The 45,333-nt window shown below is 67.0% G+C and carries 48 protein-coding genes and 3 pseudogenes; 35 read left to right on the plus strand and 16 right to left on the minus strand.

The window, feature by feature from the left end; genetic code table 11:
• From ACLP9N_RS31235 to ACLP9N_RS31275, 9 genes and pseudogenes are all read left to right on the plus strand, one after another.
• A partial coding sequence (locus ACLP9N_RS31235) for an XdhC family protein (RefSeq protein ID WP_442411007.1) occupies nt 1-773 on the plus strand: 773 nt, incomplete at its 5' end.
• Nucleotides 774-804: 31 nt separating this feature from the next.
• Nucleotides 805-1,686 (plus strand): FAD binding domain-containing protein, encoded by an 882-nt coding sequence (locus ACLP9N_RS31240; protein ID WP_442411008.1) that lies wholly within the window; start codon nt 805-807, stop codon nt 1,684-1,686.
• Nucleotides 1,687-1,688: 2 nt separating this feature from the next.
• On the plus strand, nt 1,689-2,171 hold the full coding sequence (locus tag ACLP9N_RS31245; protein ID WP_442411009.1) for a (2Fe-2S)-binding protein: 483 nt from the start codon (nt 1,689-1,691) through the stop codon (nt 2,169-2,171).
• Nucleotides 2,168-4,579 carry an aerobic carbon-monoxide dehydrogenase large subunit gene (locus ACLP9N_RS31250; protein ID WP_442411010.1) on the plus strand — a complete coding sequence of 804 codons (2,412 nt, stop codon included), beginning with the start codon at nt 2,168-2,170 and terminating at the stop codon, nt 4,577-4,579. The genes ACLP9N_RS31245 and ACLP9N_RS31250 overlap by 4 nt, the downstream gene beginning before the upstream one ends.
• 8 nt (nt 4,580-4,587) lie before the next feature.
• Nucleotides 4,588-5,295 (plus strand): annotated as a pseudogene (locus ACLP9N_RS31255) (XdhC family protein); the annotation flags it as partial.
• A gap of 176 nt (nt 5,296-5,471) precedes the next feature.
• Nucleotides 5,472-6,359: an AAA family ATPase gene (locus tag ACLP9N_RS31260; protein ID WP_442411011.1), complete on the plus strand. Its 888-nt coding sequence runs from the start codon at nt 5,472-5,474 to the stop codon at nt 6,357-6,359.
• A gap of 13 nt (nt 6,360-6,372) precedes the next feature.
• Nucleotides 6,373-7,032: an SRPBCC family protein gene (locus tag ACLP9N_RS31265; protein ID WP_442411012.1), complete on the plus strand. Its 660-nt coding sequence runs from the start codon at nt 6,373-6,375 to the stop codon at nt 7,030-7,032.
• Between the two features lie 6 nt (nt 7,033-7,038).
• Nucleotides 7,039-8,250: a vWA domain-containing protein gene (locus ACLP9N_RS31270; protein ID WP_442411013.1), complete on the plus strand. Its 1,212-nt coding sequence runs from the start codon at nt 7,039-7,041 to the stop codon at nt 8,248-8,250.
• A 16-nt stretch (nt 8,251-8,266) separates the two neighbouring features.
• On the plus strand, nt 8,267-9,421 hold the full coding sequence (locus ACLP9N_RS31275; RefSeq protein WP_442411014.1) for a glycoside hydrolase family 76 protein: 1,155 nt from the start codon (nt 8,267-8,269) through the stop codon (nt 9,419-9,421).
• Here the strand turns inward: ACLP9N_RS31275 and ACLP9N_RS31280 are convergent.
• Nucleotides 9,410-10,099, minus strand: a complete 690-nt coding sequence (locus tag ACLP9N_RS31280) for a VTT domain-containing protein (protein ID WP_442411015.1) — start codon at nt 10,097-10,099, stop codon at nt 9,410-9,412. The two genes, ACLP9N_RS31275 and ACLP9N_RS31280, sit on opposite strands and share 12 nt — an antisense overlap.
• Before the next feature lie 78 nt (nt 10,100-10,177).
• Here ACLP9N_RS31280 and fbaA point away from each other — a divergent pair, with 78 nt between their 5' ends.
• Nucleotides 10,178-11,212: a class II fructose-bisphosphate aldolase gene (gene fbaA / locus ACLP9N_RS31285; protein WP_442411016.1), complete on the plus strand. Its 1,035-nt coding sequence runs from the start codon at nt 10,178-10,180 to the stop codon at nt 11,210-11,212.
• 15 nt (nt 11,213-11,227) lie between these two features.
• Here the strand turns inward: fbaA and ACLP9N_RS31290 are convergent, their stop codons facing one another.
• Nucleotides 11,228-12,058: an Rv0361 family membrane protein gene (locus tag ACLP9N_RS31290; RefSeq protein ID WP_442411017.1), complete on the minus strand. Its 831-nt coding sequence runs from the start codon at nt 12,056-12,058 to the stop codon at nt 11,228-11,230.
• A 131-nt stretch (nt 12,059-12,189) separates the two neighbouring features.
• On the opposite strand from ACLP9N_RS31290, the gene ACLP9N_RS31295 reads away from it, so the two are divergent.
• Entirely contained in the window at nt 12,190-12,603 is a 414-nt protein-coding gene (locus ACLP9N_RS31295) for a DUF3151 domain-containing protein (RefSeq protein ID WP_442411018.1), read from the plus strand.
• Here the strand turns inward: ACLP9N_RS31295 and ACLP9N_RS31300 are convergent.
• Together ACLP9N_RS31300 and ACLP9N_RS31305 are read right to left on the minus strand one after the other, a co-directional pair.
• A complete protein-coding gene (locus ACLP9N_RS31300) occupies nt 12,600-13,499 on the minus strand; it encodes a cation diffusion facilitator family transporter (RefSeq protein WP_442411019.1) in 900 nt (299 codons plus the stop codon). The genes ACLP9N_RS31295 and ACLP9N_RS31300 overlap by 4 nt on opposite strands.
• Before the next feature lie 40 nt (nt 13,500-13,539).
• Nucleotides 13,540-14,298, minus strand: a complete 759-nt coding sequence (locus ACLP9N_RS31305) for a site-2 protease family protein (RefSeq protein WP_442411020.1) — start codon at nt 14,296-14,298, stop codon at nt 13,540-13,542.
• Nucleotides 14,299-14,435: 137 nt separating this feature from the next.
• Here ACLP9N_RS31305 and ACLP9N_RS31310 point away from each other — a divergent pair, with 137 nt between their 5' ends.
• Nucleotides 14,436-15,260 carry a phytanoyl-CoA dioxygenase family protein gene (locus ACLP9N_RS31310; RefSeq protein ID WP_442411021.1) on the plus strand — a complete coding sequence of 275 codons (825 nt, stop codon included), beginning with the start codon at nt 14,436-14,438 and terminating at the stop codon, nt 15,258-15,260.
• 24 nt (nt 15,261-15,284) lie between these two features.
• Here ACLP9N_RS31310 and ACLP9N_RS31315 read toward each other — a convergent pair.
• Nucleotides 15,285-16,280, minus strand: a pseudogene (locus ACLP9N_RS31315) (PGRS repeat-containing protein); the annotation flags it as partial.
• 144 nt (nt 16,281-16,424) lie between these two features.
• Between ACLP9N_RS31315 and ACLP9N_RS31320 the strand changes: the two are divergent.
• Nucleotides 16,425-16,691, plus strand: a complete 267-nt coding sequence (locus tag ACLP9N_RS31320; protein WP_442411022.1) for a hypothetical protein — start codon at nt 16,425-16,427, stop codon at nt 16,689-16,691.
• A 48-nt stretch (nt 16,692-16,739) separates the two neighbouring features.
• Entirely contained in the window at nt 16,740-16,955 is a 216-nt protein-coding gene (locus ACLP9N_RS31325; protein ID WP_442411023.1) for a hypothetical protein, read from the plus strand.
• A gap of 33 nt (nt 16,956-16,988) precedes the next feature.
• On the opposite strand, the gene ACLP9N_RS31330 is transcribed toward ACLP9N_RS31325, so the two are convergent.
• On the minus strand, nt 16,989-17,285 hold the full coding sequence (locus ACLP9N_RS31330) for a hypothetical protein (RefSeq protein ID WP_442411024.1): 297 nt from the start codon (nt 17,283-17,285) through the stop codon (nt 16,989-16,991).
• Between the two features lie 302 nt (nt 17,286-17,587).
• Here ACLP9N_RS31330 and ACLP9N_RS31335 point away from each other — a divergent pair, with 302 nt between their 5' ends.
• Nucleotides 17,588-18,484, plus strand: coding sequence for a universal stress protein (locus ACLP9N_RS31335; protein ID WP_442411025.1), 897 nt, complete (start codon nt 17,588-17,590; stop codon nt 18,482-18,484).
• A 182-nt stretch (nt 18,485-18,666) separates the two neighbouring features.
• On the opposite strand, the gene ACLP9N_RS31340 is transcribed toward ACLP9N_RS31335, so the two are convergent.
• Entirely contained in the window at nt 18,667-18,882 is a 216-nt protein-coding gene (locus ACLP9N_RS31340; RefSeq protein WP_442411026.1) for a hypothetical protein, read from the minus strand.
• Nucleotides 18,883-19,101: 219 nt separating this feature from the next.
• Here ACLP9N_RS31340 and ACLP9N_RS31345 point away from each other — a divergent pair, with 219 nt between their 5' ends.
• The gene (locus ACLP9N_RS31345) at nt 19,102-19,446 is read left to right on the plus strand and encodes a hypothetical protein (RefSeq protein WP_442411027.1); all 345 of its coding nucleotides are present in this window, start codon (nt 19,102-19,104) and stop codon (nt 19,444-19,446) included.
• Nucleotides 19,447-19,638: 192 nt separating this feature from the next.
• Here the strand turns inward: ACLP9N_RS31345 and ACLP9N_RS31350 are convergent, their stop codons facing one another.
• Nucleotides 19,639-19,965, minus strand: a complete 327-nt coding sequence (locus tag ACLP9N_RS31350) for a hypothetical protein (protein ID WP_442411028.1) — start codon at nt 19,963-19,965, stop codon at nt 19,639-19,641.
• A gap of 224 nt (nt 19,966-20,189) precedes the next feature.
• Between ACLP9N_RS31350 and ACLP9N_RS31355 the strand changes: the two genes are divergently transcribed.
• On the plus strand, nt 20,190-20,558 hold the full coding sequence (locus tag ACLP9N_RS31355) for a tyrosine-type recombinase/integrase (protein ID WP_442411029.1): 369 nt from the start codon (nt 20,190-20,192) through the stop codon (nt 20,556-20,558).
• Nucleotides 20,559-20,588: 30 nt separating this feature from the next.
• Here the strand turns inward: ACLP9N_RS31355 and ACLP9N_RS31360 are convergent, their stop codons facing one another.
• Nucleotides 20,589-21,239, minus strand: a complete 651-nt coding sequence (locus ACLP9N_RS31360) for a peptidase M50 (RefSeq protein ID WP_442411030.1) — start codon at nt 21,237-21,239, stop codon at nt 20,589-20,591.
• Between the two features lie 68 nt (nt 21,240-21,307).
• Between ACLP9N_RS31360 and ACLP9N_RS31365 the strand changes: the two genes are divergently transcribed.
• From ACLP9N_RS31365 to purT, 3 genes are read left to right on the plus strand one after another with little or no spacing between them, the layout of a single operon-like run.
• Nucleotides 21,308-22,606 (plus strand): adenylosuccinate synthase, encoded by a 1,299-nt coding sequence (locus ACLP9N_RS31365; protein WP_442411031.1) that lies wholly within the window; start codon nt 21,308-21,310, stop codon nt 22,604-22,606.
• Nucleotides 22,603-23,256, plus strand: coding sequence for a PaaI family thioesterase (locus tag ACLP9N_RS31370; protein WP_442411032.1), 654 nt, complete (start codon nt 22,603-22,605; stop codon nt 23,254-23,256). Before ACLP9N_RS31365 ends, ACLP9N_RS31370 begins: the two co-directional genes overlap by 4 nt.
• Nucleotides 23,253-24,383, plus strand: a complete 1,131-nt coding sequence (gene purT / locus ACLP9N_RS31375; protein ID WP_442411033.1) for a formate-dependent phosphoribosylglycinamide formyltransferase — start codon at nt 23,253-23,255, stop codon at nt 24,381-24,383. Before ACLP9N_RS31370 ends, purT begins: the two co-directional genes overlap by 4 nt.
• 242 nt (nt 24,384-24,625) lie before the next feature.
• Here the strand turns inward: purT and ACLP9N_RS31380 are convergent, their stop codons facing one another.
• Together ACLP9N_RS31380 and ACLP9N_RS31385 are read right to left on the minus strand one after the other, a co-directional pair.
• A complete protein-coding gene (locus ACLP9N_RS31380; RefSeq protein ID WP_442411054.1) occupies nt 24,626-24,886 on the minus strand; it encodes a hypothetical protein in 261 nt (86 codons plus the stop codon).
• An 11-nt stretch (nt 24,887-24,897) separates the two neighbouring features.
• On the minus strand, nt 24,898-25,131 hold the full coding sequence (locus ACLP9N_RS31385; protein WP_442411034.1) for a hypothetical protein: 234 nt from the start codon (nt 25,129-25,131) through the stop codon (nt 24,898-24,900).
• Nucleotides 25,132-25,682: 551 nt separating this feature from the next.
• Between ACLP9N_RS31385 and ACLP9N_RS31390 the strand changes: the two genes are divergently transcribed.
• Together ACLP9N_RS31390 and ACLP9N_RS31395 are read left to right on the plus strand one after the other, a co-directional pair.
• Nucleotides 25,683-26,111: a rhodanese-like domain-containing protein gene (locus ACLP9N_RS31390; RefSeq protein WP_442411035.1), complete on the plus strand. Its 429-nt coding sequence runs from the start codon at nt 25,683-25,685 to the stop codon at nt 26,109-26,111.
• Between the two features lie 5 nt (nt 26,112-26,116).
• Nucleotides 26,117-27,337: an O-succinylhomoserine sulfhydrylase gene (locus ACLP9N_RS31395; RefSeq protein WP_442411036.1), complete on the plus strand. Its 1,221-nt coding sequence runs from the start codon at nt 26,117-26,119 to the stop codon at nt 27,335-27,337.
• Here the strand turns inward: ACLP9N_RS31395 and ACLP9N_RS31400 are convergent.
• A complete protein-coding gene (locus ACLP9N_RS31400; protein ID WP_442411037.1) occupies nt 27,334-28,710 on the minus strand; it encodes an NAD(P)/FAD-dependent oxidoreductase in 1,377 nt (458 codons plus the stop codon). The genes ACLP9N_RS31395 and ACLP9N_RS31400 overlap by 4 nt on opposite strands.
• 400 nt (nt 28,711-29,110) lie before the next feature.
• On the opposite strand from ACLP9N_RS31400, the gene ACLP9N_RS31405 reads away from it, so the two are divergent.
• Complete coding sequence (locus ACLP9N_RS31405) at nt 29,111-29,518, plus strand: DUF6632 domain-containing protein (protein WP_442411038.1); 408 nt, start codon at nt 29,111-29,113, stop codon at nt 29,516-29,518.
• A 62-nt stretch (nt 29,519-29,580) separates the two neighbouring features.
• Here the strand turns inward: ACLP9N_RS31405 and ACLP9N_RS31410 are convergent, their stop codons facing one another.
• Nucleotides 29,581-30,426 carry an SDR family NAD(P)-dependent oxidoreductase gene (locus tag ACLP9N_RS31410; RefSeq protein WP_442411039.1) on the minus strand — a complete coding sequence of 282 codons (846 nt, stop codon included), beginning with the start codon at nt 30,424-30,426 and terminating at the stop codon, nt 29,581-29,583.
• A 378-nt stretch (nt 30,427-30,804) separates the two neighbouring features.
• Here ACLP9N_RS31410 and ACLP9N_RS31415 point away from each other — a divergent pair, with 378 nt between their 5' ends.
• The 4 genes and pseudogenes from ACLP9N_RS31415 (at nt 30,805) to ACLP9N_RS31430 (ending at nt 33,042) form a co-directional block, all read left to right on the plus strand.
• Nucleotides 30,805-31,233, plus strand: a complete 429-nt coding sequence (locus ACLP9N_RS31415; protein WP_442411040.1) for a hypothetical protein — start codon at nt 30,805-30,807, stop codon at nt 31,231-31,233.
• Between the two features lie 145 nt (nt 31,234-31,378).
• Nucleotides 31,379-31,445 (plus strand): annotated as a pseudogene (locus ACLP9N_RS31420) (hypothetical protein); the annotation flags it as partial.
• A 243-nt stretch (nt 31,446-31,688) separates the two neighbouring features.
• Nucleotides 31,689-32,714 carry a TIGR03617 family F420-dependent LLM class oxidoreductase gene (locus ACLP9N_RS31425; RefSeq protein WP_442411041.1) on the plus strand — a complete coding sequence of 342 codons (1,026 nt, stop codon included), beginning with the start codon at nt 31,689-31,691 and terminating at the stop codon, nt 32,712-32,714.
• Between the two features lie 106 nt (nt 32,715-32,820).
• A complete protein-coding gene (locus ACLP9N_RS31430; RefSeq protein ID WP_442411042.1) occupies nt 32,821-33,042 on the plus strand; it encodes a hypothetical protein in 222 nt (73 codons plus the stop codon).
• A 1-nt stretch (nt 33,043) separates the two neighbouring features.
• Here ACLP9N_RS31430 and ACLP9N_RS31435 read toward each other — a convergent pair whose 3' ends face one another.
• From ACLP9N_RS31435 to ACLP9N_RS31445, 3 genes are read right to left on the minus strand one after another with little or no spacing between them, the layout of a single operon-like run.
• Nucleotides 33,044-33,667: a hypothetical protein gene (locus tag ACLP9N_RS31435; protein ID WP_442411043.1), complete on the minus strand. Its 624-nt coding sequence runs from the start codon at nt 33,665-33,667 to the stop codon at nt 33,044-33,046.
• A gap of 17 nt (nt 33,668-33,684) precedes the next feature.
• A complete protein-coding gene (locus ACLP9N_RS31440; protein ID WP_442411044.1) occupies nt 33,685-34,884 on the minus strand; it encodes an acyl-CoA dehydrogenase in 1,200 nt (399 codons plus the stop codon).
• A 17-nt stretch (nt 34,885-34,901) separates the two neighbouring features.
• Nucleotides 34,902-35,648, minus strand: a complete 747-nt coding sequence (locus ACLP9N_RS31445; protein ID WP_442411045.1) for an SDR family NAD(P)-dependent oxidoreductase — start codon at nt 35,646-35,648, stop codon at nt 34,902-34,904.
• Between the two features lie 58 nt (nt 35,649-35,706).
• Between ACLP9N_RS31445 and ACLP9N_RS31450 the strand changes: the two genes are divergently transcribed.
• From ACLP9N_RS31450 to ACLP9N_RS31485, 8 genes are all read left to right on the plus strand, one after another.
• Nucleotides 35,707-36,087 (plus strand): DUF3054 domain-containing protein, encoded by a 381-nt coding sequence (locus tag ACLP9N_RS31450; protein ID WP_442411046.1) that lies wholly within the window; start codon nt 35,707-35,709, stop codon nt 36,085-36,087.
• A complete protein-coding gene (locus ACLP9N_RS31455) occupies nt 36,084-36,986 on the plus strand; it encodes an SAM-dependent methyltransferase (protein ID WP_442411047.1) in 903 nt (300 codons plus the stop codon). The genes ACLP9N_RS31450 and ACLP9N_RS31455 overlap by 4 nt, the downstream gene beginning before the upstream one ends.
• 57 nt (nt 36,987-37,043) lie before the next feature.
• Entirely contained in the window at nt 37,044-37,529 is a 486-nt protein-coding gene (locus tag ACLP9N_RS31460) for a GNAT family N-acetyltransferase (RefSeq protein WP_442411048.1), read from the plus strand.
• A complete protein-coding gene (locus ACLP9N_RS31465; RefSeq protein WP_442411049.1) occupies nt 37,526-38,647 on the plus strand; it encodes an LLM class flavin-dependent oxidoreductase in 1,122 nt (373 codons plus the stop codon). Before ACLP9N_RS31460 ends, ACLP9N_RS31465 begins: the two co-directional genes overlap by 4 nt.
• Complete coding sequence (locus tag ACLP9N_RS31470; RefSeq protein WP_442411050.1) at nt 38,644-39,759, plus strand: LLM class flavin-dependent oxidoreductase; 1,116 nt, start codon at nt 38,644-38,646, stop codon at nt 39,757-39,759. The genes ACLP9N_RS31465 and ACLP9N_RS31470 overlap by 4 nt, the downstream gene beginning before the upstream one ends.
• Nucleotides 39,741-41,084 carry an NtaA/DmoA family FMN-dependent monooxygenase gene (locus ACLP9N_RS31475; protein ID WP_442411051.1) on the plus strand — a complete coding sequence of 448 codons (1,344 nt, stop codon included), beginning with the start codon at nt 39,741-39,743 and terminating at the stop codon, nt 41,082-41,084. The genes ACLP9N_RS31470 and ACLP9N_RS31475 overlap by 19 nt, the downstream gene beginning before the upstream one ends.
• A 163-nt stretch (nt 41,085-41,247) precedes the next feature.
• Nucleotides 41,248-42,909 (plus strand): acyl-CoA dehydrogenase family protein, encoded by a 1,662-nt coding sequence (locus ACLP9N_RS31480; protein WP_442411052.1) that lies wholly within the window; start codon nt 41,248-41,250, stop codon nt 42,907-42,909.
• A partial coding sequence (locus ACLP9N_RS31485) for a type I polyketide synthase (RefSeq protein ID WP_442411053.1) occupies nt 42,906-45,333 on the plus strand: 2,428 nt, incomplete at its 3' end. The genes ACLP9N_RS31480 and ACLP9N_RS31485, both read left to right, overlap by 4 nt.

Consider the following 45,333-nt stretch of genomic DNA (forward strand, 5'->3'; position numbering starts at 1 on the left):
CCAGCGCGGATACCGCCGGCGACGACGGCTGGCACTGCGGCGCGTCCGGCACGCTGGGCACGGCCCGGCTGGACGCCGCCGTCGACGACGACGTGCGCGGCATGCTGGCCCAGGGACTGACCCGCATCCGGCGGTACGGGGAGCACGGTGAGCGGCGCGGTGACGACCTCAGCGTGTTCGTGAACTCGTTCGCACCCCCTCCCCGGATGCTGGTGTTCGGCGCGATCGACTTCGCCGCCGCGCTGGCGCAGCAGGGATCGTTCCTCGGCTACCGGGTCACGGTCTGCGATGCCCGCCCGGTGTTCGCCACCCGAACGCGCTTCCCCACTGCCGACGAGGTGGTCGTCGACTGGCCCCACCGGTACCTGGCCGCCGAGGCGGCGGCGGGCGCCATCGATCAGAGCACGGTGATCTGCGTGCTCACCCACGATCCGAAGTTTGACGTCCCGGTGCTCGAGGTGGCGCTGCGCCTGCCCCATGTCGGCTATGTGGGCGCGATGGGGTCGCGCCGGACCCACGACGACCGCACGGGCCGGCTGCGGGCGGCGGGGCTGACCGGCGCCGAGCTGCGCCGGTTGTCCAGCCCCATCGGGCTGGACCTCGGCGCCCGTACTCCGGAGGAGACGGCGGTCTCGATCGCCGCCGACATCATCGCCCGGCGTTGGGGCGGCGGGGGCCGTCCACTGGCCGAAATCGTGGGGCGAATCCACCACGACGCCCGGGAAGACGCGCAAGTCGAGGGCGAGTTAAAGGATTACTTAACTCGGCATTGACGCCCACTGTGACGCGGCCCACACTGCTGCAATGCAAGTACCTGGGCCCTTCGAGTACGAACGCGCAACAAGCGTCGACCACGCCATCGGACTACTGGATCGTTTGGGGGACACGGCGCGGGTCGTCGCCGGCGGCCACAGCCTGCTGCCGATGATGAAGCTGCGCATCGCCAACCCCGAGTACCTGGTCGACATCAACGACCTGGCGCTGGAGCTCGGATACGTGATCACCGATCCGACCCTGGCTCGCATCGGCGCGATGACCCGTCACCGCGAGCTGCTGGAGTCGGACACCCTGGCCGCGGTGTGCCCGATCTTCCGCGACGCCGAACGGGTGATCGCCGACCCGGTGGTCCGCAACCGCGGCACCCTCGGCGGTTCGCTGTGCCAGGCGGACCCGGCCGAGGATCTGTCGACGGTGTGCGCCGTGCTGGATGCGGTCTGCTTGGCCCGGGGGCCGTCGGGTGAACGCGAGATCGCGATCGACGACTTCATGCTCGGGCCGTACGAGACAGCCCTGGCCTACAACGAGATGCTGGTCGAGGTCCGGATCCCGCTGCGGCACAACACATCCAACGCATACACGAAAGTCGAACGGCGCGTAGGTGATTGGGCGGTAACCGCGACTGGGGCAAGCCTCACCCTCGACGGTGATGCGATAGCCGCCGCCCGGGTGGGCCTGACCGCGGTTAATGCCGATTGGTCCGCACTGGCGGAGGTTTCGGCCGCTCTGGTCGGCCGGCCGGCCACCGACGAGGTGTTCGCCGACGCGGGCAGCCGGGCCGCCCAGGCCTGTGAGCCGGTGACCGATGTGCGCGGCACCGCCGAGTACAAGCGGCATTTGGCCTCCGAGTTGACCATCCGCACGTTGCGAACCGCCGCCGAACGCGTGCGCGAACAAAGGAGCAACTAGCCATGCAGGTGAACATGACCGTCAACGGCGAGCAAGTCAACGCCGACGTCGAACCCCGGATGCTGCTGGTGCATTTCCTTCGGGATCAGCTGCGGCTCACCGGAACCCACTGGGGTTGCGACACCAGCAACTGCGGAACGTGCGTGGTCGACGTCGACGGCGTGCCGGTGAAATCCTGCACGATGCTGGCGGTGATGGCGTCGGGGCACAGCGTCCGGACCGTCGAGGGCCTTGCGGTGGACGGCCGGCTCGACCCGGTGCAGGAAGGGTTCATGCAGTGCCACGGGCTGCAATGCGGCTTCTGCACGCCGGGCATGATGATCACCGCCCGCGCGCTGCTGGACCGCGATCCGAACCCCGACGAGGAGACCATCCGGGAGGCGATCTCCGGGCAGATCTGCCGCTGCACCGGATACACGACGATCGTGCGCTCAATCCAATGGGCCGCAAAGCATTCCAACGTAGAGGCCGAGGCCACGTCATGACCACCATCGAGTCCCGCCCGCCGGAGCCGGACGGACGTCCGGAAGATCGAGTAGACAACGACCAGAAACCGTGCGGCTACGGCCGGATGCTGCGAAAAGAGGACCCGCGGTTCATCCGGGGCCGCGGCCACTACGTCGACGACGTCGCGCTGCCGGGAATGCTGCACCTGGCCATCCTGCGCTCGCCGTATGCACACGCTCGCATCGTCAGCGTCGATGTGACTGCCGCACGAGCACATCCGAAGGTCAAAGCGGTGGCGACCGGAGCCGACCTGGCCGCCAAGGGCCTGGCCTGGATGCCGACGCTGTCCAACGACGTGCAGGCCGTGCTGGCCACCGACAAGGTGCGCTTCCAGGGGCAGGAGGTGGCGTTCGTCGTTGCCGAGGACCGCTATTCGGCCCGCGACGCGCTGGAGTTGATCGACGTCGAGTACGAGCCGCTGGACCCCGTGGTCGACGCGCGCAAGGCGCTCGATCCGTCCGCGCCGGTCATCCGCACCGACCTGGACGGCAAGACCGACAACCACTGCTTCGACTGGGAGACGGGCGACGCGGCCGCCACCGACGCCGTGTTCGCGAAGGCCGACGTGGTCGTCAATCAGGAGATCGTATACCCCCGGGTGCACCCCGCGCCGATGGAAACCTGTGGCGCGGTAGCCGATTTGGACCCGGTCACCGGCAAGCTGACGCTGTGGTCCACCAGTCAGGCGCCGCACGCGCACCGCACCCTCTACGCGTTGGTCGCCGGTCTGCCTGAACACAAGATCCAGGTGATATCCCCCGACATCGGTGGCGGGTTCGGCAACAAGGTGCCGATCTATCCCGGTTACGTGTGCGCGATCGTCGGCTCGCTGCTGCTGGGCAAGCCGGTGAAATGGATGGAGGACCGCAGCGAGAACCTGACCTCGACGGGCTTCGCGCGCGACTACATCATGGTCGGTGAGATCGCCGCCACCAAAGAGGGCAAGATCCTGGCGATCCGGACCAACGTGCTGGCCGACCACGGCGCGTTCAACGGCACGGCGGCGCCGGTTAAATACCCGGCCGGCTTCTTCGGGGTGTTCACCGGCAGCTACGACATCGAAGCCGCCTACTGCCACATGACCGCGGTGTACACCAACAAGGCGCCCGGCGGGGTGGCCTACGCGTGCTCGTTCCGGATCACCGAGGCCGTCTACTTCGTGGAGCGGCTGGTGGACTGCCTGGCCTTCGACCTGAAGATGGACCCGGCCGAGCTGCGACTGCGAAACCTGTTGCGGCCCGAGCAATTCCCGTACAAGAGCAAGACCGGCTGGGTCTACGACTCGGGTGACTACGAGACGACCATGCGCAAGGCCATGGACATGATCGGCTACGACGCGCTGCGGGCCGAGCAGAAGGAGCGGCGGGCGCGTGGCGAGCTGATGGGCATCGGGATGTCCTTCTTCACCGAGGCCGTCGGCGCCGGCCCGCGCAAGGACATGGACATCCTCGGCCTGGGCATGGCCGACGGGTGCGAGTTGCGTGTGCATCCCACCGGGAAAGCCGTTGTGCGGCTGTCGGTTCAAACCCAGGGCCAGGGCCATGAGACGACGTTCGCCCAGATCGTCGCCGAGGAGCTGGGCATCCCGCCCGACGACATCGAGGTCGTGCACGGCGACACCGACCAGACGCCGTTCGGGTTGGGCACCTACGGCAGCCGGTCCACGCCGGTCTCGGGTGCGGCCGCGGCGCTGGTGGCGCGCAGGGTCCGGGACAAGGCCAAGATCATCGCGTCGGGAATGCTGGAGGTCTCGGTTGCCGACCTGGAGTGGGAGAAGGGCAAATTCCACGTCAAGGGCGACCCGTCGGCGGCGGTGACCATCGCCGACATCGCGATGCGTGCGCACGGCGCCGGCGACCTGCCCGAGGGCATCGAGGGCGGCCTGGACGCCCAGATCTGCTACAACCCGGAGAATTTGACTTACCCGTACGGTGCGTACTTCTGCGTGGTGGACGTCGATCCGGGTACCGCGGTGGTCAAGGTGCGGCGCTTCCTGGCCGTCGACGACTGCGGCACCCGGATCAACCCGATGATCATCGAAGGCCAGGTGCACGGCGGCATCGTCGACGGCATCGGGATGGCCTTGATGCAGATGATCGCCTTCGACGAGGAGGGCAACTGCCTAGGCGTGTCGTTGATGGATTACCTCATCCCGACCGCGCTCGAGGTGCCCCACCTGGAGACCGGGCACACCGTGACGCCGTCGCCGCACCACCCGATCGGGGCCAAGGGCATCGGCGAATCGGCCACCGTCGGATCGCCGCCAGCGGTGGTCAACGCAGTGGTGGATGCGTTGGCGCCGTTCGGGGTTCGGCACGCCGACATGCCGCTGACACCGTCGAGGGTCTGGGAGGCCATGCAGGGCCGCGCCAGGCCGCCGATTTAGAGCGTCCGATGACGATCAGTGAGCGAGCTCAGCAGCTGTTGGCGGCGCGGACACCTTTCGTGCACGCGACGGTGGTGCGGGCTGCGCCGCCCACCTCGGCGTACCCGGGAGACGAGGCAATCCTGTTGGCGGATGGCACAATCGAGGGGTTCGTCGGCGGGCAGTGCGCGCAGAACTCGGTCCGCAAGGCAGCGCTGGGTGTGTTGCAGGCGGGCGAAAGTGTGCTGCTGCGCGTGCTTCCCGACGGCGATGTGCACTTCCCCGAGGCCCCCGGTGCCTGCGTGGTGGTCAACCCGTGCCTGTCCGGCGGGTCGCTGGAGATCTTCCTGACCCCACAGCTGCCGGCCCCGCTGATCCGCGTTTGCGGGTCCACACCGATCGCCGACGCGCTCATCCAATTGTGTGAGGTGCTGGGATATGACGCGCGACGCGATACTCAAAACGACTGGGACCTGTCCGACACCACCGCGGTGGTGATCGCCAGCCACGGCGGTCCGGAAGCCGAAATCATCCGCGCGGCACTGGATAACGGCGTCGGGTATATCGGCTTGGTGGCCAGCAGGATTCGCGGCGCGTCGATCCTCAACGAACTCGAACTCTCCGACGCCGAGCGAGCCCGCATACACACCCCAGTCGGATTGCCCATCGGCGCCAAGACGCCCGCCGAGATCGCGGTGTCTATCGCGGCCGAACTGATCGCCGCCGTCCGCGACGGCAGCCTGACCCGTCCCGCTGCGCAGGCGAACGCCGGCCCGGTCGAGGCCGTCGACCCGGTGTGCGGCATGACGGTGCCGATCGGACCCACCGCCGAGCACCTCGAACTGGCCGGCGAGGACTACTGGTTCTGCGGCCCGGGATGCCGGGCGGCGTTCGCCGCGGGGAAAGCCGGCGCATGACCCTCACGGGCCCCGACGACGTGATCCGCCAATTCGACGCACAGGACTACCTGCTGGACACCGGAACCGCGTCGGCGATCTATCTGGCGGTTACGCTCGGCAGGCCGCTGCTGCTGGAAGGTGAGCCCGGTGTCGGCAAGACGACCGCGGCGAAAGCCCTTGCGGCGGTGTTGAACGCCACGTTGATCCGGCTGCAGTGCTACGAAGGCCTGACCGCCAGTGAGGCGCTCTACGACTGGAACTACCAGCGCCAGCTGCTGTCCATCCGACTGGCCGAGGCCCGGGGGCCCGCGATCCCAGATATCTCTGTGGCCGACCTCTACAGCGAGGCCTACCTGGTGGAGAGGCCCATCTTGCAGTGTGTGCGGCACCGCGGGCCGACACCTCCGGTGTTGCTGATCGACGAAATCGACCGGGCCGACGACGAATTCGAGGCGCTGCTGCTGGAGTTCCTCGGCGAGGCCGCGGTCACCGTGCCCGAGCTGGGCACCTTCGCCGCCGAGCGCCCGCCGATCGCGGTGCTGACGTCCAACCGCAGCCGCGACCTGCATGACGCGCTGCGCCGGCGGTGCCTGTACCACTGGATCGACTATCCCGAACCGGCCCGGGCGGCCGCGATCATTCGCCGGACGGTGCCCGGGGCGACCGCGCCGTTGATCGAGCATGCCACCCAATTCGTCGGTCGCGCACGCGATCTCGACCTGGACAAGCCGCCGGGAGTGGCCGAGACCATCGACTGGGTGGCCGCGCTGGTCTCGCTTGGGGCAGCTGACCTTGTGGACGAGTCCGCCCCGGCCGCTCTGGTCAGCCTGGGGGCGCTGGCCAAAACGCCCGACGACCGTACCCTGATTCGCGACGCGTTTATCGAGTACAGCCGGACCTGAGAGGACCTCGGATATGAAGATCGCCAACCAGTTCACCGTCAGCGCGCCGATCGAGCAGGCCTGGGACGTGCTGTGTGACCTGGAGCAGGTGATCCCGCTGATGCCGGGGGCGCAGCTGATCGGCCACGAGGGCAACGACTACCTGGGCAAGGTCAAGGTCAAAGTCGGGCCGGTCATCAGCGAATTCAGCGGCAAGGTGCGGTTCGTCGAACAGGATCGCACCCAGCACCGCGCGGTTATCGACGGCAAGGGCAAGGAGGCGCGTGGTACCGGCAACGCGGCCGCCACGGTCACCGCCCAGCTCCACGAGGACGGCCAGCGCACCCGCGTCACCGTCGACACCGATCTGAAGATCGTCGGCAAGCTGGCTCAGTTCGGCAGCGGAATGCTGCAGCAGGTGTCGGAGAAGTTGCTCGGCCAGTTCGTGGCGTCGCTGGAAGCCAAGCTTGCCTCCGACGGCCCAGAAATCCCAGAGAGCCCAGCCACGGCCGCGGCGCCGGGCACTCCGAACGGCCAAGTTGCCGGGCCCCGCCACGCCGCACCGGCCGCCGAGCCCGAGCCCATCGACCTGCTGGAGCTCGCCGGCGCCGACCAGCTCAAGAAATACGGTCCCGTCGCGGCGGCGGTGCTGGCTGTGCTGGTGTTGATCTGGCTACTGCGCCGCAGACGCTAGGCAGGCATGACTAGCCCCTTACACCCGTTACTGTTCCGCGGCGTCGATTTGGCCGTGTTCGCGGCCGCGCTGGTGGCGCGCCTGCGCAACAGCGGGGTCGCGGTATCCGCCAGCGGCCAAGCAACTTTCGTGCAGGCGCTGCAACACCTGGTGCCCCACGCCACGTCCGAGCTGTACTGGGCGGCCAGGCTGACCTTGGTCAACCGCAGCGAAGACCTCGGCGCCTTCGACGCGGTGTTGCGCGAGGTTTTCGGCACCATCCAGCCCGGCGACACGCGCAGCCCCGCGTCGGTCCTGCCGATCCCCGGTCCCAGGACCCCCGCGGCCGGGATTGTGCACCCCGCGGGCAGCCCAGTCGGCCCGGGCGCCGAAAAGCTGCCCTGGGTGACCAGAACGGCGCCCGACCAGAACGCCGCGGCCGCCGCGAGCGTCCTAGTGCCAGACCTACTGCCCAGCCACATCGCCGCGCTCGCCGACGAACCGTTCGACCAATTCGATTCCGACGACCTGCGGCTGCTGGGCTCCTGGCTGGAGGGCGCAGTGCCGCGCTGGCCCCGGCGCCGCAGCCTGCGGTTGGAGCCCAGCCCGCACGGCAAGAGGATCGACCTGCGGGCGACGATCAACGCGTCGCGCCGGACCGGCTGGGAGCAGGTGCTGCTGGCGCGAACGCGGCCCCGTCGGCGTCCCCGCCGGGTCGTGCTGGTGTGCGACGTGAGCCGCTCGATGCAGCCGTATGCGGCGATCTATCTGCATTTGATGCGCGCGGCGGTGCTGCGCCAAGCACGGATGCGCCCGGAGGTCTTCGCGTTCTCGACGTCGCTGACCCGGCTCACCGCGGTGCTGTCGCACCGTTCCGCCGAGGTGGCGCTGCACCGCGCCAACGCACAGGTGACCGACCGGTACGGCGGTACGTTCATCGGCCGCAGTCTCGCCGCCCTGCTGGCCCCGCCGCACGGCAACCTGCTGCGCGGCGCGGTGGTGATCATCGCGTCCGACGGCTGGGACAGCGACCCGCCCGATGTGCTCGGGCACGCGATGGCCAGGCTGCGGCGCCGCGCCGAAGTGCTGGTGTGGCTCAACCCCCGCGCTGCCCACGGCGAATTCCAGCCGCTGGCCGGTTCGATGGCGGCGGCCCTGCCGTATTGCGACCTGTTCCTGCCCGCGCACTCGCTGGCCGGCCTGCGTGAATTCCTGCTGGCGCTGGCCAACTTTCGATAGGGCAGGATCGGCAAGCATGGAACAGGTATGGGCGAACCGGGCGGCCACCACCGAAACCGCCGTCACCCAGAGGCACCTGAAGCGGCTCTGGGCACTGCCGGGGACGCAGTTGGGAGTGGTTTCCTGGCCGTCGGACCGCAAGGACCGGCTGTTCGCCACCTGGCACTACTGGTGGCAGGCGCATCTGCTGGACTGCCTGATCGATGCCCAGCTGCGCGACCCGCAGCCGGAACGGCGCGCCAAGATCAACCGGCAGATCCGCTCGCACCGGGTGCGCAACAACTTCTCGTGGATCAACAACTACTACGACGACATGGCGTGGCTCGCACTGGCGCTGGAACGTGCCGCCCGGTTGGTCGGTGTCGAGCGTCGCCGCGCGCTACCCAAGCTCGCCGACCAGCTCGTCAAAGCATGGGTGCCCGAGGACGGTGGCGGGATCCCGTGGCGTAAGCAGGATCAATTCTTCAACGCCCCGGCCAACGGGCCGGCGGGGATCTTTCTGGCCCGCTACGGGGACCGGCTGCGGCGCGCCGAGCAGATGGGTGACTGGATCGACCGAACACTGATCGACCCGGAGACCCACCTGGTGTTCGACGGCATCAAGGCCGGCTCGCTGGTGCGCGCTCAGTACACCTACTGCCAGGGCGTGGTGCTCGGGCTGGAAACGGAGCTGGCGGCACGCACCGACTCGGATGCCAGGCAGCGGCACGCGGCACGGGTGCACCGCCTCGTCGCCGCCGTCAAGGAGCACATGGCGCCGTCGGGTGTGTTGCAGGGGGGTGGTGGCGGGGACGGCGGCCTGTTCTCGGGCATCACCGCCCGCTACCTCGCGCTGGTCGCCACCGCGCTGCCGGGGCAGCGGGCCGAAGACGTTGCGGCCCGCGACACCGCGCGCAAGATAGTGCTGGTCAGCGCGAAATCGGCGTGGGACTACCGGCAGACGGTCGAGGGGCTGCCGGTGTTCGGGGCCTTCTGGGACCGCGACGCCGAGCTGCCCACGGCGGGCGGCGGCGACGACGGCAAAGAGGCTCAGTTCGTGGCGGGCGCGGTGAGCAGCTCCGAGGTCGCCGAACGGGACCTGTCGGTGCAGCTGTCGGGCTGGATGCTGATGGAGGCGGCCTACAGCGTCACCGAGGTGTCGCCCAGCACCAGTGACGGCTCACTCGGGTAGCACCAGTGGGTCGGGCTTGTCCTTGTCGTTATCCGCGCGGCGGCGGCCCCGGTAGATGCGTCCCGCCGAGATCAGCGCCGGAAGCAGTGACACGAACAGGATGGCCAGAATGATTTTTTCCAGGTTCTGGTGCACGAACGGCACGGTGCCCAAAAAGTAGCCCGCCAGCGTCGCGCCGCCGCCCCAGGCGATGCCGCCGACGATGTCGAACCCGAGGAACACCGGATAACGCATGTAGGACACCCCGGCAATGACCGGGACGAACGTCCGCACGAACGGCGCGAACCGGGCGAGGATGATCGCCCACGGCCCGTATTTCTCGAAGAATGCGTGCGACTCGGTCACGTAGTGCTTTTTGAAGAACCGGGAGTCTTCCTTCTTGAACAGCGCCGGGCCGATCTGGCGCCCGATGAAATACCCGCACTGGTCGCCCAGCACCGCGACCACCGCGACGCAGGGCGCCAGTACCCCGATGCTGACCGGTGGGTTCGGGTGCGCGGCCAGCAGCCCGCCGGTGAACAGCAGCGACTCCCCGGGCAGCAGCGGAAACAGCAGCCCCGTCTCGATGAAGACGATGATCAGAATCCCGGGCAGCACGGCGGATCCGAAAACGCCGTCGGCGCCAAGCCAATACATCGGGTCGAGGATGTCCGGCAGGGCCACGACGGCGGTGCTCATGACGTCCCAACATACCGGTGCCCGCCGCGGTTGTGGTGTTGCGATACTGGGTAGACCCCGTCGTCAGGAAGGAAGTCCATGCCCATCGCCACGCCCGAGATCTACGCGGAGATGTTGGGACGCGCCAAGGAGAACTCGTACGCCTTCCCGGCCATCAACTGCACGTCTTCGGAGACCGTCAACGCCGCCATCAAGGGATTCGCCGACGCGGGCAGCGACGGCATCATCCAAATCTCTACCGGCGGCGCGGAGTTCGCGTCCGGCCTAGGGATCAAGGACATGGTGACCGGCGCGGTGGCGCTGGCCAAGTTCACCCGCACGATCGCGGCCAAATACCCGATCAACGTCGCGCTGCACACCGACCACTGCCCCAAGGACAAGCTGGACACCTACGTGCGCCCGCTGCTGGCGATCTCTTCGGAAAGAGTGAGTGCGGGTCGCGACCCTCTGTTCCAATCGCACATGTGGGACGGATCCGCGGTGCCGATCGACGAGAACCTGGCCATCGCCAAGGAGCTGCTCAAGGAGGCTGCGGCGGCCAAGATCATCCTCGAGGTCGAGATCGGCGTTGTGGGCGGCGAGGAGGACGGCGTCGAGGGCGCGATAGACGACAAGCTGTACACCACCCCGGAGGACTTCGAGAAGACCATCGACGCGCTGGGCCACGGTGAGCACGGCAAGTACCTGCTGGCCGCCACTTTCGGCAACGTGCACGGCGTCTACAAGCCCGGAAACGTCAAGCTGCGCCCGGACATCCTGGACCAGGGCCAGAAGGTCGCGGTCGCCAAGCTTGGCTTGGCCGATGACGCCAAGCCATTCGACTTCGTGTTCCACGGCGGTTCGGGCTCGGAGAAGTCGGAGATCGAAGAGGCGCTGCGCTACGGCGTGGTGAAGATGAACGTCGACACCGACACCCAGTACGCGTTCACCCGGCCCCTCGCCGGCCACATGTTCAGCAACTACGACGGCGTGCTCAAGGTCGACGGCGAGGTCGGCAACAAGAAGGTCTACGACCCGCGCAGCTACCTCAAGAAGGCCGAAGCGTCGATGACCGAGCGGGTCATCGAGGCGTGCAACGACCTGCACTGCGCCGGGAAGTCGGTCGGCGCCTGACCAAGCCGGCGCGTTCTAGCCGCTGGGGGACTGGCAGACCTTCCACTGATCGTCGCGGAACTGTAGGTCCAGGCTGCGTGTCGACCGGAGCTGGGGGTCGTAGGCCATGAACGTGGTGATATTCGCCTCGGCGTGCTGGCCGTTGACGACGACCTGGTCGATGCTGGCGATCACCGGAAATTGTTTGGCCGCCGAAACCCGCTGGTAGGTCTCATCCCACGCGTGCTCGTCGTAATCCACGTAGCCGTCGCGGGTGGCGCCACATGTGATGCTGCGCAACGTTTTCAGGTCGCCTCTCTGCACCGCGACGTCAAAGCTTTGGATGGTCTGGCGCACCTGGTCTTCCGGCGAGACCGACACGCTTTTGTGCCGGGTCAGCAGCACCGTGCCCAGGATCGCGATCGCGGCCAATGCCAAGACGATCACGACGATCGCCAGCACCCAGCCCCAGTTGTATTGCCTCGATGTCGGCAGCTTTATGCCTCGCCGCGGCGGGATCGATTGTGGTGTAGCGGTTTTCGGGGGAGTCTGGGGATGCTGGGGATGTGCGGGATTCGGGGGAGCCGTCGGGGGTGTTGCGCCTTGCGCCGGTGGGCCAGGCGGAACCGGTGGGGTTGCAAAGACTTCCGTCGCCGGTTCGGGTTGGGTGGCGATGATCGCGGTTTCCTTGGCGTCGAAGCCGGGTGCCGTGAACCGCCGTTCGCGCGGTTGTCCCTCGGATCTCGCCTCCGGTTCACCCTCGGGGTCGGATTGGATCACCACGGTCTCGGTCTCGGAGTCGTGGGGTACCAGGGGCTGGGCCTCGGTGAGCTCTTCGTCGCGGTCGGGCTCGGGTGGATTGGGCATGAGTGCGGCTGTCCTCCCGCTGTCGAGTCGATAGTTGGAGCTTAGCGACCCGGCTCCAGATCCGGGTGAAGGCTGGTGAAGCCTAGGGCACGGCAACCCCGGCCGAGGGCGGAACGGCAGAATGGTCAACCATGACGCCGATGGGTGACCTTCTGGGACCTGATCCGATCCTGCTGCCCCGTGACATTGACGCCGAGGCGGAACTGTTGGCCGACGAGAACCCGGCGATCGTCGCCGCCGCGCATCCGTCGGCGTCGGTGGCCTGGGCGGAGCTCGCCGAAGAGGCGCTGGCCGACGACAAAGCCATCACGGCCTACGCCTATGCGCGCACCGGCTACCACCGGGGCCTGGACCAGCTGCGCCGCCATGGCTGGAAGGGTTTCGGCCCGGTGCCGTATTCGCATGAGCCCAATCGGGGCTTTTTGCGGTGCGTGGCGGCGCTGGCGCGGGCCGCTAACACCATCGGCGAGACCGACGAGTTCCAACGCTGCCTGGATCTGCTCGACGATTGTGACCCCGAGGCCCGCACAGCGCTCGGGCTCTAGAAGGTCTCCTCACACTGCCCGGTGCCGTCCGGGCACTCGATCTGGAGGGTGGCGTGGTCCAGTCCGCGCGCGTGCAGCACAGCGCGCGCCGCACTGAGTACCCGGGCGGAGTCCGCGGTACTTCTCAGGTGTGCGGTGCACATGTCCTTGCCGGGCGAAAGGGTCCACACGTGCAGGTCGTGCACTTCAGTGACGCCGTCGACGGAGCCCAGCGCCTCACGCAACTCCTCGACGTCGATGTGGGCCGGCGACGATTCGGAAAGGATCCGCAACGCCGCCCGGGCCAGCGAGATCGCCCGCGGCAGCACCCACAGCGCCACCAGCACCGCGACCACCACGTCGGCGTATGGCCAGTGCGTGGTGACGGTGACCACCCCGGCGATCAGGACACCGATGCTGCCGACGGTGTCCGCGACGACCTCCATGTAGGCGCCCTTGACCGCCAGGCTGTCCTCGGAGTGCGAACGCAGCAACAGCGCCACCGCGAAGTTGGCAGCCAGTCCGGCCAGCGCCACCACGATCATCGGTACGCCGGGGATGGACGGCGCCTCCTTGAGCCGTTCGATCGCCTCGTAGAGGATGAACAAGGCAACGCCGATGAGCAGCGCGGCGTTGGCGACCGCGGTGAACACCTCGGCGCGATGCCACCCGTAGGTGCGCGCGGGTGACGAGCTGCCGCGCCTGGCCAGCACCACCGCGGCTAGACCCATGAACACGGCGACCACGTCGGTGAGCATGTGCCCGGCATCGGCCAGCAGCGCAATCGAGTTGATCAACAGCGACGTGGTCAGTTCGACAACGAAGAACGTCGCCAGGATCGCGGCGGCGACGATCATGCGGGGGATCATCCGAGACGCGTCGGCCTCGGCCGGGGTGTGACTGTGACCGGCGCCCATGGGCAGTAATATATGCGTACAAACGCATATATTGCAAGGGTTAGACCCAGCGGCTCCAGAACCGGGTCAGCGAGTTGCCCCAGCCCACCAGCGCGGGCGGCACCCCGGAGAAATCGAAAAACCACAGCACAACCCCGAAGATCCACGGGCTGGCCGCCAAGAGCACGATCAGCAGGATGAAAAAGCCGTACTGCTTGGCCGGTGCCAGCGCGCGCTGCGTCTCGGGACTCAGATGCGGTTCCAGGGCGTCGTATCCGTCCAGGCCGGGGACGGGCAGCAGATTCAGCAACACCGCGGTGAGCTCGAGGAATCCCAAAAAGGCCACCCCCGACCACAGCACTAGATGATCCGGGTCGTAGAGCAACCGGGTCAGCGCCAGCAGGAGCACCGCCAGCACGAGGTTGGCCGCCGGCCCCGCCAGGCTGACCAGGGTGCGGCGCTTGGGACTCATGAACCAGGTCCGCAGGTACACCGCTGCGCCCGGCAGGCCAATGCCGCCCAGCGCGATAACGATCATCGGCAGCAGAAGCGATAGCGCGGGATGGCTGTAGCGCCGCGGATCCAGGGTCAGGTACCCGCGTACCTCGGCGTCGTGGTCACCGAATCGCCACGCGGTCAGCGCGTGCCCGAATTCGTGCAGGCACAAGGACACCAGCCAGCCGGCGATCACGAAGGTGAACACTCCGGCATACGCCATCGGCCGCACGCTGTCCCCGGCCAGCCACGCCAGTGCGCCCCCGACCGCCGTCAATCCGACCAAGCCCAGAAACAGCGGGCTGGGCCGCACGGATTCGCGCACCCATCGAAGTTACCTGAAGCTACCTGACCAGCAGCCGGCCTTCGACGTTGCGATCAGCTACGCCGTGGTGCACCCATGAGCGACAATGTCGCTGGCGCCCTGACTTGCGCGCTGGCAGTCGAGAAAAGGCAATGACGATGAGCGAGGCGCTTCGGCAGCTGCAAATCGACGGCTACGTGATCCTGCCAGGGTTGCTCTCCGCGCTCGAGGTCGAAGAGATCAGGCGCGCCCTCACCCCGCTGCTCGCACGACAGCCGTGGGCGCGGGGCGAGTTCTTCGGCTCCCGGACCCGCCGGCTCCACAACGTCCTGGCGAAAACTCGTGCAACCGATTGTCTGGTAGGCCATCCGGCGGTTGTCGAGCTCGTGCGCACCGTGCTGGGCCATCCCCAGGTCTCGATCGTCAATGCGATCGAGATCCACCCCGGCGAGACGGCGCAGCCATTTCACCAAGACGATGTGCTGTTTCCCATCTCGCGCCCGCATCCGCCGCTCATCGTGAACACGATGTGGGCGATCACCGAATTCACCCGGGAGAACGGCGCCACGATGCTGGTCCCCAAGAGCCAAGATCTCTCTACGCTGCCTGATGCTTGCCAGACGGTCAGCGCCGAAATGGACCCGGGCTCGGTCCTGCTCTGGAACGGAGGCCTGTTTCACGGTGGTGGTGCGAACCACTCCCCACATGCTCGGCTGGGCCTGAACGTGAACTACAACTGTGCCTGGCTGCGACAGCAGGAGAACCCATACCTCGCAATCCCGCAGGAAGTGGCACGAGAACTCCCCGACGACTTCCTTCGGCTAATCGGTTACGACGCGTTCCTCAACATCTATGGGCTCGTCGACCACGCGCACCCCCTCGGGGTCCTCGGACGCCCCGTGCAGCCAATCGATTCGGCCGGTGGCGGTGAGACCTCGCGAGGCGGCGCGGCTACCGCGCCGAGCGGCAGCGTGGCCTCCTAGCCCAACCCCGCAAATGGTCCGGTCTCAGCCGGGAGTGCCGGCGGTGCCGCCGTTGCCCCCGGCGCCGGCCGCCCCGCCGGTTCCGCCGCTGCCGTCAGCCCCGCCTGTGCCGGTGGTGCTTCCGCTTCCAGGGCCGCCGCCGGCGCCGCCGGCCCCGCCGTTGCCGCCGTCGCCGTTGCCGCCCGGCGGGCCCAAAAGGCCGAGTTCGCCGGCATTCCCGCCGGCGCCGCCGTTACCACCAATCCCGCCGTTGCCGCCGTTGCCGCTGACCCCGCCGGCCCCGGCGTCGCCGCCGGTGCCGGCCATTCCGGCGTTGCCGCCGGTGCCGCCGTCCCCGCCGTTGCCTCCCTGGCTCAAAAGGCCGCCTTCGCCGCCGGCCCCGCCGGCCCCGGCGTTGCCGCCGTTGCCGCCGCTGCCGGCGTTGCCGCCGTTCATGCCCGCGATGGTGCTGGCGTCGAAGCCGTTGCCGCCGGGCCCGCCGGTCCCGCCGTCGCCGCCGTCGCCGCCGTTGCCGCCAACGCTGTACAGGTGCGCGGCGCTGCCGCCGGCACCGCCGTCCCCGCCCATGCCACCGCTGCCGCCGTTGGTGCCCGGGGAGCTCGCGGTGCCCAGTTCGCCGACCGTGCCGGCCCCGCCGGCCCCGCCGTTGCCGCCGTTGCCCCCCATGCCGAGGTAGAACCCGCTGTTGCCGCCGGCCCCGCCGACCCCGCCGTTCGTGCCTGGGCCGCCGGCCCCGCCGTTGCCGCCGGGGCCGCCGTTGCCGATCAGGAACCCGCCCCTGCCGCCGGCCCCGCCGGCGCCGCCGTCGGCCCCGGCACCGCCGGCACCGCCGTTGCCGGTCAGCCCGGCCTTGCCGCCGGCCCCGCCCACACCGGCCGCATCGGTCGCCCCGGCCCCGCCATCGCCGAAGAGGATTCCGCCGGGAGCGCCGTTGGCTTGTGCCAACGTTCCTCCCGCGATTCCGGCAGCACCGTTGTCGATCAGACCACGGTCGAACAGCAACTGGAAGGGCGCATTGACAGCCCGGCCCCCGGGTCAATCCTCGTCATCCTCGCCGATATCGCCCGAATCGTCCGAGGCTCCGCATGGCTCCACAAACAAAGGACTTTTGGGGTCCAACGTCCCTTATGGTGATCCCGGCCAGCCGGAGAAGGTAGAGCCACCATGACCGCGCCGATCCCGCCCGCCGTCAAACCCAAACCGCCAAGCCAGCGCCCCCGGCCGGAGGGACCGCAGATCAGGTGGGCGGTGACAGAGGCGTGCGCGATCGCGCTGTGGGAGGTCTCGCCCAATCGCATCCGCGAGTTGTCTGGGCTCCCCGAGTTGAGCGATGAGCTGATCGCCCACCGGATCGACATGTTCTTACAGTCTGGCGCGCCGTGGTTGTTCGAGGACGGGGCGCGCAAGTTGCGGAGGCGGCACCGGAAGTGAGACACGGAAGTATGAGGAGTCATAAAGCGCCGGAGTAGGTTGACTCAAGTGAGCGACAGTGGTCCCTTTCCCGACGATGTCCCTCTCGCCGATGCCATCGAGCAGCGGCGCCCCGCAGCTGAGGCCGCCGACCTGGAAACCGTCGACCCCGACGAGCGGGTGCCGATCGAAAACGGCGATACGCCGCCGGAAAGCAGCAATACGCCGGACTGGCAGGAACAGCACCAGGTCGTCGAAACTCATGACGAGGACGAGGTCCGGTGAAGGGCGAGGCGGGTTAAGGGCAAGGCCCTCACGCTAGGGAAACAACCCGCACGGGACGGGGCCGCACATCAGCGGAGGCGCCACTCCCTCGACAGGATGTGAATAGGGATGTCCCGCGTCCGGCCCCGTCCAGTAATAGTCGTGGCAGACACTCTGGTTCCAGCCGGTCGGCAACTGCTGCACGGGGTCGCCAGGGCACCAATGCGCTAGCGGCGCAGGACCGGGCGTGGCTTGGGCGCTACCTGCCGCCAGTCCCAAACCGGCCACCGCGACGCCGCTCGACAGCAGCGCCCCGGCAATGATCCGCTTCAGGGTGCGAGGGGTTTTCATGGCGGTTCCTTTCGGCTCGCACGATTGATACACGCTGTTAGTTTGCGGCAGACCACTTGCGAAATTCTTGCGTTCGACTCCGCGGCGGACGCTATCGCACGGACGCTCATCCCCGGCTCACGCAGTGAGGGGCACGGGGTACACACGTGGGTCGGGGTCGCAGCACGGAGTGTGCGGGCCGGGGTCGCTGTTCGTCCTGGCCGACGCCGCCCAGGCGCGCCGGTTCGCGGCGATGATCAGCAAGGCCGCCCACGAACTCGACCGACTCGGATAGCCTTATCCGCTGGTCGGAAGGAAAACGAATGTCCCTCCCTGTAACGCATCGTGGAATCATCGTCGGTGTCGACGGGTCGTCAGTATCAAAGCTCGCCGTAGACTGGGCGGCACGCGACGCGGCGATGCGCAACATTGCCCTCACCGTGGTCAACGTCCAAGACCCGCCGATGCTGCTGACAAAACCAACGCCCTTCACGTTTGGGGGTGGTATGTCGATGGCGCCCGGGTACCTGGAATGGCAGCAGGATGCGGGACGCGAGATCCTCAATGACGCGCTCAAGATCGTCGAGGACGCCACCAAGGGCAGCCCGATCGAGGTCACCAGTGAGATGGTCAACGGCCCGGCGGTACGCACGCTGGTCGACCTGTCGAAGGAGGCTCAACTGGTCGTGGTCGGCAGCCGGGGACGTGGTGAGCTGGCCCGTGTGCTGCTCGGCTCGGTGAGCACCGGCCTGGTGCACCATGCGCACTGCCCGGTGGCGGTCATCCATGACCAGGACCCGCTGACGGCGCGCCCGTCGGAGGCGCCGGTGGTGGTCGGCATCGACGGTTCGCCCGCGTCGGAACTGGCCACCGCGATCGCCTTCGACGAAGCATCGTGGCGCGGGGCGGAGCTGGTGGCCGTGCACGCCTGGAGCGACACCGGGGTGTTCGACGACTGGTCAACGATTCAGGCGCTGGCCGAGGAGACCCTCAGTGAGCGGCTGGCGGGCTGGCAGGAGCGCTACCCCGACGTCTTGGTGCGCCGCGTCGTCGTCGCCGACCGACCGGCACAGGAGCTCGTCGAGCAGTCCGAGTCCGCGCAGCTGGTCGTCGTCGGCAGCCACGGCCGGGGAGGATTCACCGGGATGCTGCTGGGTTCGGTCAGCGCCGCGGTGGCCCAGTCCGCCCAGGTGCCTGTGATCGTCGCCCGTCGCCCCTAAAGGCGGAGGCCATTTTTGGCCGCATAGCCCCTTTGACGCTGGTGCCCGGGTAGGTGTGGTGAGCAAGCGGCAGTTTGAGCGCCTGCCGCGGCGTCTTCGGCGGCGGCTTCGACAAGTCGGCAGGGTTTATGAGCGAGAAGCTCAACTTCTAGCGGGACATCAGGGAACAGCTAAAACAAGTATTAGAAGGGCTCCGCGACATACACCGCATCATCAAAGAGCAACCCGGCCTCAGATACTCCCACATATCCGACCACGGGACGCCATTGTTCCTCGGCCACGGCAAGGTGCGGATGAGTGACCGCCGGCCAGTAGTGATCGGTCTCGAAAGCGTCCGGTGACTGGGGGGGCGCGTTGTAGTTAACAGGCGCGCCGCAAATCCAACACGGCACGGACATCTCGGAATGCTCGCGGCCCGGTCTGCTGGGCAGCCGAGATCGGGTTGGACTAGATCTCGCGCAGCACAAGCTCGGGCGCCAGATTTACGATGTCGCCGCGCCGCACGCTGTACATGCCGCAGGCCTCGAGGCCGAGGCCGCGGTCGCGGCCATTAGGAAGACCTGGCGCGGACCCTCTCCCAGACTGGCCGCTCCTACCACCAGACGACCGTCGCCAAATTGGAGAGCGGGACCCGGCCGACGTCGATCGCGGAGGTTCACCTACTGGCGGGGACCCTCGGCGTGAAGGTCACAGACTTGTTCGTCACAGACCCCGGCGTCGAAATTGATCTGCGGATGGCCAAACTGGTAGCCGAATCCGACCGGCTCCTCGCGGAGCTCGCCAAGACACGCGAGCGTGAGGCGAAACTGCTAGAAGAGCGCAAAGCGGTGATAGAGCAGTTACAGGAACTGGGGGCAACGATTAGAAAGCAGAACAGGGAAGCCCTCGAAGCAGCGGAGGAACTGCTGTCCCGCCCCCTCCCGCTGGTCAGGCCTGCACGAACACCCACCGGAGAGGTCTAGGACCATGGCGAGCATCAAGAAACGCTCAGACGGCATCTGGCGGGCCCGCTACCGCGACGACACCGGGCGTGAACACGCCCGCCACTTCGCCCGCAAGGTCGATGCCCAGCGGTGGCTAGACGAGGTCACCACGGCTGTGGTCACCGGTAGTTACGTCGACCCACGCGCCGGTGTGGTCACCTTCGCCGACTTCTACCGGCAATGGGCGGCGCGCCAGGTGTGGGCACCCACCACGGTCAAGGCGATGGGGCTGGCTGCTGGCTCAGTGCCGTTCGCCGATCGGGAGATGCGAGCCATCCGACGTTCACACATCGAGGCGTGGGTCAAGACGATGACGGTGGCCGGGCTGGCGCCCGGCACAATCACGACCCGGTTCAACAACGTCCGGTCGGTGTTTCGGGGAGCCCGCCGCGACAGGGTGATCGGCTCCGACCCTACCGAGGCGATCACACTGCCACGGCGCCGACGTCCGGAGGTGGCGATGCGGATTCCGACCCCGGAGACGGTCGGGAAGATCATGGCTGCGGCCGAACCATGGTTCGCCCCACTGATCGGGTTGTGCGCATTCGCCGGGCTACGGCTCGGGGAAGCCGCTGGCGTACAGGTTGACGATATCGATTTCCTGCGGAAGGCCCTCACGGTGTCACGGCAAGTGCAGCGTGCCGGCGGCACCAACGTCGATGTCCGGCCGCCCAAATACGGCTCGGAGCGGGTGGTGTACCTGCCCGAACGAACTGGTGATGATGCTGTCCGAACACGTCCGAACCGTGGGAGTGCTGCCGGGCGGGTGGCTATTCGTCGGCGCCGGGGGCAATCCACCCCACCAGGACACCGTTCGCGGCGAATGGCTCCGGACGCTGCGAACCGCCGGAGCCACCAGCGTTCGGATGCACGATCTGCGGCACTTTTATGCCTCGGGGCTGATCGCTGCTGGCTGCGATGTGGTGACAGTGCAGCGGGCCCTTGGGCACTCCTCGGCGACCACCACCTTGACCACGTACAGCCACCTATGGCCGACCGCAGAGGACCGCACCCGCAGCGCCGCCGGGGCCGTGATGCGGGCCGCGCTGGCGGATTCTGCGGACTCCCTGCGGACTTCACCCTCTGGTTAGACCAGGCAAAATCGCTCTAAACTGCGGAAACTACCTGACCAGCAGCCAGCCTTCGACGTTGCGATAGAACGTCGAGCGGCGCGCCGCGCGAGGAGCCGGGACACCGTCGCGGATCACAGCGACACCGGTGCTGCCCAGCTGGACCGCGCGCCCGGTGATCCACCGGCGCCGCAATCCGACGCCATGCACCCTGGCCCGCAGGCCGGGCAGGGACGGCGTCGGCTCGATGCACACGCCGGCCACGTCGCCGTCGAACAGCGGGGTGTCGTCGACGATCGCCTCACCGTGGAGCGGCCGCTGGTCGTCGACGGGCAGCCAATGGGCCTTGCCGACGATGACCGACCCGGTCTCGTCGCGGATCAGCGGCGCCCGCCGGGCCGAACCGCTCTTGATGCGCCGCGCCGCCCGGCGTCCGGCCGGTAGTCGGTATACCCGGGTCGCCGCGGTGCGCCGGCGCGGCACGTAGGCCACCTCGATGTCGAGTCGCTCGGCGCGCAACAGCCGGCTGAGCACCGCGGCCAGGTCGGCATCGGCACCGACCACCGCAAGCCGCCGGTACGGCCCGATCGCGGCATCTATACCGGCGATATCGGCCGGACCAGCGACCCGATGGGTGGGCAGGCCGTCGAGACTCCGGGGCTGGTGATCGCCGAACAGCAACACCGCCACACTGGAAATCAAGAGACTCCTCGCAACCTGCTGGGATAGGGTGTGTCACCGGCTGGACAACACTAAGCAGGGAGCATGTCATGCCGGCAATCGTCCTCATCGGCGCCCAATGGGGTGACGAGGGCAAGGGTAAGGCCACTGACCTGCTCGGTGGGCGCGTGCAGTGGGTGGTCCGCTACCAGGGTGGCAACAACGCCGGGCACACCGTCGTCCTGCCCACCGGCGAGAACTTCGCGCTGCACCTCATCCCGTCGGGGGTACTCACGCCCGGCGTCACCAACGTCATCGGCAACGGCGTGGTGGTCGACCCGGGCGTGCTGCTCGACGAGCTGAAAAGCCTCGAGGATCGCGGCGTCGACACGTCCAAGCTGCTGATCTCCGCCGACGCCCACCTGCTGATGCCCTACCACGTGGCCATCGACAAGGTCACCGAGCGCTACATGGGCAGCAAGAAGATCGGCACCACCGGCCGCGGCATCGGGCCGTGCTACCAGGACAAGATCGCCCGCATGGGGATCCGGGTCGCCGACGTGCTCGACCCCGAGCTGCTCACCCACAAGATCGAGGCCGCGCTGGAACTCAAGAACCAGATACTGGTCAAGATCTATAACCGCAAGGCGCTGGAGCCGGAGCACGTGGTCGAGGCCCTCCTCGAACAGGCGGATGGCTTCCGGCATCGCATCGCCGACACCCGGCTGTTGCTCAACAACGCGCTGGAGGCCGGCGAAACGGTGCTGCTGGAGGGCTCGCAGGGCACGCTGCTCGACGTCGATCACGGCACCTATCCCTACGTCACGTCGTCGAACCCGACGGCCGGCGGCGCGGCCGTCGGCTCCGGCATCGGCCCCACGCGCATCCGCACTGTGCTGGGGATCCTCAAGGCCTACACCACCCGGGTGGGCTCGGGACCGTTCCCCACCGAGCTGTTCGACGAGAACGGCGAATACCTCTCCAAGACCGGCGGAGAGTTCGGCGTGACGACGGGGCGACGGCGGCGCTGCGGCTGGTTCGACGCCGTCATCGCCCGCTATGCCACCCGGGTCAACGGCATCACCGACTACTTCCTGACCAAGCTCGATGTGCTGTCCAGCCTGGAAACGGTGCCGATCTGCGTCGGTTATGAGATCGACGGGAAGCGCACCCCCGAGATGCCGATGACGCAAAGCGAACTGCATCGCGCCACGCCGATCTACGAGGAGCTGCCCGGCTGGTGGGAGGACATCTCAGCGGCGCGGCGGTTCGACGATCTGCCCGCTAAGGCGCGCGACTACGTGCTGCGACTGGAAGAGCTTGCCGGAGCACCGGTTTCGTGCATCGGCGTCGGTCCGGGACGGGATCAGACCATCGTGCGCCGCGACGTCCTGGCGGCCCGCCCGTGACGGACGCTGCGCAGGACCCAGAAGAACTCGACCCCGAATACCACCACCACGGCGGCTTTCCGGAATACGGCCCGGCCAGCCCCGGCCCGGGTTTCGGCCGCTTCGTGGCGGCGATGCGCCGGTTGCAGGACCTGGCCGTGTCCGCCGACCCCGGCCCGGATGCCCCGCATGTATGGGACTCCGCGGCCGACCACGCTGAGGCTCTGGTCGAGCTGATGTGCCCGTTCCAGGCCGATGAAGGCAACGCGCCGGCCGGCCGGACCCCTGGCTTGCCCGGCATGGGCAGCCTGCTGCTGCCGCCTTGGACGCTGACACGATACAGCCCGGACGGCGTCGAAATGACGGGATACTTCACGCGTTTTCACGTCGGCGGCAACATGGCCGTGCACGGAGGTGTGCTGCCGCTGCTGTTCGACCACATGTTCGGAATGATCTCGCACGCGGCCGGCAGGCCGATCAGCCGGACGGCCTTCCTGCACGTCGATTACCGCAAGATCACTCCGATCGATGCGCCGTTGCTGGTGCGTGGACGGGTCACCAGGACCGAGGGCCGCAAGGCGTTCGTGTCCGCCGAATTGGTCGACGGTGACGAGGCGGTGCTGGCCGAGGGCAAGGGCCTGATGGTGCGGTTGCTGCCCGGCCAGCCATGAGCGAGCCCACCAGCCCCCGGGTGATGCTGCTGGGTTCGGGTGAGCCCAGCCGGGAGCTGGCAACCGCCTTAAGACACCTCGGGGCGGAGGTGATCGCTGTCGATGACGACGCCGATCCGCCGGGGGTGTCGGCCGAGTTGGCAAGGCTGGAACCCGATTTCGTGGTGACGGTCACCGACTCCATCTCCGACGCGACTCTTGCGGCTGTGGAGGCCATCGACGTGATCTTGGCCGGGACCGACGACGAGTTCACCGAGCTGGTGCCCAGCGCCCGCAGCGTCCGGCTCACCACCGACCGGGAGGGTTTGCGCCGGCTGGCCGCCGAGGAGCTGGGCCTGCCCACCGCACCGTTCTGGTTCGTCGGGTCGGTCGGCGAGCTCAAGGATGTGGCCGCCGACGCCGGGTTTCCGTTGCTGCTGAAACCGGGGGTGGCCGGCCAGGCGCAGGTGGTCTCGGGGCCGGGCGATATCGAGCTCGCCTGGCATCTCGCGGTGGGACAGGAGGAGGCAAGGCCTCAGCGGGTATTGGCCGAAACGGTGGTCGACATCGAATTCGAGGTCAGCCTGCTCGCTGTGCGCACCGATGGCCGGACCGGTCCGGTGATCGAGTTCTGCGCGCCCATCGGTCATCGCGGCGCGGCGGGCGTGCTAGAGTCCTGGCAGCCGCAGGAGCTGAGCCCGGCCGCCACCGACGCCGCCAAGTCGGTCGCCGCGCGCATCGTCAAGGCACTCGGCGGGCGCGGCGTCTTCAGCGTCGAGTTGATGATCAATGGCGACGAGGTGTACTTCGCCGACGTCACCGCGTGCCCGCACCCGAGCGCCTGGGTGACGCTGCGCAGCCAGCGGCTTTCGGCGTTCGAGCTGCAGGCGCGCGCCATTCTGAGTCTTCCGGTGGACACCATGATGGTGTCGCCGGGGGCCGCCCGCGTGCTGAGTCCCGATGCCGGCGCGCCGAGCGCCGACGAGCTGACCGATGCGCTTGGTGTGCCGGAAAGCGATGTCCGGGTGTCGGGCGCCTCGGGCGCTATAGCGTTGGCGGCACTGGCCACCGCACCGGATGTCGGGACCGCGCGCGACCGTGCCCGCGACGTGGCCACCGCGCTAAATGTGCGAGACTCTCGCGGGTGAGCTACGCAGGAGATATCACGCCTAGGCTCCGCTCGCATTAATCGCTCTGAGCTGCGCGGATATCGCGAATCGGGTGGAAAAACTGGATCGCTTGTGCGACAACAACTTTCGATAATTGAGATCTGTTGCGGTCTAACGGGTTTCATGGACGGTTGCGAAGTCGCGGGTTGAAAAAACAAGCCGAGTCGGCAAGCAACCGTGATGATTGATCTTCACAGTTGCGCGGTCGCGATGACCGGGACCTACCTTGAGATGCGCTCCTTCGCGCGTTGATCGAATCGTTGGTATGCGGCCTGGCGGGTGATGCCGAGAGCAACGCCGATCGCGGCCCATGTGTCGCCGGCAGCGCGGGCGGCGTGTACTGCGGCCGCAAGTTGCGCCTCGGCGTCGTCGAGGGCTTGCTTGGCGGCGATGATGGCGCGCATGTGGCTGGCGTCGCGGGCGTCGGCCGGGTTGGGTTCGATGCTGTCGAGCCATTCATCGATGTCGATCTTGTGTTTCACACTCATGGTCGTCACCTTAGGTAGTCGTAGAACTTTGGGCGCAGCACGTCGGCGTGGATGATCCGCGGTGGTTGGTCTGCGGGGATGATCAGTTCCAGCAGGCGCCCGGTCTGGTCGGGGCCGATCATCAGTAGTTGGGTCTGGCCGCGGTATTCGAGTTCGACGTAGCGCAGCGCGTTGCGGTAGGCGTGCAGCATGGCGTCGTCGCTGATGCCGTGCTTGCGGGCGCTGGCCCTCACCTCCACGTGTAAACGCTACCTTTACAACGCGGGTGTGTAAAGAACTGCTTTACAAACTAGTAGCAATGCCCAGTTTTCAGCTGTCGAGGATGTCGGCGGCATCCAACAGCTGCGCACGCCAGCCGGCGCGCCGCGCCCGCGTCGGTCCCCTTACCGAGACCAGGCTCCTCCCCGTAGTGGATCACCGGCGCCGACCGCAGAATCCTCCCACCCTCGAAACGGTCATCGGCCGAGATCCACACGATCGCCGAAGGCACGGCACCAGGTGGCCGCGGTGCCGCCTTCGACAAGTTCCATCCATTCCGGCACGGTGACGGGTTCACACCAGGCCGGCGGGGTCGGGGCGGGACCAAGGTCAGTTGGTGGCGTTGTCGGTAATCATGGTTTTTAGAATCCGCTCCTCTTTGGTTGGTTGGGTGGTCAGCCATCCCTAAGATTAGATATTGGCACCGACGACCCCCCGGGCCTGAACATGCGCTCCCCCCCGCGCCGCGCACGCATGTTCATGCACGGATATTGTTGCTCGCAATGTTTGAGAAGAACGAGGTCAAATAACCGTGAGTACAGGGCAAACACGCGCCTACGCAGGAGATATCACGCCGCTCGAGGCCTGGAAACTGCTCAGCGACAACCCGCTGGCCGTCCTCGTGGACGTGCGCACCGACGCCGAATGGCGCTTCGTGGGCGTGCCCGACCTGTCCAGCCTTGGCCGTGACGTCGTCTACATCGAGTGGAATACGTCCGACGGGAAGCACAACGAGAACTTCCTGGCCGAACTGAAGGACCAGATCCCCGCGGAGCCGGGCCCGGTGGTGTTCCTGTGTCGCTCGGGCAACCGTTCCATCGGCGCCGCCGAAGTCGCGACCGCGGCGGGAATCGCCCCGTCCTACAACGTGCTGGACGGCTTCGAAGGCCAGCTCGACGCCCACGGCCACCGCGGTGAAACCGGTTGGCGGGCGGTCGGATTGCCCTGGAAGCAGGGGTAACAGGGATGACCGACCAGCCCTCGGTCCGCACGCCCAAGGAGCTGCCCGACGGCGTCAGCCAGGCCACCATCGGCGTGCGCGGCGGCCTGTTGCGATCCGGGTTCGAAGAGACCGCCGAGGCGATGTTTTTGACCTCCGGCTACGTCTACCCGTCGGCGGCCGTCGCGGAGAAGTCGTTCACCGGCGAGCTGGACCACTTTGTCTACTCGCGCTACGGCAATCCGACAGTGACCATGTTCGAGGAACGGTTGCGTCTGATCGAGGGAGCACCCGCGGCGTTCGCCACCGCGAGTGGCATGGCCGCGGTGTTCACCTCGCTGGGCGCGCTGCTGGCCGCCGGTGACCGGTTGGTCGCCGCGCGCAGCCTGTTCGGATCGTGTTTCGTGGTGTGCAACGAGATCCTGCCGCGGTGGGGAGTGGAGACCGTCTTCGTCGACGGCGACGACCTTGCGCAATGGGAGCAGGCGCTGTCCAAGCCGACGCAGGCGGTGTTCTTCGAGACGCCGTCGAATCCGATGCAGTCGCTGGTGGACATCGTCGCAGTGACCGAGCTGGCCCATGCGGCTGGCGCAAAGGTGGTGTTGGACAACGTTTTTGCCACGCCGCTGCTGCAGCAGGGTTTTCCGCTCGGCGTTGACGTGGTGGTGTATTCGGGGACCAAGCACATCGACGGCCAGGGTCGTGTGCTGGGCGGTGCGATCCTCGGCGACAAGGAGTACATCGACGGTCCGGTGCAAAAGCTGATGCGGCACACGGGCCCGGCGATGAGTGCCTTCAATGCCTGGGTGTTGCTGAAAGGCCTTGAGACGCTTGCGGTTCGGGTTGAGTACAGCAATTCCTCGGCGCACCGGATCGCGGAGTTCCTGGAGGGCCATCCGGCGGTGCGTTGGGTGCGCTACCCATTCCTGGCGTCGCACCCGCAGTTTGACCTGGCCAAGCGTCAGATGTCCGGCGGCGGGACTGTCGTCACCTTCGAGCTCGACACACCAGATGGCACTGCCAAGCAACGAGCTTTCGAGCTTTTGGACAAGCTGCGGCTGATCGACATCTCCAACAACCTCGGTGACGCCAAATCGCTAATCACCCACCCGGCCACCACAACTCACCGGGCGATGGGTCCGCAGGGTCGCGCCGCGATCGGGCTCGGCGACGGCGTGGTCCGCATCTCGGTCGGGCTGGAAGGCACCGACGACCTGATCGCCGATATCGACCAGGCCCTCGGCTAGCCCGCCGCCTTTTCGGCCTCTTCGGCGCGTTCAGCCGCCTCCAAGGCTCCTTCCATCCAGTTGGTCACGACCCTGGCGTAGATCATCTGGCTGGTGATGGCCATCTGGCCGCGAGTGCGACCCAAAAATGAGATGCCCCAGGAGAACATGGCGGCGATGCGGTTGCGAAAGCCGATCAGGTAATACAGGTGCAGCAGCAGCCACGCCAACCAGGCGATGAAGCCGGCGAACTCCAGCTTGCCGACCTGCGCGACCGCGCTGTATCGGGAGATGAGGGCCATGCTGCCCTTGTTGACGTAGTGGAACGGCTTGCGGGTGGCCGGGTCGTCGTGTCCCTTCACGGCCTGCTTGATCACGGTGGTGGCGTAGCGCGCGCCCTGGATCGCGCCCTGCGCCATCCCGGGCACGTGCGGCACGGACATCAGATCGCCGATGACGAAGACGTTCGGGTGCCCCTTGACGGTGAGGTCGGGCTCCACGATTACCCTTCCGGCGCGGTCGGTTTCGGTTCCGTCGGACTGTTCGGCGATCATCTTGCCCAGCGCGCTGGCCGCAACGCCAGCCGCCCACACCTTGCACGCGCACTCGATCCGGCGTTCGCCGCCGTCCTTCTCCTTGATCGTGATGCCTTTGTAGTCGACGGCCGTCACCATCGCGTTGAGCTGGACCTCGACATCCATCTTCTGCAGCCGCTGTTGCGCCTTGAGGCCCAGCTTGGGACCCATCGGCGGCAACACGGCGGGCGCGGCGTCGAGCAGGACCACCCGGCACTCGCTGGGCGTGATGGTCCGGAATGCCCCGGCCAGGGTGCGCTCGGCCAGCTGAACGATCTCACCCGCCAACTCGACACCGGTGGGTCCGGCCCCGACCACGACGAAGGTAAGCCGCCGCTCGCGCTCGGCATGATCGGTGGCGACCTCGGCCGCCTCGAACGAGCTCAGGATGCGGCCACGCAGCTCCAGCGCGTCATCGATGGTCTTCATGCCGGGGGCGTAGGTGGCGAACTCGTCGTTGCCGAAGTACGACTGCTGCGCGCCGGCGGCCACGATGAGGCTGTCGTAGGGCGACACCGTCTCCATGCCCATCAGGTGCGACGTGACCGTCTTCGCCTTCAGATCGATCGCGCTGACCTCACCCCACAACACCCGGACGTTCTTCTGCTTGCGCAGGATCAGCCTGGTGGTCGGGGCGATGTCGCCTTCGGACAAGATCCCCGTCGCCACCTGATACAGCAGCGGCTGGAACAGATGCGTGGTCGTCTTCGAGATCAGGGTGACGTCGATTTGGCATCCTTTGGGAGCCCGTTTGAGCGCTTTGGCCGCGTTCAGGCCGCCGAATCCGCTTCCGATGATGACGACGCGATGGCGGGGCATGCTTCTCCTTTTCGGGATCCTCTTCGGGATCCTCTTTGCCCTGCCAAGTTTTGTGTCACCAACGGCGGTTGTCCACAACCGGCGTCCTGCCAGAAAGTTTGTCACGGGCGCGATCATCGTTTTTCGCACCGAGTGATCACCGACGCCGAGGCGTCGGGGAGGGGTGGGCGACCCACCCGTCCAATCTGACAATGTCTGTGCCGGCTTCAGCTCAGGCATAGGTGCATCATTGCAACGTTGATTCCCATCACAGCGGTACTGCTGACGGTTGCAGTAGGTGCGCCGTGGCCCCTGGTGCTGTCGGCGCAGAGGGTTGAGGGCTCGCTGCGACGACTCTATTTTCGGGCAACGAAACGCACTAGAATTCTCGGCAGCATGCCCACACTCTCGGAGGCGCGAAATGCCTTCTGCATATAGACTTCTGCAACTCGCACTAGCCGTATTTGGCGTCGTCATGCTCCTTCTTTATCCCCTGGCGCTGGTCTGGCCGGCGGGGTTTCTATGGCATCACGGCGCGCCCTACGAGTCTGACTACTTCATGATGATTGTGGGCGTCTACGCGACATTAGGCGTCTTCCTACTCAACGCGGCGCGCAACCCCGCAGCGAACCTCAGCTTGATCTGGTTCACGGTGTGGTCCAGTGTTGTCCACGGCGCGATCATGGCGATGCAATCCTTCAGTAGCGACCATATGGGACATTTGTGGGGAGATGTCTTGGCGCTCTTCCTGGTAGCCGTCATCCTGTCGGTGCTCGTGGCGTCGTCCGGTCTGAAGCGATCTACTGACAAGGCGACCACTTCTGCGTAGCGCAGTGGCGCTGAGTCGGGTCGTCGCGGCTAAACCTGGTCCGCCTGACCTTGCAGAGCGGGTCACGGTGCGGTGGATTCCACTTCACGCATGCGCTTGAGCAGGACTTTTGCGGCTCGCATCGATAAGGCGGGCGACACCCGCTCCAGGTACCACCATGCCTTCCACCATGCCGGCACCACAATGATCGCGTCTCCACGTAACACCGCACGAAGGGCGCGTTCGGCGAACAACTCGGGTGCCATGGGCCGCAGTGGCTCCCAGAATTTGAGGAGTTCCTCGTCGCTGCTGCCGGTTAAGTTCATGCGTCCGTACTGGCCGCCTGTGAGGATCGGGGTCCGGATCACGCCCGGACAGAGCACCGAGACCTGCACGCCGTGGCGCTCGGCCTCGACCCGCAATGTCTTCGAGATCGCGACGACGGCGTGTTTGGTGGCGGTGTAGCTCCCCTGGCCCGGACTGGTGACGAGACCGGCCATGGAGGCTGTGTTCACGATGTGGCCGGAGTGCTGCCGGATCATGATCGGATAGACCGCTTGGATGCCGTGTGCCACACCGCGCAGGTTCACGTCGAAGACGTCGTTCCAGTCATCGAGCGTGTATGAGTCGATCTCACCGCCGACCCCAATGCCGGCATTGTTGAACAGGTAGTCGATCCGCCCGCATTGCTGCACTGCCTCGGCGACGGCGCGCTCAAACGATGAGTAGCTGCGCACATCGAGCTCGATCGCGTGCGCCTTTGCCCTACCACTATTTAGGCGTTGCGCCAGCTCCTGCGCCGGGCCGATCTGACGATCGGCGATCCAGACCTCGGCGCCCTCGTCGACCAACTTGGTCGTCAACGCGGCGCCGATGCCAGACGCGCCGCCGGTAACGAATGCAATCTTCCCCGACACGCTCGATGCCATTGGGGAAGGATATCGCTCGCCTTCGCAGTTAAGAGGAGATTCTGGCGGCGGGGGTCACCGATATCAGCGGTGAAATGTCCTTTCGCATATCCGTGCCAACACCGGGGGTACCCGTCAAAGGGCAACGCGCTCCCCCGCCATCCTGCAGCAGGACCCAACACCCTGTTGGTCGCGGTGCGCACCACGCATCCCGACGCCGAGAAGGCGTGGGGCGTGATGACGCTCGACCGGGACGCCGATTCGTCACCTCACAGCAGATCGGTAATGGGCGCCCAGCCTGCGGCTAACAACGACACGCAATATCTAGGGATGACAACGCCCATCGACCCTCAGTGGCATGAAATCAATTCAGCCGACGGTCGGTGTCAACGTCGCCGTGTGACGCACGTGCTCTTCGCCGGGGCCGCGGCCATCGCGATGCTCGCGCTCTTCGACGCCACCGCACCGCTCGGTACCGGCGAAACCACGGTCGCGTCGGGGTCGGTGCGCCTGGTAGACCAGGCCACCGACATGCCGGCGCCGCCGCCGTCGCCGGGGCTGCCGCTGCCGCCGCTGCCGCCGGGGGTGGGGTGGCCGCCGGGGACAGTGGTGCTGCCGGGAGGGATGCCGGTGCCGCCGATGCCGCCGGGGACGGTGTTGCCGCCGGGGTCGGTGGTGCTGCCGGGGGGGGCCGGACTTGCCGCCGCTGCCGTCGCCCGTGGACTTGTCGCGGCTGGCGGCGCCGGACGTGCAGCAGATGTGGGCGAGGATGTTGCAGCTGATGGCGTCGCCGCCGCCGAACGTGCCGAACGAGGTCTGCCGGTATAACACGGTCAGGGTCCCCTGTTGAATCATGTCGAGCTGCCCCCAAAAAGTGTGACTCGTTGACTCATTCGTAGCTGCCCGCGAAGAGGTGGCGGTGACGGGCGCTTTCCGGCTGGGTCGGCCTAAGTGTTCTTTAGCCAATCGGTGACATCATTTGCTCAAGACGTTTTGGGGCTGGCGCGACGAGCAGCTGCCCGACGGCACGGTGATCTGGGACCTTCTCGACAGTTATGTCGAACTGATGCTACGAGCCTCGCGCCTCTGGTTGTTGACGAACGGGGCACGTCGTTTGGTCTCACGCTTTGCAGGTGAGCTGAGCTGTGGTTACCAGTTCAGCGGATGCCAGTGTGACGGGGAAATTCGGCCCCGGCGGTCCGTTCGCATCCGACCTTGTGCATTCTCAAGGATCTGATGTATCGGCGTAGTTTTTCGGCCCCCGAAATGTTAGGAGCAGCTGCGTGTTGGTAGATGGGACTGTCGGGGGGACGACGGAGGGTGGCGACATCGGAGCCATCGTGGAGAAACTGGCCGACGCTGAGCGGATGGGATATGCCGGGGTCTGGTCCACCGAGATAGCGAGGGACCCGTTCCTACCGGCGGTGCTGGCGGCGGAGCACACGCCACGCCTGACGGTTGGAACGGCTATCGCGGTAGCGTTCGCACGCAACCCGATGAGCATGGCGACAGTCGCCAACGACTTGCAGTCGCTCAGTTCGGGCAAATTCATTCTCGGGCTGGGTTCCCAGATCAAGGCGCACATCGAACGCCGGTTCAGTATGCCGTGGAGTCGTCCCGCGGATCGGATGCGTGAGTTCGTTGCCGCGATGCAGTCGATCTGGGACAGCTGGAACAACGACCAGCCACTGGACTTTCGCGGCGACTTCTATCAGCACACTCTCATGCCGCCCGCCTTCCGCCCGGGCCGCAACGTTTTTGGAGCCCCGCCGGTGTTCATCGCTGCAGTGGGGTCGCAGATGACCTCTGTCGCTGCTGAAGTAGCAGACGGACTGCTCGTCCATGGCTTTACCACTGAACGATATCTGCGGGAAGTGACTGTTCCGCAGGTTAATTCAGTGTTGGAGCGGCAAAAAAAGTCCGATTCTGATTTCGTGCTGGCCTATTCCGGGTTTGTCGTGACGGGGTTGGACGAACAGGCGCTGACCGAGGCCGCGGATGCCGTACGCCGCCAGATTGCGTTCTATGGCTCGACTCCGGCATACCGGGGCGTGCTCGACCTGCACGGCTGGGGCGATCTGCACACGGAACTGCACCGGCTGTCCAAAATCAATTCCTGGGACACGATGACAGGACTCATCGACGACACCATCCTGAACACTTTCGCTGTTGTCGGCGAACCCAAGGAGGTGGGCGCAGGGGTTCGTCGACGCTTCGGCGACATCATCGACCGCTTTTCCTTCTACGCGCCGTACCAACTCGACCCGCAGGCATGCCAGGCGATGATTCCCGAGATCCATACCGCATGACCACATCGGTAGCCCGCGAGTGACGGGCGGCACGGGTGATCTTGCTTCTCCACGACGGCCACACCTAAGTGACCACACTGGGTAGCGCGCTGCTATTTCCGAGCCTGTGCGCACCGACCGGCCACTTGCCGGCAGTGGAACCCGCGCCCGGCACGCACTGCGCCAATCGCGAGGTGATGATGCCCACCCGTACCCGCACCCGCGCCAAAACCGCGCCAACCGCATCAAGGCCGAACGCAGACACAACCGCCAAACCCGGCTGGCCGCCGAAGCGTTCCAGTCCGCGCACGCCCCGCCGCCCAACCCGGACGAGCCGCCGCCGTTTTAACTCACGGCCACGCAGAGGCGTTGTTCTTGTAGTTCCCGTTGAGCGCACTGCAGAAGTCGGAGTTCGTGCCGGCGAGCAAGACGGAATAGTCGCCGCCTTTGTTGTTGAAGGTCTGCGGGGGATAGGTCCAACCGCTGTTGCACATTGACGTGGTGCTGCCCGCCGAAGGCCTTCGCCAATCGGACATCTCGCAGGCTTTCATCGCGTCGGTGTTCGGGTACGCGCTTTTGGCGATAACCAGCATCGCGCCTCCCCATTGGCCGTCATTGCGCCGGTAGGCGCGCGCCCCGAATCCGGCATTGTTCTGCTGACATCCCAACGCCCGCTGCAACGCCATGAAGGGGGAGGCGAGGTCGCGGTTCGTGACAGCGGCTGCGGCCGTGATGAATTGAGCCGCGTCCGGGCCGTCGACCTCTTGAACGTTGGGATCACCCAGGCTCTTGAGTTGCTGCGACATCTGCTGTGCGGCGCCTCCGCCGCCGATGATCGGTCCGCTGTTGGTGGATGTCATCGGGGGCAGCGTGACGGGGTCGGCGTCTGCTGCAGGCACTCCAGCGGCCCAGGAGGCCAAAGTCAGGCCACACGCTGCGATACCCACACCGATCCGATATGCGATGAATCCCATGGCTACCTCCTACTCCCTCAGCGGAAGGCGTCGCTGCCGGTGAACGCCTGGCCAAGGATCAGCTGATGCATCTCGGGTGTGCCCTCGTAAGTCAGCACCGATTCCAGGTTGACCATGTGCCGGATGACCGGATATTCCAGCGATATCCCGTTGCCGCCCAGTATCGTTCGCGCCGTCCGGCAGATCTTGATCGCCTCACGGGTGTTGTTCAATTTGCCGAAGCTGACCTGCTCGGGGCGCAGCCCGCCGCTGTCTTTGAGGCGGCCCAGGTGCAGCGACAGCAGCTGGCCCTTGTGTAATTCGACCGCCATGTCGACGAGTTTCGCCTGAGTCAACTGGAATCCTGCGATCGGACGACCGAATTGGGTGCGCTGCGTCGCGTAGTCGAGCGCGGCGTGCCACGCCGAGCGCGCGGCTCCCATCGACCCCCAGATGATTCCATAGCGCGCCTCCGACAGGCAGGATAACGGTCCCCGCAGGCCCTTGGCCTCGGGCAGTATCGCTTCGGCGGGCAATCGCACGTCGTCGAGCACCAGCTCGCTGGTGATCGAGGCGCGCAGCGACAGCTTGTGGTGGATGGTGTTGGCGGTGAAACCCGGGGTGTCGGTCGGCACTAGGAAGCCCCGAATACCTTGGACGTCGCCGTCGTCCGCGGCGGCCCACACGATCGCGACGTCGGCCACCGAGCCATTGGTGATCCACATCTTGCGACCGTTGATCACCCAATCCGAGCCATCGCGGCGTGCCCGGGTTTTCATCGCTGCCGGGTCGGAGCCGACGTCGGGCTCGGTCAGCCCGAAGCATCCGAGCAGGTCGCCCGCGGCCATGCCGGGCAGCCAGTGCTGCTTCTGCTCCTCGGAACCGAAGTTCCAGATGGCGAACATCGCCAGCGAGCCCTGCACCGAGACCATCGACCGAACGCCGGAGTCGGCGGCCTCCAGTTCCACACAGGCCAGGCCGTAGTGCACGGCTGAGGCGCCGCCACATCCGTAGCCGTGCAGGTGCATGCCGAGCAATCCGAGTTCGCCGAACTGCTTTCCCAGTTCGCGCACCACGGGAAGGTCGCCGGCCTCGAACCACTCGGCGACGTACGGCGTGACGTTTTCGGCGCAGAATTTTCGCACGGTGTCGCGCACCGCGAGCTCGTCGCTGGATAGGGACGCGTCCAGGCCGAGCGGGTCGTCTCGGTCGAAAGCGGGTGGTGTATTTGTGTTCATGAAATTCAACCTGCCCCTCAACCAGCCATAGTAAGTCCGCCGCTGACGCTGATCACCTGGCCGGTGATGAACGACGCGGCCTCGGACGCGAAGAACAGCACCGGTGCGGCGACCTCTTCGGGGCGGGCCAGCCGGCCGAACGGAATCGCTTTCACCAGAGCCTCTTTCAGCTTCTCGGGTTGTGCGTGAAACAGCGGTGTGTCGGTCGGGCCGGGGCACACGCAATTCACCGTGATCTGGTGGCGCGCCATTTCCCGGGCCAGCGATTTGGTGAGTGCGATGACTCCGCCCTTGGCGCCGGCGTAGATGGTTTCGCCGGCGCTGCCGACGCGGCCCGCGTCGCTGGCGAGGTTGACGATGCGCCCACCGGCATGCGCCTCGATCATCCCGGGCAGAAACGCACGGCAGATATGTACCGGCCCCAGGTAGTTGATGGCCACCACCTTGATCGCGAATTCCGGTGTGGTATTGAGGAATCGGTCGGTTCGATCCCACCCGGCGGCATTGATGACAATGTTGGGCACACCCACCTCGGCGTGTGTCCGCTCCCGCAAGGTGTCGACTCGGGCGGGGTCGGCGACGTCCACCGGCAACGTCGTGATCAGCTCGGGTTGCTCCTTGGCGGTGGCCGCAGCCGCCGCCTCGTCGAGGTCCGCGGCGACCACCCGGTCGCCCAGGGCGGCGAACGCCAGCGCTATCGCCTTGCCAATGCCCGATCCGGCGCCGGTCACCACCGCGAGCCTGCCGTCTGAATAGGCATTCATTGCTGACGAATCTAGGTTCGCCGCGGCGACGGGGTCAAGGATTGCGTAGTCTCGCGGAATGCAATCGCGGCATGGACCGGCACGTCCGGCGTGGCCGGCATGGCTGGCCACGGACGTCGTCGGCGTGCTGGTGTTTTGTGCCGTCGGACGGCGCAGCCACGCCGAGGGACTCAGTGTCACCGGCGTCGCGTCGACCGCGTGGCCGTTTCTCAGCGGGACCGTCATTGGCTGGCTGGCGTCCCGCGGTTGGCGGCGCCCCACGGCTGTGGTTCCCACCGGGGTGGTCGTCTGGATCTGCACCGTGGCGGTCGGCATGCTGTTGCGCAAAGCCAGCTCGGCGGGCGTGGCGGCGAGCTTCGTGGTGGTGGCATCGTCGGTCACCGCGGTACTGCTGCTCGGTTGGCGAGCGAGCCTAGGGCTGGCCCTGCGGCGCCGATGACACGCAGAGACGGCGACACGTGGGATCCCGCCACCGGCGTGGGAATGACCGCGACATTCGGCGCGGCAGCCAGGGCTGTGGCCAGCCACAAAGGCCTAATCGACGATCCGTTCGCCGAGCCGTTGGTGCGCGCCGTAGGGGTGGAGTACTTCACCCAGGTGGTCGAGAACCAGCGGTACGGGGATGGCGGCGACGATCCTGTGGTGACCGCGCTCATGGACGTCCTTGTGACGCACACTCGGTTTTTGGACCAGTTCCTCGCCGACGCCGGGCGGGCGGGCATTCGCCAGGCGGTGATCCTGGCGTCGGGTTTAGACACTCGGCCGTATCGGCTGTGGTGGCCGCCCGGGACAACGGTTTATGAGATCGACCAGCCGGAAGTCATCGATTTCACGACCGCGGTGCTGCGCGGGCTGGGCGCCACACTGTCGGCGAACCGGCGCGCAGTCGGCATCGATCTGCGCCAGGATTGGCTCGCGGCGCTGCGACGGGTCGGTTTTGACGATGCCCAGCCCACGGTGTGGGTTGTCGAGCAACTGCTGGTGGGCTACCTACCGCCGTCTGGGCAGAACCGGTTACTGGATGACGTCACAGCGTTGAGCACGGCCGGCAGCCGGTTCGCCGCCGATCACATGCCCACCTGGACCTCGTCTCAGCTGGAGGCCGGTCGGGCGTTTATGGACGGCTGGTGGCGACACGGTCTGAACGTCGAACTGGCCAGTCTGACCTACCCGGGCGAATACCGATATGTCCCCGAGTATCTGGCGGCCCACGGCTGGGAAACGGTCGAAAGGGACGTCCTAGAACTCTTCAGCGCCGTGGGCCTGGCCGGGCGGTGGCGCGGCGACGACCGTGATGCGGCGACCAACCCACGTTACGTCACCGCGACCCGGGTTTAATTCCGCCTGGAATTCAATTGGAATGCTTTCGGGTGATGCGCGTTAGAAAGTTAGGTGATGACCAGATCTCAGCTACAGTTTGTGCCGGCCACGTTGGACGATGCGCTGGCACAGCCACTGCTTGAGGAGCTGGCCGCCGAGTATGCGCACCGCTACGACAGCACGCCGCCAACGGTGCTGGAGTGGTTGACGGACAACCCGGACGACGAGTTCGCCCCGCCCGACGGCGGCCTGCTGATCGGGCTGTTGGGCGGCCGGCCGGTCACCGGCGGGGGGTTCCGGCGATTTGACGCTGAGACCGCCGAACTGAAGAGAGTCTGGACGGACAGCGCGCATCGCCGCCGTGGCTTCGCCATGGCGCTGTTGGCCGAGCTGGAAGCCCAGATCGCGGCCTGCGGCTACCGGAAGATCTATTTGATGACCGGCCATCGTCAACCCGAGGCCGAAGAGCTGTATCGCGCCGGCGGATACACCCGGCTGCCCGGGCCGCTGCCCAGCTCCGGTCCGGTTTTTCCGATCGCGTTCGAGAAGTGGCTAGCATGACGGATCAGTTGCATCTGGCCGTCGCGCTGGACGGGTACGGCTGGCATCCACAGGCATGGCGCGCCACGCTGGCAGCTGAATACCCCGAACGCCCTGATTCCCCGGCCGTGCTCAGCGGCCGCTACTGGGCCGAGCTTGCCCGCACCGCCGAGCGAGGGCTGCTCGACTTCCTCACCATCGACGACACCCTGATGCCGCAGCCGGGGCGCCGCGAGCGGATCGATCCGCGACGGTTGGCCGGTCGCGGCGACGCTGTGCTCGTTGCGGCTCGTATTGCGCCCGCGACACAGCACATCGGTTTGGTTCCGGTGGCCACCGTCACCCACACCGAACCGTTCCACATTTCCAAAGCCGTTGCCACCCTTGACTATATCTCGCACGGCCGGGCGGGCTGGCAGCCGCGGGTCAGCGTGACCACGCACGAGGCGGCGCTATTCGGCCGCCGTGACGCATCCCAGATCCCCCTCTTCGAAGAAGCCGTCGAGTACGTCGACGTGGTACGACGATTGTGGGACAGCTGGGAGGACGACGCGGTGATCCGCGACGTGAGCACCGGGCGCTACGTCGACACGGACAAACTGCATTACATCGACTTCACCGGACAGTACTTCTCGGTCAGGGGGCCGTCGATCACACCACGACCGCCGCAGGGCCAGCCGGTGGTGGCCGCGCTCGCGCACGCCGGCCCGGTCTACGAATTCGCCGCGGCCAGCGCCGATGTCGTGTTCATCACGCCCACCGACTCACCCAACCTGCAAGCCACGGTGCGGACCATCCTCGACGAGGTGCGCGCGGCGGATGGCGGGCGCCTGAAAGTCTTCGCGGACGTGGTGGTGGCGTTCGACTGTGACGGCGACTTCCGCTCCGATGCACTCGTCTTCGCCGGTAGCACAACAGAATTGGTGGACATGTTGCTGGAATGGCAGCGGCTGGGCATTGACGGGGCGCGGCTGCGGCCGGCCGTCAACGCCACCGATCTCCCCCTGATCGTCGACGACGTAGTGCCAATGTTGCAGCGAGCCGGACGATTCCGCGCCGGCTACCGGGAGGGCGAATCGCTGCGCACACGGCTCGGCCTGCCGGTGGCAGCCAACCGCTACGCGGCGGTGAACCAGTGATACCGCTCTCGATCCTGGACCTGGCGCCGATCAGCGCCGGCGGCGACGCCCCGACGGCCTTGCGTAACACCATCGATCTGGCGCAGCACGCCGAGCGGTGGGGTTTTCATCGGTTCTGGATCGCCGAACACCACTTCGTCGGAGTTGCCAGCTCGGCGCCGGCGGTGCTGATCGGCCAAATCGCGGCCGCTACCAACAGGATTCGGGTTGGTGCCGCTGCCGTGCAGCTCAGTCATACCACGGCTGCCGCGGTGGTCGAGACCTTCGGGATGCTGGAGGCCTTCTATCCGGGCCGCATCGACTTGGGCGTTGGCCGGGGACAGCGGCGCGACACCGGGTTCAAACCCAAGCAGCCGTCGGCCAGAACGCGGCCGCCGCGACAGTGGCGCGAGGTCGACGGGGTGGTGATTCCGCTGCCGTTCGATCTGCGTGGGCTCCTCGACAAGGAGCGGGTGCAGGCCACCATGGGGATCTTGCAGCAACCCGAGGCGGTGTCGCCCGACTTCGCCGAGCAGCTCGCCGACATCCTCGCGATGCTCGACGGTACCTACGAGGTCGAGGGTTTCGACGTGCACGCGGTGCCGGGCGAGCGATCCGGACTGACACCGTGGGTCTTTGGCAGCACCAGGGGGCAGAGCGCCAGGGTGGCCGGCGCGCGTGGGCTGCCGTTCGTCGCGAGCTATCACATCACTCCGGCGACCGCTCTGGAAGCCATCGAGGCATACCGTGACACGTTCGTCCCGTCGGCCACGCTGAAGCGGCCCTACGTCGTGGTGTCTGCCGACATCGTCGTCGCCGACGACAGTGCCACCGCAGCCCATCTCGCCACCGGCTACGGGCAATGGGTGTATTCCATCCGAACCGGCGTTGGTGCCATGCCCTACCCGGATCCCGACGATTGCCCGCCGCTCACCGATGAACAGCTGCCCGTCGTCAAAGACAGGCTGGAAACTCAATTCGTGGGCGATCCGGACGAGGTCGCAGAACGACTATCCGCGCTGCAACGGCTGACCGACGCCGACGAACTCGTCGTCACCTCTGTGACCCACCGCCACGAAGACCGGCTGCGTTCGCATCAGCTGATCGCGCAGAGGTGGGGGCTGATCCCTTGACCCGTAAGCAGATTCATTTGGCCGCGCACTTCCCGGGCGTAAACAACACCACCGTGTGGACCGACCCCGGCGCGGGCAGCCAGATCGAGTTCGACTCCTTCGTCCATCTCGCCCGCACCGCCGAGCGAGGACTGTTCGACTTTTTCTTCCTGGCCGAAGGTCTGCGGTTGCGTGAGCACCGGGGACGGATCTATGACCTCGACGTGGTGGGCCGGCCGGACACCTTCACCGTGCTGGCGGCCCTGGCGGGCGTCACCGACCGGATCGGGCTGACCGGCACCATCAACACCACCTTCAACGAACCATTCGAAGTGGCAAGACAATTCGCCACACTTGATCATCTGTCCGGTGGCCGCGCCGGATGGAACATCGTTACTTCGTCGGACGCGTTCACCGGTGAAAACTTCCGGCGCGGTGGCTTTCTCGATCATGCCGACCGGTACACGAGGGCCGACGAGTTCCTCACCGTCGCCTGTCAATTCTGGGACAGCTGGGAAGCCGACGCTGTGCTCGCGGATGTCGAAAGCGGGACGTATGTCGACTCGTCCGGTGTTCGCGCGGTCGAACACGAGGGCCCGCAGTTCAACGTGCGTGGGTTCGCGACACTGCCCGCAGGGCCCCAGGGTCATCCGGTGCTGTTGCAGGCCGGCGACTCTCCCGAGGGCCGGGCTTTCGGCGCCCGGCACGCCGACGCCTTGTTCACCCTGCACGCTTCGATCGAGGACGGCCAGCGCTATTACGCCGACGTCAAAGGCCGGGCGAAGTCCTGCGGTCGAGACCCCAACCAGCTCAAGGTTTTTCCGGCCGCGACGTTCGTCATCGGTGACAGTGCTGACGATGCGCAGGACAAGGCGCGGCACATCCGCTATCAGCAGGTCAGCGGCGCGACGGCGATCGCGATGCTCGAACAGGTTTGGGGCCGTGACCTTTCGGAGTACGACCCGGAAGGCCCGCTACCCGACTTCGATCCGACCGGCGACACCGGCATCACCCAGGGTCGGGTGCGGCACGGCGATCCTGTCGCGGTGGCCCGCCGCTGGCGCGAGCGCGCCGAGGCGGAGAAGCTGTCGATCCGCGAGCTGATCATCGCCGTCACCAGCCGCCAGCAGTTCGTCGGTACCGCCGAGCACATCGCCGAGGAGATCGACCTGTACGTCCAGGCCGACGCCTGCGACGGTTTCATCCTGGTGCCGCACCTGACACCGCACGGTTTGGACGACTTCGTCGACAACGTGGTGCCGCTATTGCAGGAGCGCGGCGCGTTCCGCACCGAATACACCGGTCACACGCTGCGGGATCACTTAGGTCTGCAGGTCGCACGCTAGCGGTGGTCTTGCCGGATGGTGGGCCAACATAGGTGACCTTGTCCTCTTAGCGCATGACTTTCGCCTCTGGGCTGCAGCGGCCCGCCGGTTGCACAATTCAGTCGACAGCGAGCATGTATGGACTCTGGAGCCCGTCTCGAATCCGTGAGAAGAGAACTTTTCGATGACCACCAACGTCGGCCTAGACCGCGACAGCCTGGAAATGATGCTGACCTCATTGGACGATTTCGTCGCCGAGGCGCTACCGGACGACCGCCGGTTGGACCTCGACCACGAAGACGTCTGCCCGGAGGAAACCGTCCGCGCGATGTGCGGCGAAGACCTCGGCGTGCAGTTGGTGTTCATCCCGGAGGAATACGGCGGATTCGGGGGCGGGGCGTTCGACTCCTATCGGGTGTGCGAACGGCTCGCCCGCCTTGACATCGGAATCGCGACCTCGGTCCTGGCCACGTTCCTCGGTAGCGACCCCATCCTGGTCGGCGGGACCCCCGAGCAGCGCAAGGAGTGGCTGGGACGTATCGCGGACCAGGGCATACTGTTCGCATACGCCGCCACCGAGCCTGAGGCCGGAAGCGACCTGGCCGCGCTGACGACGACAGCCACACCGGTAGAGACCGCCGGTCAGGTGACCGCCTACCGGCTCAATGGGCGCAAGCAGTGGATCAGCAACGGCTCGATCGCGGATTTCTACTCGGTTCTGGCACGCACGCCGGGCGGCCCGTCATGGTTCGTGGTGGGGAAAGGCACCCCCGGCTTTTCGACGGCACCGCCGGAAGACAAGCACGGTATCCGATTGTCCGACACCGCCGCCCTGTTCCTCGATGACGTGACGGTACCGGCGGAGAACCTGGTGGGCCGGGAGGAGGGCCGCGGGCTCACCCAGGCCCAACAGGTCTTCGGCTATACCCGGGTGATGGTCGCCGCGTTTGGCCTCGGCGGCGGCTGGGCGGCCCTAGACCGGGCGATCGCCTACTCCGCCAACCGGGTACAGGGCGGCGCCCCGCTGTCGACCAAGCAGGGTTTTACCCACAAGCTGATCGTGCCGCATGCGGTGCGGCTGGAGGCGGCGCGTGCATTCACTGAGGAAACCGCCACACGAATCGACAACGGCGAAGGCGCCGGCGGCGCGCTGAACACCGAAGGCGCGATAGCGAAGTACCTGGCCACCGAGGCCGGCAACGCGGCCGCAGAAGCCGCGATCCAGGCGCACGGCGGGTACGGCTACACCCGTCCGTACCTGGTGGAAAAGATCAAACGCGACGTCCGGATCACCACGATCTACGAGGGAACTTCGGAGATCTTGGAGATGACGATCGCTCGCGACCGCTGGCAGCAGCACCTCAAGACATCTGGCGCCTACTACCGCGACGCGGCACGCAGTCTTGACGGCGTAGCCCAAGAATTCGGTGGGCCCACGGCGGCGCTGGCACTGGAATGCCTGGCCGCAGTTATGGAGGCCTGCCGGGTCGGCCGGCTGACCCGCAACCAGCATGTTTTGCTGCGGCTGGGTGAACTGATCAGCTACGCCGAGTGTGCGGGCGCACTGGCCCGCCGGGCCGCGGCGTCCGCCGCCGGTGCGTTGCCGGTGAAGTCAGACGCCCGCTTCGACGCCGCCGCATTGGCCGCGGTCAGCCGCGTCTTCGGCCGGGAGGCGGCGCTGAAGGTCGCCGAGGAGGGCTTGCGGTGGGTGGCCGGCGCGGGCTCCGGGTCGGATCTTGCCGCCACGCTCCCGTTCGATCGGGTCCGGGCCGCGCAGGCCGGCCTGCTCGCTGACATGGACCGGGTCGCCGACTCGCTCTACCGACGGGAGACCGGATCATCATGACGACCACGATGCAGGAGCCGATCGCGGTGGTGGGCGTAAGCGCGATCATGCCCGACGCACCCGACGCCGCCACCTTCTGGGCCAACATCAAGGACGGCCGATACAGCATCAGCGACGTCCCGCCCGAACGGTGGGATCCCGAGCTCTACTACGACCCCGACCCGCACGCACCGGACAAGACGTACTCGCGCATCGGCGGGTGGGTCCGCGACTTCTCCTGGGAGCCGCTGGCGTGGCGGCTACCTGTGCCGCCGGCGGTTAGCACACAGATGGACGGCGGCCAGAAATGGGCCGTGGCGGGCACTCGTTCGGCGCTGCTGGACGCCGGCTGGCCGGACTGGACGGTGGACCCGGAGCGCGTCGCCGTCATCATCGGCAACGCCATCGGCGGCGACAAGCAGCACCGCAGCAACCTGCGGATCCAGTTTCCCAAGTTCGCCCGCGAGCTGTGCGCCGCAACGTCATTCGCGGCAGTGCCGGAGCCGGTGCGCGAAGCAGTGCTCGCCGAGACCCGCGCCTCGTTTCTCGCCGGGTTGGAGGAGATCACTGAGGACACCATGCCCGGCGAGCTTGCGAACGTGATCGCCGGGCGGGTCGCGAACCTGTTCAACTTCCGCGGCCCCAACTTCACCACCGACGCGGCCTGCGCCTCCGGGCTGGCCGCTATGTCGGCAGCCATGCGCGGACTGCAGGCCGGAGACTTCGACGCCGCGGTCGCGGGCGGCGTCGACCGCAACATGGACGAGACTGGATATGTGAAGTTCTGCAAGATCGGCGCGCTGTCGGCGACCGGCACCCGTCCATTCGACGCCGGCGCCGACGGTTTCGTGATGGGCGAGGGCGCTGCGCTGTTTGTCCTCAAGCGACTGTCCGACGCCGAGCGTGACGGTGACCGCATCTACGCGGTGCTGCTTGGCGTCGCCGGCTCCAGCGACGGGCGCGGCAAGGGCATCACGGCGCCCAACCCGGTTGGGCAGCGGCTGGCAGTGGAGCGCGCCTGGGCCGTCTCCGGTCTCGACCCGGCGCTGGCCACCTGCATCGAGGCGCACGGCACCTCCACGCGGGTGGGCGATGCGACCGAGCTGGCCAGTTTGACCGATGTGTTCCGCAAGGCCGGTGCGGCGAACGGCTCGATCGCGCTGGGGTCGGTCAAGTCCAACATCGGCCACCTGAAGGGCGCGGCCGGAGCTGCGGGCCTGCTCAAGACGGTGCTCGGCCTCCACGAAAAGGTGCTGACGCCCAGCTTGCACTTCGACCAGCCCAACGAGAACGTGGACTGGGACGACATCCCGTTCCGGGTCAACACCGAACTTCGCGAGTGGTCCGCGCCCGACAGCGGCGTGCGCTGCGCCGGGGTGAGCGCCTTCGGGTTCGGCGGCACCAATTTCCACGCCGTGCTCGAGGAGTACGTGCCCGGCCGGCACCGTGCGCAGGATGCCAGCCGATCGTTTCCGGGCGCGACGGTCACAGCTCAGCCGACCGCCGCGACGGGTGGGCGGAAGGCGCCGCTGCGTGGAGCGGCCGTGGTCGGCGGCACAGATGAGGCCGAGGTGGCCGCGCGACTGGAGCAGCTGGCCGCCGAGGCGTCGGGCGGGCGGGCTCCCGCCCCTGCTCCGCCGGATCCCGCCCTGGCGGGTGCGGCGGTTCGGGTCGCCATCGACTACGCCGATGCGGCCGACCTGGCGACCAAGGCGGCGAAGGCGGTGCAGGCACTGCGGGGCGGCGGCAACCCGGCCATGTGGAAGATACTGCGCGCCCAGGGTGTCTTCGTCGGCCGCGGCGCACCGGGCAAGGTCGCGTTCCTCTACACGGGCCAGGGCTCGCAGTACGTGAACATGCTGGCTGACCTGCGCCAGCGCGAGCCGATCGTGGCCGCGACGTTCGACGAGGCCGACCGGGTCATGGCACCGCTGCTGGGCAAGCCGCTGACTGCTTTCATCTTCGCCGACGGCAGCGACGAAACCACTGCGCAACGGCTGGAACAACAGCTCATGCAGACCGAGATTACGCAACCGGCGGTGCTGGCCACCGATCTGGCCCTGACCCGGATGCTCGATGCGTACGGCGTTCGTCCGGACATGGTCATGGGCCACAGCTTGGGCGAGTACGGCGCCCTGGTGGCTGCGGACGCGCTGTCGTTCGACGCCGCCCTGGAGGCGGTCAGCGCCCGGGGCCAGGGGATGGCGAGCCTGTCGGTTACCGACAACGGTGCCATGGCGGCTGTGTTCGCCCCACTGGCCGAGATCGACCGGATCGTGGCCGAGACCGACGGGTACGTCGTGGTTGCGAACATCAATAGCAACGGCCAGGCCGTCATCGGCGGTGCCACCGATGCCGTGGACCGCGCCGTCGCGGCTTTCCGCGCCGCCGGCATGAACGCCAACCGAATCCCGGTCAGCCACGCTTTCCACACCGCGATCGTGG

Origin of the sequence: Mycobacterium sp. (genome assembly GCF_052144515.1) — a bacterium.
Classification (GTDB): domain Bacteria; phylum Actinomycetota; class Actinomycetes; order Mycobacteriales; family Mycobacteriaceae; genus Mycobacterium.

Coding starts and splice junctions, on each gene's coding strand:
- ACLP9N_RS31240 (WP_442411008.1), top strand. CDS start 805: ATGCAAGTACCTGGGCCCTTCGAGTACGAACGCGCAACAAGCGTCGAC.
- ACLP9N_RS31245 (WP_442411009.1), top strand. CDS start 1,689: ATGCAGGTGAACATGACCGTCAACGGCGAGCAAGTCAACGCCGACGTC.
- ACLP9N_RS31250 (WP_442411010.1), top strand. CDS start 2,168: ATGACCACCATCGAGTCCCGCCCGCCGGAGCCGGACGGACGTCCGGAA.
- ACLP9N_RS31260 (WP_442411011.1), top strand. CDS start 5,472: ATGACCCTCACGGGCCCCGACGACGTGATCCGCCAATTCGACGCACAG.
- ACLP9N_RS31265 (WP_442411012.1), top strand. CDS start 6,373: ATGAAGATCGCCAACCAGTTCACCGTCAGCGCGCCGATCGAGCAGGCC.
- ACLP9N_RS31270 (WP_442411013.1), top strand. CDS start 7,039: ATGACTAGCCCCTTACACCCGTTACTGTTCCGCGGCGTCGATTTGGCC.
- ACLP9N_RS31275 (WP_442411014.1), top strand. CDS start 8,267: ATGGAACAGGTATGGGCGAACCGGGCGGCCACCACCGAAACCGCCGTC.
- ACLP9N_RS31280 (WP_442411015.1), bottom strand. CDS start 10,099: ATGAGCACCGCCGTCGTGGCCCTGCCGGACATCCTCGACCCGATGTAT.
- fbaA (WP_442411016.1), top strand. CDS start 10,178: ATGCCCATCGCCACGCCCGAGATCTACGCGGAGATGTTGGGACGCGCC.
- ACLP9N_RS31290 (WP_442411017.1), bottom strand. CDS start 12,058: ATGCCCAATCCACCCGAGCCCGACCGCGACGAAGAGCTCACCGAGGCC.
- ACLP9N_RS31295 (WP_442411018.1), top strand. CDS start 12,190: ATGACGCCGATGGGTGACCTTCTGGGACCTGATCCGATCCTGCTGCCC.
- ACLP9N_RS31300 (WP_442411019.1), bottom strand. CDS start 13,499: ATGGGCGCCGGTCACAGTCACACCCCGGCCGAGGCCGACGCGTCTCGG.
- ACLP9N_RS31310 (WP_442411021.1), top strand. CDS start 14,436: ATGAGCGAGGCGCTTCGGCAGCTGCAAATCGACGGCTACGTGATCCTG.
- ACLP9N_RS31320 (WP_442411022.1), top strand. CDS start 16,425: ATGACCGCGCCGATCCCGCCCGCCGTCAAACCCAAACCGCCAAGCCAG.
- ACLP9N_RS31330 (WP_442411024.1), bottom strand. CDS start 17,285: ATGAAAACCCCTCGCACCCTGAAGCGGATCATTGCCGGGGCGCTGCTG.
- ACLP9N_RS31335 (WP_442411025.1), top strand. CDS start 17,588: ATGTCCCTCCCTGTAACGCATCGTGGAATCATCGTCGGTGTCGACGGG.
- ACLP9N_RS31340 (WP_442411026.1), bottom strand. CDS start 18,882: ATGTCCGTGCCGTGTTGGATTTGCGGCGCGCCTGTTAACTACAACGCG.
- ACLP9N_RS31350 (WP_442411028.1), bottom strand. CDS start 19,965: ATGATCTTCCCGACCGTCTCCGGGGTCGGAATCCGCATCGCCACCTCC.
- ACLP9N_RS31355 (WP_442411029.1), top strand. CDS start 20,190: ATGCTGTCCGAACACGTCCGAACCGTGGGAGTGCTGCCGGGCGGGTGG.
- ACLP9N_RS31365 (WP_442411031.1), top strand. CDS start 21,308: ATGCCGGCAATCGTCCTCATCGGCGCCCAATGGGGTGACGAGGGCAAG.
- purT (WP_442411033.1), top strand. CDS start 23,253: ATGAGCGAGCCCACCAGCCCCCGGGTGATGCTGCTGGGTTCGGGTGAG.
- ACLP9N_RS31395 (WP_442411036.1), top strand. CDS start 26,117: ATGACCGACCAGCCCTCGGTCCGCACGCCCAAGGAGCTGCCCGACGGC.
- ACLP9N_RS31400 (WP_442411037.1), bottom strand. CDS start 28,710: ATGCCCCGCCATCGCGTCGTCATCATCGGAAGCGGATTCGGCGGCCTG.
- ACLP9N_RS31405 (WP_442411038.1), top strand. CDS start 29,111: ATGCCTTCTGCATATAGACTTCTGCAACTCGCACTAGCCGTATTTGGC.
- ACLP9N_RS31410 (WP_442411039.1), bottom strand. CDS start 30,426: ATGGCATCGAGCGTGTCGGGGAAGATTGCATTCGTTACCGGCGGCGCG.
- ACLP9N_RS31435 (WP_442411043.1), bottom strand. CDS start 33,667: ATGGGATTCATCGCATATCGGATCGGTGTGGGTATCGCAGCGTGTGGC.
- ACLP9N_RS31440 (WP_442411044.1), bottom strand. CDS start 34,884: ATGAACACAAATACACCACCCGCTTTCGACCGAGACGACCCGCTCGGC.
- ACLP9N_RS31445 (WP_442411045.1), bottom strand. CDS start 35,648: ATGAATGCCTATTCAGACGGCAGGCTCGCGGTGGTGACCGGCGCCGGA.
- ACLP9N_RS31450 (WP_442411046.1), top strand. CDS start 35,707: ATGCAATCGCGGCATGGACCGGCACGTCCGGCGTGGCCGGCATGGCTG.
- ACLP9N_RS31455 (WP_442411047.1), top strand. CDS start 36,084: ATGACACGCAGAGACGGCGACACGTGGGATCCCGCCACCGGCGTGGGA.
- ACLP9N_RS31460 (WP_442411048.1), top strand. CDS start 37,044: ATGACCAGATCTCAGCTACAGTTTGTGCCGGCCACGTTGGACGATGCG.
- ACLP9N_RS31465 (WP_442411049.1), top strand. CDS start 37,526: ATGACGGATCAGTTGCATCTGGCCGTCGCGCTGGACGGGTACGGCTGG.
- ACLP9N_RS31480 (WP_442411052.1), top strand. CDS start 41,248: ATGACCACCAACGTCGGCCTAGACCGCGACAGCCTGGAAATGATGCTG.